38 protein-coding genes (1 of these 38 running past the window's edge) are annotated in these 49,972 nt (G+C 33.2%); 11 read left to right on the forward strand and 27 right to left on the reverse strand.

All coding sequences use genetic code 11. From position 1 onward, the window contains the following. A protein-coding gene (locus tag BMX24_RS11485; RefSeq protein WP_062671423.1) for a DUF3945 domain-containing protein crosses the window boundary here: on the reverse strand, window positions 1-1,310 show its 5' portion. The gene continues 130 nt to the left of window position 1, outside the view; 1,310 of the gene's 1,440 nt are visible here — the first part of the coding sequence; the start codon lies at window positions 1,308-1,310; its stop codon lies beyond the left edge, outside the window. Window positions 1,311-1,408: 98 nt separating this feature from the next. Beyond that, a complete protein-coding gene (locus BMX24_RS11490; RefSeq protein ID WP_062671426.1) occupies window positions 1,409-1,690 on the reverse strand; it encodes a helix-turn-helix domain-containing protein in 282 nt (93 codons plus the stop codon). 152 nt (window positions 1,691-1,842) lie between these two features. Here BMX24_RS11490 and BMX24_RS11495 point away from each other — a divergent pair, with 152 nt between their 5' ends. After that, window positions 1,843-2,109, forward strand: a complete 267-nt coding sequence (locus tag BMX24_RS11495) for a hypothetical protein (protein ID WP_062671429.1) — start codon at window positions 1,843-1,845, stop codon at window positions 2,107-2,109. Between the two features lie 23 nt (window positions 2,110-2,132). On the opposite strand, the gene BMX24_RS11500 is transcribed toward BMX24_RS11495, so the two are convergent. Further along, window positions 2,133-2,738, reverse strand: coding sequence for an alpha-ketoglutarate-dependent dioxygenase AlkB family protein (locus BMX24_RS11500; protein ID WP_062671431.1), 606 nt, complete (start codon window positions 2,736-2,738; stop codon window positions 2,133-2,135). A gap of 127 nt (window positions 2,739-2,865) precedes the next feature. Then, a complete protein-coding gene (locus BMX24_RS11505; protein ID WP_062671433.1) occupies window positions 2,866-3,642 on the reverse strand; it encodes a helix-turn-helix domain-containing protein in 777 nt (258 codons plus the stop codon). 61 nt (window positions 3,643-3,703) lie between these two features. On the opposite strand from BMX24_RS11505, the gene dinB reads away from it, so the two are divergent. Then, a complete protein-coding gene (gene dinB / locus BMX24_RS11510) occupies window positions 3,704-4,846 on the forward strand; it encodes a DNA polymerase IV (protein WP_062671435.1) in 1,143 nt (380 codons plus the stop codon). A gap of 7 nt (window positions 4,847-4,853) precedes the next feature. Next, window positions 4,854-7,937 (forward strand): DNA polymerase III subunit alpha, encoded by a 3,084-nt coding sequence (locus BMX24_RS11515; protein WP_062671438.1) that lies wholly within the window; start codon window positions 4,854-4,856, stop codon window positions 7,935-7,937. Here the strand turns inward: BMX24_RS11515 and BMX24_RS11520 are convergent. Further along, a complete protein-coding gene (locus BMX24_RS11520) occupies window positions 7,927-8,709 on the reverse strand; it encodes a hypothetical protein (protein ID WP_157885753.1) in 783 nt (260 codons plus the stop codon). The two genes, BMX24_RS11515 and BMX24_RS11520, sit on opposite strands and share 11 nt — an antisense overlap. Window positions 8,710-9,389: 680 nt before the next feature. Between BMX24_RS11520 and BMX24_RS11530 the strand changes: the two genes are divergently transcribed. After that, window positions 9,390-9,944 carry a RidA family protein gene (locus tag BMX24_RS11530; protein ID WP_082798717.1) on the forward strand — a complete coding sequence of 185 codons (555 nt, stop codon included), beginning with the start codon at window positions 9,390-9,392 and terminating at the stop codon, window positions 9,942-9,944. Window positions 9,945-10,122: 178 nt separating this feature from the next. On the opposite strand, the gene BMX24_RS11535 is transcribed toward BMX24_RS11530, so the two are convergent. The 17 genes from BMX24_RS11535 to BMX24_RS11620 all read right to left on the reverse strand — a co-directional run bounded on the left by BMX24_RS11535 (window position 10,123) and on the right by BMX24_RS11620 (window position 31,580). Beyond that, window positions 10,123-11,013: an AraC family transcriptional regulator gene (locus BMX24_RS11535; RefSeq protein ID WP_062671444.1), complete on the reverse strand. Its 891-nt coding sequence runs from the start codon at window positions 11,011-11,013 to the stop codon at window positions 10,123-10,125. 356 nt (window positions 11,014-11,369) lie between these two features. After that, complete coding sequence (gene ccoN, locus BMX24_RS11545) at window positions 11,370-13,631, reverse strand: cytochrome-c oxidase, cbb3-type subunit I (RefSeq protein WP_062671447.1); 2,262 nt, start codon at window positions 13,629-13,631, stop codon at window positions 11,370-11,372. Between the two features lie 317 nt (window positions 13,632-13,948). Continuing rightward, complete coding sequence (locus tag BMX24_RS11550; protein ID WP_062671449.1) at window positions 13,949-14,260, reverse strand: hypothetical protein; 312 nt, start codon at window positions 14,258-14,260, stop codon at window positions 13,949-13,951. A gap of 84 nt (window positions 14,261-14,344) precedes the next feature. Next, window positions 14,345-17,869: a BamA/TamA family outer membrane protein gene (locus tag BMX24_RS11555; RefSeq protein WP_131797477.1), complete on the reverse strand. Its 3,525-nt coding sequence runs from the start codon at window positions 17,867-17,869 to the stop codon at window positions 14,345-14,347. 243 nt (window positions 17,870-18,112) lie between these two features. Beyond that, the gene (locus BMX24_RS11560) at window positions 18,113-18,412 is read right to left on the reverse strand and encodes a tautomerase family protein (protein WP_062671452.1); all 300 of its coding nucleotides are present in this window, start codon (window positions 18,410-18,412) and stop codon (window positions 18,113-18,115) included. Window positions 18,413-18,812: 400 nt separating this feature from the next. Further along, on the reverse strand, window positions 18,813-19,817 hold the full coding sequence (locus tag BMX24_RS11565) for a zinc-dependent alcohol dehydrogenase family protein (RefSeq protein ID WP_062671454.1): 1,005 nt from the start codon (window positions 19,815-19,817) through the stop codon (window positions 18,813-18,815). A 44-nt stretch (window positions 19,818-19,861) separates the two neighbouring features. Further along, window positions 19,862-20,254 carry a nuclear transport factor 2 family protein gene (locus BMX24_RS11570; protein WP_170835692.1) on the reverse strand — a complete coding sequence of 131 codons (393 nt, stop codon included), beginning with the start codon at window positions 20,252-20,254 and terminating at the stop codon, window positions 19,862-19,864. Between the two features lie 108 nt (window positions 20,255-20,362). After that, on the reverse strand, window positions 20,363-21,307 hold the full coding sequence (locus BMX24_RS11575; protein WP_062671459.1) for an NADP-dependent oxidoreductase: 945 nt from the start codon (window positions 21,305-21,307) through the stop codon (window positions 20,363-20,365). 3 nt (window positions 21,308-21,310) lie between these two features. Next, a complete protein-coding gene (locus tag BMX24_RS11580; RefSeq protein ID WP_062671462.1) occupies window positions 21,311-22,393 on the reverse strand; it encodes a Gfo/Idh/MocA family protein in 1,083 nt (360 codons plus the stop codon). Window positions 22,394-22,902: 509 nt separating this feature from the next. Then, window positions 22,903-23,736, reverse strand: a complete 834-nt coding sequence (locus tag BMX24_RS11585; RefSeq protein WP_065119523.1) for a helix-turn-helix domain-containing protein — start codon at window positions 23,734-23,736, stop codon at window positions 22,903-22,905. A 94-nt stretch (window positions 23,737-23,830) separates the two neighbouring features. Further along, window positions 23,831-25,246: an aldehyde dehydrogenase family protein gene (locus BMX24_RS11590; RefSeq protein ID WP_062671464.1), complete on the reverse strand. Its 1,416-nt coding sequence runs from the start codon at window positions 25,244-25,246 to the stop codon at window positions 23,831-23,833. Between the two features lie 131 nt (window positions 25,247-25,377). After that, window positions 25,378-26,214, reverse strand: a complete 837-nt coding sequence (locus tag BMX24_RS11595) for a helix-turn-helix domain-containing protein (RefSeq protein ID WP_062671466.1) — start codon at window positions 26,212-26,214, stop codon at window positions 25,378-25,380. 601 nt (window positions 26,215-26,815) lie between these two features. Then, window positions 26,816-27,793, reverse strand: coding sequence for an MBL fold metallo-hydrolase (locus BMX24_RS11600; RefSeq protein ID WP_062671633.1), 978 nt, complete (start codon window positions 27,791-27,793; stop codon window positions 26,816-26,818). A 98-nt stretch (window positions 27,794-27,891) separates the two neighbouring features. Next, entirely contained in the window at window positions 27,892-28,869 is a 978-nt protein-coding gene (locus BMX24_RS11605; RefSeq protein WP_062671468.1) for an alpha/beta hydrolase, read from the reverse strand. Window positions 28,870-29,178: 309 nt separating this feature from the next. Then, window positions 29,179-29,739 carry a DUF417 family protein gene (locus tag BMX24_RS11610; protein ID WP_062671470.1) on the reverse strand — a complete coding sequence of 187 codons (561 nt, stop codon included), beginning with the start codon at window positions 29,737-29,739 and terminating at the stop codon, window positions 29,179-29,181. Window positions 29,740-30,054: 315 nt separating this feature from the next. After that, window positions 30,055-30,909 carry a pirin family protein gene (locus tag BMX24_RS11615; protein ID WP_062671472.1) on the reverse strand — a complete coding sequence of 285 codons (855 nt, stop codon included), beginning with the start codon at window positions 30,907-30,909 and terminating at the stop codon, window positions 30,055-30,057. Window positions 30,910-30,974: 65 nt separating this feature from the next. Continuing rightward, window positions 30,975-31,580 (reverse strand): FMN-dependent NADH-azoreductase, encoded by a 606-nt coding sequence (locus tag BMX24_RS11620; protein ID WP_062671474.1) that lies wholly within the window; start codon window positions 31,578-31,580, stop codon window positions 30,975-30,977. Window positions 31,581-31,690: 110 nt separating this feature from the next. On the opposite strand from BMX24_RS11620, the gene BMX24_RS11625 reads away from it, so the two are divergent. Further along, window positions 31,691-32,035 (forward strand): winged helix-turn-helix transcriptional regulator, encoded by a 345-nt coding sequence (locus BMX24_RS11625; protein ID WP_062671476.1) that lies wholly within the window; start codon window positions 31,691-31,693, stop codon window positions 32,033-32,035. 109 nt (window positions 32,036-32,144) lie between these two features. Here the strand turns inward: BMX24_RS11625 and BMX24_RS11630 are convergent, their stop codons facing one another. Together BMX24_RS11630 and BMX24_RS11635 are read right to left on the reverse strand one after the other, a co-directional pair. After that, complete coding sequence (locus BMX24_RS11630) at window positions 32,145-33,251, reverse strand: alpha/beta hydrolase (RefSeq protein WP_228404790.1); 1,107 nt, start codon at window positions 33,249-33,251, stop codon at window positions 32,145-32,147. 907 nt (window positions 33,252-34,158) lie between these two features. Then, complete coding sequence (locus BMX24_RS11635; protein WP_062671478.1) at window positions 34,159-34,692, reverse strand: carboxymuconolactone decarboxylase family protein; 534 nt, start codon at window positions 34,690-34,692, stop codon at window positions 34,159-34,161. Window positions 34,693-34,827: 135 nt separating this feature from the next. Between BMX24_RS11635 and BMX24_RS11640 the strand changes: the two genes are divergently transcribed. Continuing rightward, a complete protein-coding gene (locus BMX24_RS11640) occupies window positions 34,828-35,682 on the forward strand; it encodes an AraC family transcriptional regulator (protein WP_062671480.1) in 855 nt (284 codons plus the stop codon). A 220-nt stretch (window positions 35,683-35,902) separates the two neighbouring features. Here the strand turns inward: BMX24_RS11640 and BMX24_RS11645 are convergent, their stop codons facing one another. After that, complete coding sequence (locus BMX24_RS11645; protein ID WP_062671482.1) at window positions 35,903-37,846, reverse strand: sigma 54-interacting transcriptional regulator; 1,944 nt, start codon at window positions 37,844-37,846, stop codon at window positions 35,903-35,905. 10 nt (window positions 37,847-37,856) lie between these two features. Further along, window positions 37,857-40,088, reverse strand: coding sequence for a tetratricopeptide repeat protein (locus BMX24_RS11650; RefSeq protein ID WP_062671484.1), 2,232 nt, complete (start codon window positions 40,086-40,088; stop codon window positions 37,857-37,859). A 331-nt stretch (window positions 40,089-40,419) separates the two neighbouring features. On the opposite strand from BMX24_RS11650, the gene BMX24_RS11655 reads away from it, so the two are divergent. After that, window positions 40,420-41,292 (forward strand): AraC family transcriptional regulator, encoded by an 873-nt coding sequence (locus tag BMX24_RS11655; RefSeq protein ID WP_062671486.1) that lies wholly within the window; start codon window positions 40,420-40,422, stop codon window positions 41,290-41,292. 723 nt (window positions 41,293-42,015) lie between these two features. Then, entirely contained in the window at window positions 42,016-42,168 is a 153-nt protein-coding gene (locus BMX24_RS11660; protein ID WP_089792647.1) for a helix-turn-helix domain-containing protein, read from the forward strand. Between the two features lie 428 nt (window positions 42,169-42,596). On the opposite strand, the gene BMX24_RS11665 is transcribed toward BMX24_RS11660, so the two are convergent. Further along, window positions 42,597-43,130 (reverse strand): recombinase family protein, encoded by a 534-nt coding sequence (locus BMX24_RS11665; protein ID WP_228404792.1) that lies wholly within the window; start codon window positions 43,128-43,130, stop codon window positions 42,597-42,599. A 221-nt stretch (window positions 43,131-43,351) separates the two neighbouring features. Between BMX24_RS11665 and BMX24_RS11670 the strand changes: the two genes are divergently transcribed. The 3 genes from BMX24_RS11670 to BMX24_RS11680 all read left to right on the forward strand — a co-directional run bounded on the left by BMX24_RS11670 (window position 43,352) and on the right by BMX24_RS11680 (window position 49,605). Further along, a complete protein-coding gene (locus BMX24_RS11670) occupies window positions 43,352-47,236 on the forward strand; it encodes a hypothetical protein (protein ID WP_062671487.1) in 3,885 nt (1,294 codons plus the stop codon). 391 nt (window positions 47,237-47,627) lie between these two features. Then, window positions 47,628-48,956: an AAA family ATPase gene (locus BMX24_RS11675; RefSeq protein WP_062671489.1), complete on the forward strand. Its 1,329-nt coding sequence runs from the start codon at window positions 47,628-47,630 to the stop codon at window positions 48,954-48,956. Next, window positions 48,949-49,605 (forward strand): HNH endonuclease, encoded by a 657-nt coding sequence (locus BMX24_RS11680; RefSeq protein ID WP_062671491.1) that lies wholly within the window; start codon window positions 48,949-48,951, stop codon window positions 49,603-49,605. The genes BMX24_RS11675 and BMX24_RS11680 overlap by 8 nt, the downstream gene beginning before the upstream one ends. Window positions 49,606-49,972: the final 367 nt, after the last annotated feature.

Below are 49,972 nucleotides of genomic sequence, written 5' to 3' on the forward strand. Positions count from 1 at the left end.
GTATTACCCGCAGTTTGAGTCTTATGATCTTCTGTAGGCTTTGCTTTTTCTTTGAGCTTATTAGGATGAGTGAATGAAAAGTCGGTTTTGGAAGTTTCTTTGTTGAAGGTAATATAACCTTGATAGGTTTTACCTTTAGCATCGGTAAGACCGTCAACGTACACGGTTTGCCCTGCTTTGAACTTTTCATATTGTGAATCATCCAGTTCTTTTCCTCTGAATATTTTGGGTGCTTCTTGAGCCGTATGCTGAGTTTGCTGTTGATTGTGTTGTTGTCTTTGTTGCGGTGTCTGATTATTATTGAACAGAAATTCCACATACCGCTTATCTGCATTGAACTGTACGGTTGCATTGAACAATTCTCCTTTTTTAGAAGTCATCCCTTCAAGATACAATGGTCCTCCTTCCAATAGGGTTTGTTTCTGATGTTCATCAAGCCTAATTCCTTTGATTTCATCAGGGATTTTCATGTACTCCGCTCTGTAAGCAACCAATTCATTGGTTAAACGGTCACGGCTGATCACTGATGGAATGATTTCATCCGTTTTAGGATTGACAAGATCTACTAACCGACCCATATTCCCGGTTTCTTTCAGATTCTTCTTGTCTTCATCCGTGAACTGATGACCCAGAAATTTATTATTGAGGCTGGGCTCTTTTCGGATTCCATGCAGATGAACGGCAACCTGTCCTGTATCTCCTGTTTGAAGAGATAACCGGACATCCATCTTACTAACCGCCGTTCCCAGATTAATAGTAATCGGAATTAATGTATTGGTTTTAAAACCTCTAAGTAATGCATCCATCGCATTCATTTTTTCAAGCTTCTCCTGATTAAGTCCGAATTTTCCCATCGTTTTCCAGTCGATCTGTTCCGGCTGAAAACGATATTCCTGATTTTCTGTGTTGTTGTCCATTGTATTTTGATTTTTTGGATTGTTATTGTGTATTTCGTAGTCCTTCAGCTTTTCTTTTTCTGCAGGTGATGCCTCATCAACATACTTTTGAAGATCCTTAGCGGTATTGACGGCATCGTATTCCGAAACTTTGAAAAAGTTGAAATGCGTGGGATTTTTAAGCTGCCGGTAAAAATTCGAAAAGAAGTTGGAGAATAGATCGCCGTGCTTATCAACGCTGATCAGCGGCTCATTATCTTTTTTTTCTTGTGGAGGAACCTTTTGAAGGTTTCCATCTTTATCAATTCCTTTGACCATCTCAACCTGATTGGTATGAATGTTCAGGACAAGGAGTGTGTCTGTTGATGGTTTGAGTTCACTAGGTTCCTGATGGTTTATCAATTCATTTTCCATTGTATTTCATTTAATGGAACCAAAATATAGGCTCAATTAAGAGTATTCTAAAGGTTGGAATGGTGATGAATAATTTGGCTGTAGATGTCTTATTACCATCAAGAGTTTAAACATTCTCTGATTAATTGATGGACATCCGAAAGCTTATAGTACAGCTTTCCACTAATGGTATAGTATGGCAGCTTTTTATCAGTCCGGTACCGCTGTAATGATCGGGAACTTATCTTTAAAAGCTGTAAAACATCCTGGTTATCTAAAAGCTGTTCCCCGTCTATTTCTATAAATCTGGATTGGTTCTTAAGCATCTGCTCTTTCAGTAGGTCAAATCTTTCCATGATTCTCTCCATCCAGACTATAAACTCTGTTCTTTCGATATTCATAATGGTGATTTTTATGATTGTTGGTGATGTAAAATTGATCAACAGAAATCATATAAAATCACTACTTTTTCGTAGTACCGAAAAGAATTTTGCTTTAAGTGATAAATATTTACTTAAAAAATATCGATATTTACAATAAAATATGAAAGACTATGGGCTTAACTGAAAAGCTTTTTGGAAATGGTGCTGAAAGATTTTCAGACTGTGTTGAAATTAAAATAGCAGAACTTAAGGAAAAACATAAGGATTTTCTTTCTGAAGAAAAAATCGATCTTTCAACAGCGTATATGATTACTTTCGGACAGTCTGGAAGCGGTAGAGTTGGATTTAACAGGATACAAGACATCTCCCTTGAGATTGATTCGGAAATTGATCGAATTTTACATGAATGTGCCCAAGAGCATTTACAAAAACTATAGCACATTCCAAGTACAGTTGATTTTTAAGACTTTATTAATCTAAAAGTCATATTAATTCGTTCTTTCATTCGTATGGTTGATTTCGCAATACGATGTTCCCAGTTTTCCTGAAGATCGCCTTTCATGATAAGCAGTGATCCATGAGGGAGTGGCAGACAGTATTTGCTCGAATGATGGTCTTTTTTTCTGAAATCAAAATTTCTGGTTTGTCCAAGGCTGATGGATGCAATGACAGGTCGTTTTCCATATCGGCTTTCCTTATCCCGATGCCAGGCAACGGAATCATTTTGGTCACGATATAGATTTAACAGAACCCCATTGAACTGACAGTCAAATTCCTTCTCAATTCTTTGTTTTAATGAAAACAATTCAGGAGTCCATGGATTGGTTGGCTTTTTATTTTCCTCTGAATCACTATATTTTGAATCGCCATACCAGCCCGTTAATCTTGGAGTAAGCACCACCTTATCATACATTTTTTGAGTACGCTGTTCCCAGATCGCAGTATCTAATAATTTGTTTCTAAGTAGGTCAGCTTCTTCCCGATTCAGGAAATTCTCTCTGTATTCCAAAAGGTCTTTTGGAAACTCATACAAATCTTCTGCATCAAATAAACTAAGCTGACTCATTGTAATTTTTCTTTAAATCATTTAACTTTGTCTTATTCCGTTTCTACGGAATAATTTTTTTTCATCATTTGTGTTTTTACTTCCCTTCGGGGAAGTTTTTTGATTATGCCATGTACTCAAAATGGATTTAATTCTTATCTCCTATTCTGTCTTTGATCTGTTTGATATCGGTTTTAATTTCCGTGATAAAGTTTTGAATATGATGTTCTGCAAATTCATCAGGCTCATATTCTTTGGTAGTAATACTACAGGCAAATTCCCAGATTTCTTTAATTTCAGGTAATGGAATTTTATAAGGCTCATAAAATTGATTGTCAGCCTTCACCCATATACCATCTGCTTCATGAAACTGAAATCTTTTGTAACTGATACCATCATTGGTGGTAATGAAAACATACGTTCTGTCCGTTTTAAGGTCAGATAGATTTTCTACGTATTTTCCCACGATATAGGTTCCGTTCTTATAGGGGGGCATTGAATCTCCGTCAGCTGGAAATGCCCTGAACTTACCCCCTTTTAAAAAAGGTAATGATATGGTCTCCAGATTTTCTATGTATTCCGGATCTCCATAGCCATTCAAATAGCCCATAGAAGCTTTTTGGGGAATAATCTCTATCTGATTGTTTCCATCCTGATCAACCTTTATAGGCAGAACAATCCTATTCTCAGGAAGCTCCATGAGTTCCTCGATAGAAAATTTTCTGACATCTACAGTTAGCAACAGGTCGATGCTAATGTTATAGAATTTTGAAATTCTAAGCAATATTTCAATTGGAGGTTCTGTTCTGCCATATTCATAGGCGACATATCTGGATCGGGTAAGAATTAATACATCTGCCAGCTCTTGCTGAGTCATATTTTTCTTCCCTCTCAAAAACACGATGTTATCAGAGAATTTTGACATTGTTACAATTTTAGACAACAAAAATACAAAATTTGTTTCAAAACGTAACTAATTTTGTCACATGGAAAGAGCAATTGTACATATGGATCTGGATACGTTCTTTGTTTCCTGCGAAAGGCTGAAAAACTCCGAACTGGAGAAAAAGCCTGTGATCATAGGAGGTGGAGACCGTGGTGTAGTGGCGTCCTGCTCTTATGAGACCCGTTTTTTCGGAGTAAGGAGTGCAATGCCGATTAAAATGGCTTTGCGGTTATGTCCCGAAGCTAAAGTGATTAAAGGAGATATGGAAATGTATTCCAATATGTCTCATATGGTAACGGAGATTATTCAGGAAAAAGTACCTGTTCTTGAAAAAGCAAGTATTGATGAATTTTATCTGGATCTCTCCGGAATGGATCAGTTTTTCGGATGCTATAAATGGACGCATGAAATAGCGGAAAGCGTGCAGAAAAATACAGGATTACCGATAAGTTTTGCCTTGTCTGCCAATAAAACCGTATCAAAAATCGGGACGGGAGAATCGAAGCCTACCGGAAGATTAGAAGTCAAACAACCTGACATTCAGTCGTTTTTAAACCCACTTTCGGTAAAGAAGATTCCTATGGTCGGCGATGTAACCTTTCAGTTACTGTCAAGGCTGGGCATCAGAACCATACAGACCCTTTCAGAAATGCCTGTTGATGTGCTTCAGCAGTTGATTGGTAAAAGCGGAAATGAACTCTGGAAAAAAGCACACGGAATTGACGAAAATCCTGTGGTTCCTTATTCGGAAAGAAAATCTATTTCTACAGAAGATACTTTTGCCCAGGATAGCATCGATATTCAGGGTATTCAAAGTATACTCTCAGGAATGGTTGAAAAACTCTGTTATCAGCTCCGTGCAGAGAAATGGCTGGTATCGGTAGTGGTAGTAAAACTCCGGTATTCCAATTTTGATACGGAAACCAAACAATGCCGAATTCCTTACACCTCAGCTGACCACACCTTGCTCAGGTATGTTTTGGAACTCTTTAAAAAAGTATATACCAGACGTATGAGAATAAGACTGGTCGGCGTAAAGTTTACAGGATTGGTTCACGGATGCCATCAAATGGATCTCTTTGAAGATACGGAAGAGCTGATATCACTGTATCAGACAATGGATAAAATCAAGAACAGGTTTGGAACTTCAAGTGTAGGAAGAGCCTCAGGTTTATTAAAATAAGTATAAGATGTTTCTGAATTGTCATTCTTACCATAGCCTAAGGTATGGAACCATTTCTATTAAAGAACTGGTTAAGCAGGCTGTACGTTTTAATATTAAAACTTTGGCCCTTACGGATATCAATACCGTTACGGGGATCTATGATTTCTATAAACTTTGTCGGGATCATAATATCAAACCGATCGTCGGAGTGGAAATACGGGTTCAGGATGAACTGTATTATATCTGCCTGGCCAAAAATCAAAAAAGCATTGCAGAAGTCAACAGGCTTTTAACCGCATATAACTGTGAAGACATTGAAATTCCTAAAGCCAATCCTGATTTTACAGATACTTTTGTGATTTATCCCCTGGAAAATATTCCTGAAAAATTAGCAGATCATGAATTTATAGGCATCAGAAAGAATCAGTTAAACCTTTTGATTAAGCCGGAATTAAAACAGTTCATTCATAAAATGATTATTCTTCATCCAGTCACCTTTACTACTCCTGAAGAATATGAGCTTCATAAAATAGTAAGGGCTATTGATCATAATACATTAATCAGTAAGCTCACAGAAGCTGATTACTGTAAAGACAACGAAATGTTTACTGATAAAAAAGAGCTTCTGGCTCAATTTTACCATGAGTCACAGATCATTGAGAACACAAAATATATTGTCAATAGCTGCCATTTTGATTTTGATTTTTCAACACCTAAAAACAAAAAGCATTTCACTGACAGCAGGGAAAATGATTTTGAGCTTTTAAAGAAGTTAGCGTATGAGGGACTTTCAAAAAGATACTCCGGGGATAACCTACAGGCAAAAGCAAGACTGGATAAAGAATTGGGGGTTATTGACCAGCTTAATTTCTGTGCTTATTTTCTCATCACCTGGGATATTATACAATACAGCAACCGGATGGGATTTATGCATGTAGGAAGAGGCAGCGGTGCTAATTCCATTGTCAGCTACTGCATCGGAATTACCGATATATGTCCTCTGGAACTTGATCTGTATTTTGAACGGTTTTTAAACCTCAACCGGAAAACGCCTCCAGATTTTGACATTGACTGGAGCTGGCAGACCAGGGATATTATCCTTGAATATATTTTTGATAAATATGGTAAAGACCATGTTGCCTTCTGTGGAACCAATGTTGAATTTAAATACCGTTCTATTTTCCGGGAAGTAGGAAAAGTATTCGGACTTCCAAAAGAGGAACTCGACATCCTGGCAACAAAACCAATTCAGGAACATGATAACAATTCGGTATTCAAACAGGTTCATTACTACGGAAAGCTTTTGGAAAAGTTTCCTAACCAGAGAAGCATGCACTCCTGTGGAATTCTGATCTCAGAAGAACCTATCACCAATTATTCAGCACTCGAAATGCCTCCCAAAGGTTTTCCGATCGTACAGTTTGATATGTACACTGCTGAAGAGATTGGCCTTGAAAAATTTGATATTCTCTCACAAAGAGGGTTAGGAACTATAGATGACACTGTAAAGCTGATTAAGGAAAAAAGAGGAATTGATATCGATATCCGGGACACTTCTCTCTCAAAAGACGAAGCCCGATGCAATGAATTCTTAAGTTCCGGAAAAACCATCGGCTGTTTTTATATTGAATCTCCTGCCATGAGAGGATTACTCCGAAGACTGAAATGCGACAACTATAAAGTACTGGTAGCTGCCTCTTCCATTATTAGACCCGGCGTAGCTCAAAGCGGAATGATGCGGGAATATATTTTCAGGCATAACCATCCTACAAAATTTGAGTATTTCCATGAGGTTTTTGAAAAAGAACTGGGAGAAACCTATGGTATTATGGTGTATCAGGAAGATGTTATCAAAATTGCGCTGCATTTCGGAGGATTATCTGCTCCTGATGGTGACGTACTGAGAAGAGCCATGAGTGGTAAAGGGCGATCTTTATCTGCATTACAGAAAGTAAAAGACAACTTCTTTGAATCCTGTAAAAATCTGGGACATCCTGAACAATTATCCATGGAAGTATACCGGCAGATTGAATCTTTTGCAGGATACTCGTTTTGCAAAGCTCATTCTGCTTCTTATGCAGTTGAAAGCTATCAGAGTTTATACCTTAAGGTCTACTATCCTATCGAATTCATGGTCTCCGCTATTAATAACGGCGGCGGATTCTACAGAACGGAAGTCTATATTCATGAGGCCAAGATGTCGGGAGCTACTATCCATAATCCCTGTGTCAATTTAAGTGAATATCAGACGACTGTTTATGACTCTGATGTTTATTTAGGATTGATGCATATTGAAAAACTGGAAACGAGATTAGCACAGTTGATTCCTGAAGAAAGAGCTCAAAATGGAGAATATACTTCACTGGAAAACTTTGTGAAAAGAATTCCTATTGGTATTGAAACACTACAAATTTTAATCTTTATCGGAGCATTCCGCTTTACCGGAAAACAGAAGCATGAGCTGCTGATTGAATCAAGATTTCTTCTGGGAACTCATAAAATTGCTTTCAGGCATCTGACTTTACTGGACGAGCCCCAAAAATATTATCAGCTTCCTTCTATAGAAAGAAACCGGTTTGAAGATGCTTTTGATGAAATAGAAATAGTAGGTTTTCCTGTTTCTTTCAGTCCTTTTGATTTGTTACAGACCCGATACAGAGGTTCCGTTTTAGTAAAAGATTTATTGAGGTTTCATAAACAACAGGTTAAAATGCTCGCTTATCTTATTTCAAGAAAACATGTTCCCACCAAAAAAGGAACGATGTATTTCGGAACCTGGATTGATGCTCAGGGAGAATATTTTGATACTGCTCATTTTCCAAACAGCCTTGAAGAATATCCTTTTCAGGGTGGCGGGTGTTATCTTCTATTGGGAACCGTAGAGGTCGATTCTCATTTTCCTACTGTTACCATTCATAAAATGGCCAAAATGCCTTTTATTCCGGATCCAAGATATTCTATGGATGAAGAAAAATCATTGGAAGCCCAGCGTAATTTGCATGAGGATATCAGTATGACTTTTAGGAAACCTTATCCCCAGGAACATGAAATTGGATTGCCAAGATATAAAACGCTGTACGAAAATTTAATTAATATAACTAAGGTTTAGCCATTTCAAGGTCTAACTTTATGCTTGTGTGCTTTGATAGCCAACCCTCTATTGATTTCATCAACATATTCTTTCGATCGATAAATTCCTCTACAGTAACGGCAGGAAACATTACAAAAAAAGAATCATCAATTGCATGTTCATAACTCATTTTAACATAATTTTCATAGCTGAATTCAATTTCCTCATCTACGGCATATAAATCAAACAACTTCAAATGGCTTTTAATTTCAGACGGTAGTAAATAGTTGTTCATAAAAATCCTTAATGGTTGTAAAAACAAAAGATAATCATCACTATTAACAGCTATTTTCTTTGGATACATTCTATTAAATACCGGATCATTTTTGAGATCTTCTTCTATATTGATAAAACGTAAGAAATATTTGATCTCCCCAGTATGAATTGTTAATGATTTACCTTTGATCTGATCGATTAATTCGAAAACTTTAGCCGTTTGTTGTTCTATCAATTTACTATCCATTCCATACTTTTGATAAAGTGATAATGCAATTATCATCGTTATTAGTGTTGCAGAAGCTCCTAATGCTGTGAAAGCTGTTGCAAAAACAGAATTAAGGGAATCACTACCCGATCTGATCAAAAATGGTAGAATAAAAACGACTGCACAGATAAAAATACTTCCTAAGTCCCTTATATTGGTGGGAAATGGTTTATCCTTACAAGAGAAGCCTGTGTATTTTAACCAATAATAAAAGGATAATGGATTTTGAAGATTATTACCTGCACACTCTTTTACCGGCTGAATCATTTTTTCAGAAAGTTCTTCTCAATACAGTATTTAATGATATTATTGTTAATGATGATAAAAGAGCTGTCATTGAAAAAAACTTTTTAATAAAGAGCAGTACAATGACCAGTTCATTGAAAACTTAAAATTTTACAACAATCTATTTATCAGTAAAATAAATGATAAAACAAATAAAAATTTTCTACAATATATAAATGACAGCTATCTGCTTCCTTTACCGGAAATTGATGAAATTGAACGGGAACTCGGAAGAAATAACAGCCAGAATAATTGATAAAAAGCCTATCAGAATTTGTAAACAAATGCATTAATGTTCTTTCCCGCACCCACAAACAACATCATTTTCCTTTATCGTACGCTCCTTTAATTGGTTAATAATTTAGTTTTTGTTACCACTTTTTGCAAGATGTAAAATCGTTCTGCCTATTGGTCCGGTTTTGTATCCCATTTTGTAATTTTAGGAATAGGCCACGAAATTTGTCATATAAATCGTGACTTATTTTGATCTAATTATAAAGTTTCTTGAATTCTTACAAATAAACCGTTCTAATCACTTTAAACATAATTCTTTTTATATTCTGGAAATAATTATGCTTATCTTTAATATTAACAAAAAAATAGATTTATACTAACTAAACAAAAAAATGAAACCCAACTAATTCATCAGAAAAAAAATAATCATGAATATTAAGATAACATATAGAAATAATTTTTCTGTTCATTACATAGCAGCCCTATTTTTTATTTTTATTGTGGAAATGAATCTAAAAAGTCAGACACCTGAAGAAATTATATTGAAAAAAAAAATTACCTTACCTGAAGTGTCAATATCACTGGGAAATTATACTAACCTAGTAAGAAGCGGAAATCTTATCTACTTATCTGGTAAAGGTCCTCTGCGATCGGATGGAAAATACATCAATGGAAAAATAGGAAAAGATTTAAATATCGATCAGGGATATGAAGCCGCACGATTATGTGGCCTTGCGCAGATTTCAGCTTTAAAAAAAGAATTAGGAGACTTATCAAAAATTAAAAGAATTATAAAAGTTACCGCTTTTGTAAATAGTACCGATTCTTTTACTGATCAACCTAAGGTTGTTAATGGATATTCAGATTTGATGACTGAAATATTTGGCAATAAAGGAATTCATGCTCGTTCTGCTGTGGGGGTCTCAAGTCTGCCATCAGGATGGCCGGTAGAGGTAGAAATGATTGTAGAGATAGAACCCTAAGCAAATTTCAAATACCCCCAACTCATTAAAAAAATGGAGAATATTTTATCAAAGCTCTCAATTATCAAAAAGTTAATTTATTCAACTTTTCAATAGATAAGGTTTACAGGTAGCTAAATCCATAGAAGATTATAAGTTTATCCTGAGAATGCAATATGGAGGTAAGAACTTTAGAATACTAATGTTGTATTCCGTAGTATTGCTTTCGGAAAGACTCTGGAGTATGTCCCGTAGCTTTCTTAAAAAATTTCACAAAATTAGAAGAATCATGATAATTTAGCTTTTCAGCTATCGCCGAAACAGAAAGATTAAAATTAACTAGTAGTCTCTTAGCTTCCAATATTATCCTGTTCCGAATTATTTCACCCGCCGATAAATTAACCTGTTGCTTACATACAAAGTTTAAATGGCTAGGTGTTATATGCAACAAAGCTGCATAATCTTTGGGCATCTTAAACTCCAAAAAATTAAGTTCAATTTGCTCAACGAATTTTTTAAAAAGCAATGAGTTAAAGTTGTTTTCTGTAAAATAATGTTTATTTTGAATTTCCCGGCTGGCTAGGGCACATATCTGTAAAATAGTAGCAGCGATACTAATTTGAGAATTACGGCTTATTTCGGAAAATGATTCTGCAATAATTTGTTGAAAATAATTGTTGATTTCATCTTTCTGATCATCAGGTAAAATAACCTTTTGCTCATCATGAAAAATATTAAAAAAAGGAAATTCATCAATCAGGGAAGAACTGATTTGCAATTGATCAAAAAAAGTTGGAGCAAAGTTAATGACATACCCTTCAACTGATGGATCTAAATCCCAACTATGCACCTGTCCTGGCCTCATAAAAAAAATGCTGTGAGGCATTATCTTGTACGTTTTAAAATCTATAATATTCTCGCCTCCTCCGCTGATAAAATAGGTTACATGATAGAAGGAGTGCCGATGAACCGTCGTAGTCTTGGGATTTCCCGGCAAATAATCTGAGAATTGATCAATGCTGAAAACCTCCTTAATCGAATGGCACGTTGACATATTATTTATATCAAAGGTTGGATACAAATCTTTCATCCTTTTTTTATTCCTCAATAAAAATAACAATTTTTTTCCTAAAACGTACGATAAATTACAGTAACAAAAAAGCCTGAAATCTCAGGCTTTTTAACAATAATCAAAATATAATCTATTATAAAAATAACACTTCTAAAAAAGAATTTATAAAGCAGCAATGCTTACTAATTATCGTCTTCATCAAGAGGTAAATTTTATACCTCCTTATAATAATTTTTAGATTTGCTAAGTACTAAAATGATCAATGCAATAAAAAAAATCATAAATAAAAGTAGGGTTATTGCTTGATAAAGACCTGTGTTTTCTGAATTAGCTAAAAAATCTTTGAAATTCTGAGGAATCATAGCTATTACTTTTTAATTGTTACTTACTGTTTTCACTTCGGTTGTCTTAATATCCGTTCCTAACCTTTGAAGATAAGAGATCAATGCAACAATCTCCTTTCTTTCTAATTCACCTTTAGGTCTTCTCGCATAAGCTTCCTTTAAATCATTAGCCTCTGAGAAAATTTCTTTTACAATAGTTGCCGCCTGATTATCGACCCAAGTATTCGCAGAGTCAATCTGAGTTTTTGTATAGGGAACATTATAAACTGTTTTCATAAACAAAATTTTATCAACTGTTTTAGATCTGTCCAGATCATTGCTGATAAGCCATGGATATCTTGGCATAATTGAACCTGCCGAGGTAGATCTTGGATTATACATATGTTTATAATGCCACGAACTTGGATTTTTACCTCCTTCTCTATGTAAATCAGGTCCGGTTCTTTTTGAGCCCCATAAAAAAGGTCTGTCATAAACAAATTCCCCGGCTTTTGAGTACTCCCCATTTTTACCGTTAAATCTTACAATTTCGTCCCGGAATGGTCTGATCATTTGAGAATGACACGCATTACAGCCTTCACGGATATAAATATCTCTTCCTTCAAGTTCCAGCGGTGAGTAGGGCTTTACAGCAGAAATAGTTGGTACGGACTGATTAAGAGATAAGGTAGGAATAATTTCAACTGCGCTTCCTATTGACAATACTATAAGAGATAAAATGCTTAATAAGTAAGGAGTCCGCTCAATCCAGAGATGTACTCCTTCACCTTCCTTTCTATACCTTCCTATCACTGGCAATGCTGGTGCTTCAGCAGGAACTACCTTTTGGAATGTACCGTTTTTAATGGTTGCAATTACATTAACAACCATAAGAATAGCTCCTGAAATATAGAAAAAGCCTCCCATGAATCTCATCTTATAATATGGGATCACGGCTGTCACAGTATCTAACCAGTTTTTCCACATTAATGTTCCGTCAGGATTAAACTGTTTCCACATCAAGCCCTGCGTAAACCCCGAAATATACATCGGTACAGCGTAGAAGATAACGCCTAGTGTACCTAACCAAAAATGCCAGTTAGCTATTTTTACGGACCAGATTTTTGTACGCCACATAATAGGTACCAGATAATAGATCATTCCAAAAGCCATAAATCCATTCCATCCTAAAGCGCCTAAATGAACATGTCCAATCACCCAGTCTGTATAATGACCGATCTTATTGATATTTTTGGTGGCCAATAGAGGCCCCTCAAAGGTTACCATTCCATAACATGTAACAGCAACTACGAAAAATTTTAAAATAGGATTTTCTCTTACCTTATCCCAGGCTCCTCTTAAAGTCAAAAGGCCATTTAACATCCCCCCCCATGAAGGAGCAATAAGCATAATAGAAAAACCCGTCCCTACAGCTTGAGCCCATGCTGGTAAAGCAGTATACTGAAGGTGGTGAGGCCCGGCCCAAATATATACAAAAATCAATGACCAAAAATGAATGATTGACAGTTTATATGAAAAAACCGGCCTTTCTGCCGCCTTTGGTAAAAAATAATACATTAGGCCCAAGATTGGTGTTGTCAGTACAAAAGCAACCGCATTATGACCATACCACCACTGTACCAGTGCATCTTTTACACCCGCATACATTGAATACGATTTCCAATCGGTAAAGGATAATGGTATTTCCAAATTATTCAGAATATGCAACATGGCCAATCCTATCCAGGTTCCAATATAAAACCATATGGCAACATAGAGATGTCTCACTCTTCTTCGTGCTATTGTCATAAACATGTTAACACCAAATATTACCCATGAAAAAGTAATTAAAATATCAATCGGCCATTCATGTTCGGCGTACTCTTTTGAAGTATTGATCCCCATAAAGAACGTAATGAAAGTTGCGACGATCATGATCTGCCATGTCCAAAAATGAATCCAGGAAAGTGTAGAGCTGGCCATAGGTGTTTTCAAAAGCCGAGGCAAAGAATAATACACTCCCGTATAAACACTGTTACATACAAATGCAAAAATAACAGTATTAGTATGCAGCATTCTGATCCTTCCAAAACCAAATGCTCCGTGAGTATTGATAAGCGATTGAATACCACCATTTCTCAAGCTTTGGATTGTAGAATCATCGGTTCCAAATAAAAACTCAGGTAATTCCGGATAAAAGAGCATTAAGGCTGCTGTTATCCCAAAGGTAAAACCAATAAGACCAAATATTATTGTAGCATATAAAAATGCCTTAACAATATTATTGTCATAACTAAACTTTTGTAACTCCATAAATCATATTTTAAATAGCGAACTAATCCAAGAATCAATTATGACAAGCAGTATTTGTCACAACATATAATTCTGGACAGCATTTATAAATAAAGATCAAATTTAACAAGACAGTAAAACTTAAGCATGGTAATAATTATTGAAAATATAGTTTAAAATGAATAATTACGCGGGATTCAAGAAATTTCAAAAGCAGGAAATTTAAGTGATTTAGGAAGTCTGGAATATTTGACGGACATAATAAATAAGCCGCTAAAAAATAAAAAAAGAATGAAGTTTCAATAAAATCTAAATCTCATGAAAGTGATATAAAAAAGTCATTTTATAAATTTAAGTTTCTTCAACATCTGATCTGTTAAAGAATTAGAATAGATGCTGAATGAATTAATCAAAATTCCTTTTAATTGATATTTTTCAGAAGTCACAGTATACAGTATAGAAGAGTTTTCAGCACTTGAATCTTCATCATCAAACCTATAGTAATTATCAATTTCAAACTCATCATGAAATATTTCAAATTCACCATTTCTACAGTCAATACAGTTTGATCTTAAGTTAAAATCTTCTGTATAACCATCTTTTTTCAGGTCATTTATGGCCTCAAGCAAATTGCTGTATGACTTTTTCATTGGAATATGATTTTATTAAAATACATTTTTTATAACTTCACAATTAAAGAACTGTTGCAAGCATTATGACTTGGAATTATTCTTTCAAAATGAAAAATCTAATCTAATATTTAAGCGCCCTCCATCACTGGAATTAAAATAGGCTACATTAGCTGTTGATAATCCTGCAACATTCACAAATATTCCGCCTCCTTGAGAAGTATGCCACTTATTTGAAAATTCGTTATCTACCCAAACTCTACCATAATCAAACCCTGCGTACAGACCAAACGAAAGAGGTAAAATTCCGTTTCTTAGACTTCCCAGCGAAAGCCTTAAATCAGTACTCTGATATATGAAAGATTTCCCACTAAACCGTTGGTTTCTAAAACCTCTTAAGCCTTCATTTTGTCCTAAATTTACAGCCTGAAAAAATTCAAAATCACTATTAAAAATGTAATTGGCTTTAATTTTAGTAGCAACTACCAAGGAACCTTTCTTATTAACTCTGCTTGTTAATCTGAGTTCGGGAATAATAAATGCATATTTTTTATTTTTGGAAAAGTTGACGCTATAACCTGTAATTACACCTAGCCCGACTCCTTTCTGAGGAAACGAGAAATCATCAAAGTTTGAATAGGAATATCCTGCTGTTATGCTATAAAACTCCTGTCCATTAAATAAATCTGCATCTATATCTGCTAAATTAATATACCTGCCTGGGGTATTCTCAACATCAATATACTCATACTTAATTGCTGTATATATTTTACTTCCATAATATCCCTTGTAGAGCAATGATGGAGAAATCCAACGCTGGCTCATAATTACTCGGTTATATTCCATATCCGAATTATTCACAGTATTATTTCCAAGTCCAAAAAAATTATTAGTATAATTTGCAGTACTAAAACCTGCATTGAAGCCAAGATTTAAGTTTCCTAATACACGCGCAAACTCGCCTTCATATTCAATTCTTCCGCCTCCTGTCGCGGTGTAATAAAAAGCGGAAAGATTGTGTTGCGCAGTAAAGGGATTTCTTACAAGATCATTTTTTATATATCTTAAAGCTCCCCCAAATGTAATACCGTCATCAGGATTATAACTTATAGATGGTAATATTGTATACACATCCCTACGTCCTTTCATAAAGTCATAATTATTTATCTCATAATTGTCAGTAAGATATTTATTTACTTTTGTTTCGAACGTATTAGGTTCCGATTTCTGATCATAAACATGTATTTTCCGTGCATTCGAAAATCGATAAGTGTCATTATTTTTTCCACCGATTATCTTAATAGGAATCAAACTCTGACCTTCCCCGACAACTTCAAAAATATCCTCACTATCTAAACCATACAACCATATCTCTTTTGTAACTTTGCTATTATATTCGGTATCCCAGAACAAAGTTGTTTTTTTTCCGTCATTTATCCTATATCCTTTGATTACTGTTACACCATCTGGTTGTCTTGTAATGACAAACCAATCACCTTTTTCCGTGCCGGTAATTATTACAAATGATTTTAGATAATTATATAAATTTCGTGAATGTTGCTCAATACCTTCGATTCTTTGGAATAATGAACTTTTTATTTCTTCTTTTTTTTTAGTATTGACACCTTCAGGAATTTTATTTAATGCATCTTCTACAACATCTTTTGTAAGGTGTTCTTTGATATATATAGCTTCCCTTACCCAATCTTCCTCTTTATCATTACGTAGAACCATTCTATCAAGATCATCACCAGCATCGTTAAACCAACGTATTTGTTTGTACTTTCCGTTGTACCGTTGCATGAAACGCATTGAAGGAACCAGCGCCCTGATAAGCCCAAATATTGGACCGTCGAAATCGGAGAAAGCCTGATCTCTGTCACGGGGTATTGGACTATAAATAAATGTACTGTCATTATATTTATCCTCTGCCCATCTCCATTGTTCTGAATGCCTGTCAAAATCTCCAAGTATATTATCGAATAACCGTGTCCTTATATAGAGTGATTGATCAACATATGCTCTATCTTTTCTTTGTAAATTTTGTATAAGCTTAGAGGTTCCAATAATTTTATTATGATTTCCAAAACTTTTTACCTCTGCTAATTTATTAGAAATTTGCTCTTCAATATAATACAGGTTTTCCCCATATTCATCATTATAATTACCTAAGGCTTTTTGTTTTGGGATATAATATAATTCAGGATTCGCATGATAAATACCAATTGCATCTGAAAGGGTAGCAATAGTTAAAGGTGCGAAAGGATTTGCCGTAGTCCAGTAATCCTTTAATAAATTAACAAAATAGGTATCACCCCAAACGGGATCTAAATATTGTGTTTTAAAAAGAAAATACTGTATAAACCGTAGTGAACTCTTTTTCACACTTCGTAAATTAAATTCATTACCATAGCGACCTTCTAATCTTAAAGAGTTGGTCTGATGCCCACCTCCCTTTCTCAAAACTTCAAGTCCTCCATACAAGGTGTCTAATAATGCCACCTTAGCTCTTATAGGAGTTATGTAATCTTCACGATAATGTTTTCCCCAGAAAAAAGAATACAGGTTGGAATGTTTTAGCTCTTTTGGTTCATAAACCGATTTATAAATATAAGCAGGAGTATGCTTTTCATTATATTCTTCACTTACTGACTGAGAACCTGCTGCAACCACTTCAGTTTTGAATATAGGTGAGATAAATTTATTTGTCACGCTATAAAAAGCTAATTCTATTGACTCATCAGTATAGGTGGTAATTTTGGCAAAACCCGGATTATCTGAACTAAATTGTAGTCCCAAACCTTTGTTAGCTTTATTTTCTAGGTTAATGCTTCCACTTATAATTATGGGAATTTGTCTTTCAATTATATACTGAAGATTTGTTTCATGCCCTGCCACAAATACAACATTTTTGAAACGCTGAGCTATGGTAAGAAGTTTATTGCTGAAATCTTTATAGTATTTATTACTGATTTCTTGCGGACTGATTCCAAAGGAAAGAAAATTATTATATTTTCCAACAGCCATAGGAGGATGACATAAAGCAATCAACACTGTTTTATTTTGACTTTTTACAATCTCGTCCTCAATCTCAGTATAAAAGGCTGTTTTACTTTTGATTTCACACTCCTCATTAATATTAGGCAATTTATCCCAATCAGCGAGTATCCAATTAGAATCAACCAGAAGGAGATCGGTAGCCCTATCAAGAACTACCTTTTTTAAAGGGCAGCCATCTTTGAGTAAAAATACATCGTTCTTATCAAGACCTGCGCTAATATAATGGCGTTCTTTTTCTAGGCCTTTTACACCTGCAGCCCAATCCAAAGGACCCGGAATAAAAAAAATATTTCCCTTATTTCCTTTAAAATATGATAGCTGATTATCTAACTTTTTTTTTGTTTCCCCATTTGATTGGTTAAAATCCGAAATGGAAACATTATTACCCAGAAAAAGTATTGTGGTGCTGTCGGAAGACCTCGACAAGTTTCCGAGCTCTCTCAGTACTTCATTATTATAATTTTCACATCCAATGTTACCAACTGCATAAATAATATGTGAAACATTTTTTGCCTTCTGGCCACTAAGAGTATAACCTACAAGACAAAGTAATAATATAAGAGTTCGCATGGTCATTAGTTTTTTGTCTTATAATATTTATAAATAATAACACCAAGATGATTGTTTATAATTACTAAAATATTTCGATCCGAGAGTAAATTTATTATCGGCGATCATCTTCAATATGTAGGGAAAATCAGGAATTACAAAAGAATCCCTGATGAAGTACCATACATTTTACTAACTATATTTTTTAGGAATATTACTAGTTACTTACTCTAAAGTCATGTTTGCAAAATAATTGATAACTCATTACTGTTTCAAAGGCATAACCTTAGCAAATTCGGCTCTGGTAGTCGGACTTCCGTCTATTGATTCATAAATATCTTTCGAATTCGACAAGGTCTGCATAAGGGATCTTGGTCCTTCAAATGGCCTTCCTCCTATATGCCAACCATCTGTGTGGAGTTCTTCAATGAGAACCCATACGACTTCTCTAAAAGCTTCAGAACCTTCAAATTTCACCATAACATCAGTAATCGCTGCTGCTAATTCGTGTTTCTGCTCAGGTGTGAAAACACCATCTACTAGTTTAATATTTACAAATGGCATAATATAAAATGTTTAAAAGTTATTTAAGAATTTAATTGTAATATGACTGATACTTATTCCCTGTAAGATTTATAGGATATAAACAATTAATACAAGCTCTTAATCAGTCACTTTACTATAGTAAAATTACTGCATTAAAATATCTGATGAGATATACTTAAAAGTTATAAAAAAGTATTTTTGTGCTATTTTAAATTAGTGAGCTCAGACCCGCAGTTAGTTAGTCTAAAATTTGAATGTATCAGTATATTCGCTTATTCTGATAAATTATATTAAAAGTCGGATACAAAATAGTATAGCAAAATCTCTCAATTTGTTCAGCTAATTTTGCAGAGTAATATTATAACAAAACATGGCTGGAAATATCCAGCCATGTTTAAATTTATTTTAATATATACAATTAGTCAATCTCTATTACGACTTTTCCTTTTATTATTCCATCACTCATTTCTTTCCATGTCTGCTCAACATCTTTCAATGTAAAAGAACCTGGATGAGTATTTCCTCTAATATGTCCGGATTCAATTAATTTTGTAGCTTCGGAAAGAATATTACCATGATGTTTTCTTCCTTTTCCGGTGATAAGAGGTAAAAGAGTGAATACACCTGAGTAAGTTGCCCCTCTAAATGACAACGGTGCCAAACTGTGGGTGCCCCACCCTAGAATACTTACAACATGTCCAGTGTACTGCCGTACAGCCGAAAATGAATTATCCAGATTAGCTCCCCCAACGGTATCAAAAATAATATCAAATCCTTCTCCATCAGTATATTGCTGAACATATTCATCTACAGTTTCCTTCACATAATCTATAGCTACTGCCCCGTACTGTTCAATCTGTTTTTTGCTGTCTGCAGTACCAGTTGCATAAACTGTAGCACCAAAAGACTTTGCTAATTGTACCGCAATATGACCTACGCCTCCAGCTCCACCATGTATAAGAACCTTTTTAGTACTATCAACCTTTGCTCTATCTACCAGTCCTTCCCAAGCTGTTATCAGTGCCAAAGGTAAGGAAGCCGCTTCTTTGAAACTAATATTTGAAGGTTTGTGAGCTAATAAATCAGCATCTACAGCTGCAAATTGTGCTAATGATCCCTGAACACCTGCAATACCTCCTGTCATACCATACACTTCATCTCCAATTTTATAGTCAGTTACATTCTCACCAACTGCTGTAACTATACCCGCCATATCAATTCCTAAAATAGCCGGTAAAACGGTTTTTGCATGTGCTGCAGTACCAGATTTTATTTTGAGATCAAGAGGATTAATGCCACTTGCCTTAATTGCTACTAATACCTGACCTTCAATCGGAACAGGCATTGACATTTCTTTCATTATAAATTCATTATTGAATTCCTCAAGAATAAGTGCCTGCATCGTATCTTTTAAAATATCCATAATATTCTTTTTTTATTTTTATTCTTATGTATGTTTGATTTAAATTACTGCTGTTCCATTCTTACTCTCTTAAGCTTTAATTTTGAAATTAGCCACTTTTCTGTATTTTTTACAAATGAAATATGGTAGTGGCCATAGCCATGAAAGTAAGATTCCTCCCTGCTATCAGTTTTACTAAAATAGAGACGGTCTTCCATTGCCCAAACTACTTCAGCAGAACCTTCATCCATAGATAAAATTTCACTATTGTGAAGATGGTGGACAGTGACTGTATCTTTAAGGTGGTCAATGCAAACCTTAATAAATTCAGTAGGATCATTAAAGTAAGCTATCCTTTGCCCTTCAACATTTTCAAATTCAAACGTGGCATCATCAGACATAAGAAACCTCCAATCTTCCCATTGCTGAAGATCAAGACGTCTGCAGTATGCAGACATTACACTTTGAATCAATGTCGCATTATTGACTTCTCCATTTACAGATTGTATCATATTACCTTTAATTTTGTATCCTTATAAGTTGTTAATCAGAAATTCCCAAATCATTTATGAAAGTTTTATGACTATTTTACCGGTTGTCTGCCCACTTTCAATTTCCTTATGAGCTTCAGGAATTTGTTCAAATTCAAATATTTTTGATATATGCGGAATAACAGAACCTTCTTCGAGCAATTGAGCAACTAATTTCATATCCTTGCCCGAAGATTGAATTGCATTATAAAATGCATTTACTCCTAATTCTTCAGCTCTCTCTCTTTCCTCACTCGTAATACCAGACCACAAACTAATTAAAGTTCCTCCTGACTTGATAACATTTAATACCCGAAAAATATGTCCATCCGTCCGTACACCGTCAATCGCAAGATCAACTTTTTCTGTCAGATCTTCAAAATTTTGACTCTGGTAGTCTATGAACTCATCTGCACCAATTCCCATCACAAATTCTTTCTTAGATGCTGATGCAAGAGCAATAACGTATGCGCCATAGTATTTCGCCAATTGCACCGCAAAATGTCCAACACCACCTCCAGCTGCTGTGATAAGAATACGGCTACCTTCTTTTACACCAACCATGCGCATGGGTTGTAGAACTGTAAGTATTGCCAATGTACTTGCCGCTGCCTGAATATGAGAAATATTCTTTGGTTTAAGAGCCAGGTGATTAGCCGGAGCAGCAACATATTCCGCGTAAGCCTTTCCATGTCCCGGGTGCTTAATCACCCCGAAGACCTCATCACCAACTTTAAAATCCTTTACATCGGCACCTACTTCTATTACCACTCCAGAAAGATCCCAACCTAAGATCATCGGACTCTCCCCATTAAATATCCAATGTACACTCTTGTTCTCACGAACAATTGCATCGGCAGGATTAATACTTATTGCTTTTGTCTGTACAAGAACCTCGCCTGGCAATAATTCAGGTACTGGAGCATTTTCAAGAGAAAAGTTACTAATCCCCCCTTGCTCTTTTAAAATCATTGCTTTCATGATTTACAGATAAGATTCACGAGTTCCTTGTAATGCTGATTTTTCGATAGCGCTAATCATTCTATGGCGTATAACAGCGTCTTCAAAAGTAGGAGCGTTTCCGGATTGTAAAAGTGTATAGTTTTGTCCTACACTCGATGGGATATAATCTAGTCCATAGTCAGCAACTAAATTATATTCTTCTGGTACCTCAACAATTTCCATAGTACCATTTTCACCAGTACTCATCATGATACGAGGTTCAAATACTGCAAGACTTCCCCCATCAGCAATAATTTGAATATCTCCTTTGGTTCCATTGATTTCCCAAAAGAAATTGGTCCCGGAAAGCATCCCCCCTCTGAAATGAACACTTGCTACAGCTCCACCTTCAAGGATACCACTTACAACTACTTGGTCTGCTATTTTGAATGGTATTTCTTGCCCGTTCTCTACAATAGTTGTAGTTTTTCTACGTGTCGCTGTTGTTGCATTTAGTTCCGAGAATTCACCTAAAACAAAACACATAGCATCTACGGCATTACCAAATGTTACATTAATCATTCCAGCACCATTTTCGGGATCAACTGTATAATCATTAGCCATAGGAGTATACTCACCATAAATAATACCTGAACCAATCATACTTGTAGACAAGACTTCTCCGAGATGCCCCTGATTAATATAATCTCGTATAAAACGAATTGCAGGTACAGATCTAGATTGTAAACCAATGTATCCTTTTACATTATTTTCCCTAGCGAGAAAAGCAAGCTCTTCAGTTTCTTGTAAGTTTTTACCCAAAGGCCATTCGCTGAATACATTTTTACCACCAGAAACAACCTCACGAATAATTTCATTATGCAACGGAACTCTGACCGCAACCAATACCATTTCTACATCATCACTATTAACCAACTCTTTAGTGGATCCATAAATATTCTCAACCTCGTAAGCTTTTTTTAAAAGATCCACAGTTTCACTATTTCTGCTTGATAATGCTGTAATTTCATAACCGGGCAATGCTTTTAATGCCGGTATATGTGCCATGGAGGCCCATCCTCTTTCTGGATTCGCACCTACGATTCCAACTTTAATTTTATTCATTCTATTTTTTTTATTAATTAGTAATTGGTATGTTATACACCAAGGATTACCATAACTGTTAGCCTCAAAGCATTAAAAATGCTTTTTATTAAAGGTCTGTAAATAACTAACTATTCTTATTTCGTTTGAACTGTAAAACACAGATTAAGGTATTGAACTAACTTTCATCTTTGCTACATATATGTTGTTAAAATTTAAAGTATATTTAAAAACATTCATGAATACAATATCTTTCACAGTTTTAAATATAATTTAACACACAATCCAGATAATACATTAATTGTAAGACATTTATAAATTAATGTTCGCCTCATTAATTTATATTAAATTTATCAACATGCCTTACCTTTAGTGATTAACGGCCTTTAAAGTCTTTTTGTAACTTATGAAAATGAGACTATCTTTTTAAGCAGGTATTTTTCATTCTTTGAAAACATCTTCTAGTTACGAAACACTTTAATGTAGAGCTTCAGAAATATCAACACAGATAGCATTTTTTTGCTTTTAATTTATGCTTTCCTACTATTAAATTTTATCATTTTCTCAACATTTTCCTGCAAATATTTAACAGGTGCTGCTCCAAATTTTTCCCTAAAGGATCGAGAAAAATGAGAGATATCTTCAAATCCTACTTCCAAATATATTTCGGATGGCTTCTTCCCTTTTTTTGTAATTAGATAGTGAGCCTGCTCAAGTCTTTTTTGTAACAACCACCTACCCGGCGAAACTTTAAACACCTTTTTAAAATCTCTTTTGAAAGTTGCTATACTTCGTCCGCTCATATAGCTGAAACGTTCTAGCGGTACATTAAACTGAAAGTTACGATTCATAAAAGCTTCCAGATCTATTTTCCCAGGTTTGCCAAAATGAAATAATATATTTTTAAGATTAGGATCCGTCTTAATTAATAATAAAACAGCTTCTTTCATCTTCAAACTCAGCAGTACCTGATTTTCATTACCTTCAAGGTTAAAATATGGTGGTAGTGAATTAATATAATTTATCAGCAAAGGGCTAGAGTTAATTTTTACTACGGAATCTTCAATTCCTTCCAACTCTTCTGTATATCTAAACTCTTTAATGAACTCTTTTAAAAAGGGTTGATCAAGCACAAGTGTGATTGTTTTATAATCGCCCTTTTCTGTAGGTATTGTAGTACACTTAGCCAAACAATTTTTTCTCAACAGACCGAAATCACCAGTGTTCAAAATATATTCTTTGTCTGCATCATTGATAATAAGTGAACCGGACTGTTGATATAAAAAAATGTGATCAGCTATGAACTGCTCATTTGATAAACTTTCCATAACGTAGCAAGAATCCTGAATATTGGTATGTATCATTTTTATCTTTTAAATTTTATAAACCTTTCACCTAACAATTAAATCACATAGCTACATATTGTATCTATTTTTCTAAAAAATATACCGTTATGTTTTATAAAGCTATCACTTTAGGTTCAACATATTCCTCTATACCATAAGTCCAAGAGGTTCGTCCGATACCAGACTGTTTAAAACCACCAAATGGAGATTGAGCTTCTCTATTAACAGCCGTATTAATCAAAACCCGACCTGAAACAATTTGTCGTGCTATTTCTTTCGCTTTTTCAATATCCTGTGAGCTAATATAAGCTGACAAACCGTATATAGTACTGTTAGCAATCTTTACAGCCTCCTCTTCAGTGGTGTAAGTTATAACAGAAAGTACAGGACCAAAAATCTCTTCATTAGCAATAATCATATCCTGATTCACATTCACAAAAACTGTAGGTTTAACATAAAAACCTTTAAATCCTTCCGGATGTCCCAAACCGCCGACAAGTACTTGTGCACCCTCATCTATCCCTGATTGTATGTAACGCTGCACTGTATCATACTGTTTTTTGCTTACCAAAGGACCAATATAAGATTGTGTATTCCAAAGATCACCAATCTTAATATTTTTCATGCCTTCTTTAATGAGATCCTTAACCTGTTCCAATTTACCTTCAGGTACAAGTATTCTAGTACCAGCATGACAGGCCTGACCACTATTGCTGAAACCTATTAATAATGCTAAGGGAATTGCTTTATCAAGATCAGCATCCTCAAGTATTATATTAGGTGACTTCCCTCCTAGCTCTAGGGTCACTCTTTTCATTGTTTGTGCCGCCGTACTAGAAATTAACCGGCCTACTTGAGTTGATCCCGTAAATGTAACAACTGCAACATCCGGATGAGAGTTTAAAACAGTCCCAACTTCGGGTCCTGTTCCATTAACAATATTGATCACTCCTTTTGGAACTCCGGCTTGATCAAAGCAGCGTGCAAGTATCTCTGTCTGTATAGCACTTAATTCACTAGGCTTAATAACAATTGTACATCCTGCAGCAATAGCTGGCGCCACTTTCCCACATATATGTGTATAGTTAGCATTCCAGGGAGTGATAGCCGCTATAACACCTAGCGGTTCATTGATTATAGTTGCAAATTCAAGCTGTTTTTCAAATTCAAAATTTTCCATCGCAGCTTTAGTATCTAGAAAGATCTGCGCTGCATATTGGGTTCTGCCTTTAGTAGCAGATATTGGAGATCCATATTCTTGTACTGCAGCTTCATTTAGTTCCTTTTCATTAGCTACCAGAACATCATATAGTCGCTCTAAAATTTCTGCACGCTCCTGAAGGGTTGATTTTGAAAATGATTCAAAAGCTTTTTTTGCGGCGTCGATTGCCAGGTTAGCATCGACCTCATCACCTAAATGAACCATTCCAATCTTTTCTCCACTATCAGGATTATAAAGATCCTGAACTTGTTTGCCATGAGGCTTTACAAACAATCCATTGATATAAATTTTATCTATTATTTTCATATTATTGAATAGCTTTATTGTGTACAAAAGTATGCCGATTTATAAATTTATAATTGCCCTAAAAGTTCAATTTTATTGTCTCAGGAGATCAACAATGATTTACTTAATATAGTTACTTAAACAAGAGCAAACTATATTTGACGTGCAACTGACATTTTGACTTTTTCACGGTAGTGCAAAGGAGCAATACCTTCCTTACTTTTAAAAAATCTACTAAAAGTTTGTAAATCGTCATATCCTAAATCATACGAAATTTCTTTTATACTTTTATCAGTATAAAGAATTTGATTTCTTGCATCTACCATAATTCTTTCGTGAATAAAATCTTTTGGCGGACAGCCGATTGCAGTCGAGAATATAGTAGAAAGCATTTTCGGAGATTTGTTAAGCTTAGATGCATAAAATGCAACATCATGATGCTCACAAAAATGGTTCTCAACAAGATAATTAAATGAACTAACAATCTCAAACAGCTCTTTTTTATTCCCTGTCAATCCTGCCGCCTGTGCACACAGATTTATAATTCTTTTAAGAAGAAGTGAAACTATGTCGTTTTGAAGTCGGTCTTGTAAAGAGATTTCATTGTGTAAAAAATTCCATGAATTCTCTAAATAAATTAACTGCTCAGCAGTCATTGATATAATTTTCACTTCTTTTTCAAATAAACCAAATAAATTATTCAAATCCATTTCATTGTCTTTAGAATAGCTGCAAAGCAGTGTTTTACTAAACCTTAACATTTTTGCGGAAGAAACTTTAATATTTTCAATAGAATGGGATGTGTTTAGAAAGAAGATTGAATTTTTTGAAATTTCATAACATACATTATCAATATGAACATACATTTCATTTCCTATATTCCAAATAACAGATAACTCACTTATATCTGTGTTAAAAATTAACGATGTATTAAGGGAGTCTAATTCACTTAATTTTAAGATGTTATTTATGGTGATTCTATTATCCATGATTATTTGTATATGTTAAACACTCTTAATCCAAATAATTCTAATTACTTAACGTAAAATGATAGTGAAGATTCCTGACGGGAAATACGTACTAAATTTTCTCCAAAATTGAAGTTCTACAATTAGAATCAATTATTAAATCTAAATCATACTATCCTTTTATTTTTCACTTGGTTTAATAATTATATAAAATTACATATACTAAGTTTGATTTTAATGGTAGAATTTTGATATAAAATTGTACTTTTTGTATAATTTAGTTAACCCCTAAAACTAATCGTTAATATTATATATAAGAAAAATTAATACGAATACTAGAGGGAAAATTCAAGCGGCATTCGGTAAAAAAATCGAGACGGTCTCAGAACTGATTTTAATACTTCCACAGTACAAATCGCATTTGAGACAGTCTCGTTAACTTTGATCAAAACTACTGATCAACTTTAAAACCAATATTTATAAATATTTGCTTACCTAACTAAATATTTTTATGTAGTTTAGAATATTACCTTACTATTTATCAGGTTGATAAAATCGTTTGTTTTGTTATTTTACTATAATAAACACTCCGATTTGAAATTTGATTCTAAAAACCGACTTCTTATGCGATTCCCCTATAAACCAGATACGTGAAAGTATCACCATTTATTACAAAGCCTCCCCATTTCGCATCATAATCAGCTGTTGGCTTAGATGCTACAATTTCTTTTAAGGTCTTACCCTGGCCTTTCAGTGTTGATACTTTTCGATGAATATCTACAAGCATATCTTTATACTCTATCATTTGTTGCTTATTGCCAATAGGTCCATGTCCAGGAACAATTATAGTTTTATCCGTGATTCTGGCTATATTTTCTTTTGCTACACTAATCATTCCTGATATACTTCCACCTGTATTATAATCTATAAAAGGATAATGACCGTTCCACCATGTGTCAGCAACAACTAAAATATCCGCCTTCGGAAAATACACAGAAATATCTCCATCCGTATGAGATGGCTGATATTTTTTCATTTGTATTTTTTCACCATTAAAAGCTAAAATTTTACTTTCTTTAAATGTATTGGAAGGGATAGCGCCAGCAGGAGCGGGAGGGAATGTATAATCCCAATCATCTACACGAGTGGTTTTAGATAAATGTTTGCGGGTATTTTCGTGTGCAATAATAACTGCCCCTTCTTCTTTAATCCATAAGTTTCCATCTGCATGATCAAAATGCCAATGGGTATTTACGAGATACTTTAGTGGCTTGGAGCTAATAGCCCTTAATGCAGTTTTAATATTTGCTTTAGAAACACCAATACCAGCATCTACCAGTAGAATTCCTTCAGGACCGGATAACATTACTATATTTCCACCTGATCCTTCTAAAACAGTAACATTTCCTCTCAGCTTTGTAGGGGTAATTTTTGCTGTTGCAGCTGCTCTCATGATAGTAAGTACAGGACTTTCCTGTAAATTTGGTATAATTACCTCTTCTTTTACTGATGAAAGCAATGTGTGAGGTAAAAATACTAGACCTGCAGTCAATATACCCGCAGCTTCTAGAAATCTTCGACGGCTTAAATTATTTTCCATAATTAATAGTTTTATAGTTATGTTTATTATATGATAAGACACTACATTTTCTATCACATCCTTAATATTATTTCACAAAATTTTAATACATAGGTATTTTATTTTTTCCCGAGGAATTGTTTCAATTGTCCTGCTGATTGTTCAAAAGCAGCGCGAGTGGCCGGAAGTGTTGCAAGAGCATTCAATAAACCAAAATCGTGAATCATACCGTTGTAACGCGTTGTAGTAACCTGAACACCTGCCTCGTTAAGCTTACGCCCAAAAGCTTCTCCTTCATCTCGTAAAACATCATTTTCCGCTACAATGATTAAGCTCGGCGGTAAACCGCTTAACTGTTCGGTAGTAGCCTGTAGTGGAGAGGCATGGATATCTTTCCTCTTGGATGGATCTGGAATGTAAAAATCATACATCCATTTCATTAAAGAGGTACTTAAAAAACGATCCTTTCCAAATTTCTGATACGATTCAGTTTCAAAATCTGCGGCCACTATCGGCCACATCATTACTAAGCCCTTAATCTCTGGTCCTTTCTTTTCCTTAGCCATTAAAGCGGTCACTGCAGTCATATTACCTCCTACACTATTTCCAACTACTGCCAGATTTTTTCCATCTACATTGATTTCATCTCCATGTTCTGAAACCCATTTTGTGGCTGCATAAATCTCATTAATCGCAACAGGATACTGCGCTTCGGGCGTTCGTGTGTAGTTCACAAATACTCCTGAGAAACCTGTCAAAACAACCAGGTCACGAACCATTCGCTCGTGCGTAGGAAAATCACCCAAAATCCAGCCTCCGCCGTGAATAAAGATAAATACTGGCAATTTATCTGTGACTCCTTTAGGGCGTACAATATTCAAACTTACCGTATGGCCGTCCTGTGTAATGGTTTTCTCGGAAACTTCAATCCCGGAAAGATCTACTTTAACAGAGGCCTGTGCATCTACCAAAACTTGTTTAGCAGCTTTAGGTTCTAATTTTTCCAATGGAGTTCCTCCACTGTTTAATTTTACTAAAAAAGCTCTGACATCTTTATCAAGATGAGGATCAGTAGCAAAGTCTATAAGAGTATTCATAATATTAACTTTTAATTCGTTTGTAAAAAAACAACACTATAGGTTTAATTTCGTTATACATTTATAATGCTGGCCTTAACAAAATTGCAAAAGTTATTGATTTCTATGGTAGTCTATTTTTCCTTATCTGTTAACAATTTTTCCAAAAAATGAGTTATACTTCAAAAACATGATCTATGTTGTTTCTAAATGCAATCAACCCTCCATATTTCTTTATATATGTATCTAAAAAATATCGAAGCTATTCCTCTTTTAAGTTTTGCCGAATTCTTAACTAACATAACATACTTGGTATGTTCACATAGAAATCTATTGACTATTAATTAAAAGTTTCCTTGCGGAATCTGAAGCTATGATCAAACCACCAGCTAACATTATAATATCTTTAATAACCAGCCTTCCTTTCCCTGCTAAATAAGGAAAACCATATTGTTCACTACCAATGTTTGGTACGTAAGCTTCAGGAGTGGTTATAAGAAATGAAAGAGTCACCTGGGACATACAGAATATGAGAATTCCGCTTAAGAATCCAACTTTAGGAAACCATACTCCTAATAATGTTAGCAAACCTATTATCACAATCATTATTCCAAGAGCAAAAGAAAATGTGTAAGTACCATTTATTTGATTCCATTGAACATTGTATTCTATAACTTCTCCTTCTTTATTCTGATAATTTTTATATTCCCCAGAATTATTGTAAAAAAAACTCATTACTGGACTATTCGCTACAAAAGGAACTATTCCTTCCGCTTCATAATGAAAAGCTTTCAATCCACCTATCCATGTCATAACAATAAAAATTGTAATTCTTAGAAAATTAATTAGGTGTAGTTGGCTGTCTGAAATAATTTGCAATAGTTTTTTCATAATAGATCTTCTTTTAGTTTTTTCTAATACCCAACCCTATATTCATATTTTTTATTTGTAATTATCTATATAATTAATAGTCTTTAAACAGAAATAAATATAGCGTCAAATTTTTGCAGATTTATAAAATCATACGAAGAAGTAAATACAAAGTTAAAAGCTGAGAGTAAAATGATGATAGACAACTTTTCTTTAATAGTTGTCAATTTTTCTTGATTCAATTGCCGTATTTGCAGATGAGAAGGCTGCGACTTATATTGCTAAAAAAGGTTGAATAGAACTATTCAACCTTTTTTATTTGATTTATTTAGATTTTTATCGATTCACTTTTTTATTATCCGACAAGTTATCAACATGAGGCATTTTTCCATCCCTATACTTTTCATATAGACTATAAATATCGTCTGTAACATCCGCAATAAAAGGGCCGTGTGCTATTACTTCCTCATTATGAGGCATACCTGCATATAGAATAAAATGAGTATCATCGTTAATTGACTTGAATTCGATTACACTATCTCCTATATCTTCAGTTCTATTAAACCATCCAACCTGTCCAGCTTCTATTATTTTATTTCCAATCTGAATTGAACCTTCCAAGACATACACCAATCCATTATAATTTGAAGGTAACATTTGAGTAAGCGTTTGTTTTACTTTTACTCTAAAATCAACCAATATGAAAGGTGTAATAGATGTTATTGGAGAAATCAGCCCGTTGCTCGATCCACTATACACACGAATTTCAAAATTCTCATTTTTTAATGTTGGAACATTTTCCAATAATATTCTTTGCCAAAAAGGTTCAACCCAGCGTTTTTCGGCAGGCAGTGCAAGCCAAACCTGTAGGATTCGTAAGTCTTGTTGAGACTTAATTTCTTCGCTGTGTATAATTCCACTTCCTGCGGTCAATAGCTCAAAACTACCAGTCAGCCAGTCTTTTTCATTTCCTTTAAGAACTAAAGTTAATATTTCAAATCCCGCATGAGGATGCGGTCCTCCTACAGGCTCAGTTCCGGGAAGATTAAGTTTATCGTCCATAAACAAAATGAAGGGATCTGACTCCTTATAAGATACTTTCTCTAGAATAGCAGAAGCTTTATGTCCCATACCTAAAAAGCCTTGACGCCACTTGCTTTCAGTAGTCTTTCTTATCAATCTTTCTATCATAAATATACTCTTAGGAAGTTTTTGAAACTTCAGTTCTTAAAAAACGAATGAAGAAACTTTTATCTTTAAAAAACAAACTGTTCCACCGTTTGAATTGCTTTCGGTAAAGCATTTTCGCTAACCTCCGGAATTGCAATACCTTCTACTCTAAAAACTGTTATGTCAGTTATTCCAATGAAACCTAATATATTCCGTAAATATTGTTCAGTAAGATCAAATTTTTTCATCGGACCATCTGAGTATATACCTCCAGTAGCAATCGATAGATAAACTTTTTTACCTTGAATCAATCCTTCAACTCCGTTTTCAGAATATTTGAATGTAGCGCCCACTCGTACAATTTGATCAATCCATGCCTTCAGTGAAGAAGGTATTGTAAAATTATACATAGGAACATCAATGACAATAATATCTGCATTTTTTAATTCTTCAATGGCTTCATTTGAGTATTTTACTGCTTCCTGCAGTTCTGAGGTATGGTTTTCAGTCGGTGTTATAAATGAGGCAAAATGAATTCCGTTAAAGTGAGGGATTTCGTTCTTAACTAGATTTTTAGTGCGGACACTTGAGTCAGGATGTTTCTTTTCAAGCTTTTCAATAATTGCATTCCCTAATTGAAAACTCTGAGAAGCTTCTTCTCTGAAACTTGTAATTAATCTTAAAATTTTCATATGATCTTTTTTTATTTGTGCAAATTTCCAAAATTATACTATATATTTGTTATCAATTACAAAAAGGATAGTAGTTACAAAAAGGATAGTAATATAAATTTATATTTTTTATGATAACACATACACAAGAAACTTGTTCTAAGGCAAAACTAGCCATCCACGATACTTTAGATATTGTAGGAGGAAAATGGAAGCTGATATTAATCGCAGTTCTAAGAAGTGGTAAAAGAGGTTTTAACGAATTATCAAGAGAAGCCGGTATTTCACCGAGAATACTTTCAAAAGAATTACAGGAATTAGAAATAAATGGATTGATAAGCCGCAAAGTTTGCAACACCAAACCTGTAACAGTCATCTATGAACTTACTCCGTACAGCGATACATTGGCAGACGTTCTAACAGCAATGGAAAATTGGGGCTATCAACATAGACAAAAAATTTTAGCCAATAAATAAAAACACATTTTGCCAATACTCCAACCAAATATTAATGATCGAAGTATACTTCGACCATTAATATCTATTTATCTGATAAATGGTTCACAGATATTTATACATAAAATTTTTATTTTTTCCCGAGGAATTGTTTCAATTGTCCTGCTGATTGTTCAAAAGCAGCGCGAGTAGCCGGAAGTGTTGCAAGAGCATTCAATAAACCAAAATCGTGAATCATACCGTTGTAACGTGTTGTAGTAACCTGAACACCAGCCTCATTGAGCTTCCGTCCAAAAGCTTCTCCTTCATCTCGTAAAACATCATTTTCCGCTACAATGATTAAAGTCGGTGGTAAACCGCTTAACTGTTCGGTGGTAGCCTGTAGTGGAGAAGCATGGATATCTTTCCGCTTGGATGGATCCGGAATGTAAAAATCATACATCCATTTCATTAAAGAGGTACTTAAAAAACGATCCTTTCCAAATTTCTGATATGATTCAGTTTCAAAATCAGCGTCCACTATCGGCCACATCATTACTAAGCCCTTAATCTCTGGTCCTTTCTTTTCCTTAGCCATTAAAGCGGTCACTGCAGTCATGTTACCTCCTACACTATTTCCAACTACTGCCAGATTTTTTCCATCTACATTGATTTCATCTCCATGTTCTGAAACCCATTTTGTAGCTGCATAAATCTCATTAATTGCAACAGGATACTGCGCTTCGGGCGTTCTTGTATAGTTCACAAATACTCCTGAGAACCCTGTCAAAACAACCAGATCACGAACCATTCGCTCGTGCGTAGGAAAATCACCCAAAATCCAGCCTCCGCCGTGAATAAAGATAAATACAGGCAATTTACCTGTGGCTCCTTCAGGGCGTACAATATTCAAACTTACCGTATGACCGTCCTGTGTAATGGTTTTCTCGGAAACTTCAATCCCGGAAAGATCTACTTTAACAGAGGCCTGTGCATCTACCAAAACTTGTTTAGCAGCTTTGGGTTTTAATTTTTCCAATGGTGTTCCTCCACTGTTTAATTTTACTAAAAAAGCTCTGACATCTTTATCAAGATGTGGATCAGTTGCAAAGTCTACAGGGGTTGCTTTTTTTTTATTAGTCTCATCAGAATTAGTAAAAACTGATTTTGACTCTTTGCTACCATTGCAGTTAATTAACATGCCTGCCATTACAATAAAAGCTGCTTTGGTAAGGCTTTTCGTAATAATTGTTTTCATAAGTTAAAATTTTTAATTGTTGTTAAAATAGTTATTGTTGAATCATTATAGATTTTCTGAGAAGAGTTAATTCTTAATTGACTTTCATCAAGTCTGTAACAATATTTATATCTAAAATATATCCTACAATTCCCTTCTGCCTTTTTCTAGTAAATTGAATAAAAAATAAGAAATAACCGATATTCTAACTACCCCCTATATTCCTAAGTAATACTATAAAAATCACAACAACACCTCTAACAATTGGGGCCTTACAATTTGAGCTATTTGTTTGAGACTAAATATATTTTTAGAAATTATAGTTTCGCAAATTGATAATGGGGAATTTACAATACAGGATTTAATCTTGGGGCTCCACTTTTTATAGTAGATATGCCGAATACGAGGGTAGCCCACTAATTTTTTAGATCATACGCTCGCACTAAATATTCTTAAGAATAATGCTTCTATACAGAGTAATTTTTTGAAAATTACATTATATGTAATATAATGTATGAGGTTTAAAAATATACGGTTAAGTATATTAATGAAGATGCTTTTAATAATTTCGGCGAAAAAAGAATTGCAAGCAATGATTTTAAAAACCTCGTTAGGTTAACTTAAAATAAATATATAGCCTATCTGGCCAACTGTTGTTCAATACCGTAACCAAATATACAATTTTTTTTAATATAGTATTAAAAAATAATAAGTTAATTTTCAATATTTTAAATAATTATACAATAGGAAAGTAATATACTATCTGATAACAATTGAAAAAATAGCAGCTTGGCCATCTTACATTAGATATCATAATACTAACTTTAAATACAATAATAGTAGCAACATCAAAAAGATTCTCCAAATTTTAATTCTTAAAGAAAAAGCTGTGCATGAATGCACAGCTCGGTAAATAAATTCTTTTAATTTAGATTGTAGGGACTTCTGGCCAGTCAACTGGTACTTTTGTTAAAGCAAATAAATAGTTAGTCATCATCTTGTCACCGATAGCAATAACAACATCAACCAAATTCGCTTCTGTATAGCCATTAGTAAAGAAGGCTTCTTTTTGAAAATCTGTAGCTTCACCTTTGTTCTCAACAATGCCTTTTACAAGATTTGCTAATGCATTCAGTTTACTGTCGAAAGAAATTGTATTTTTTCTTATATCTATAATCTGCTCATCAGTAAAGCCATTTAATTTGGCAATAGCAGTATGAGCACTTAGACAATATAAACATGCATTATACTGACTTACCACTAAACTAATTACTTCTTTTTCTTTTGCTTTTAACGACGATTTTGAACTTTGCAATGTTAGATAAGTATTTAATGCACTTTCTGAATAGGCAAATGTTGCATAAAGATTAGGAACGAACCCAACCCCTTTTTCAAGGTTACTAAAAATTGCCTTGTTTGCTTCTGATACTTCTTCTTTTTTAAGAACTGAAAAATTTTTCATTTTTTTATTGTTTAAATTAATACTGCAAATTTCTTTCAAATCTTAGTTGTAAAGAATGGAATATTTTCCCGATGATTATTTATATTTTCCTTTTTCATAATTTTAAAAACATTTACTAAATACCAATATCATATTATGTATTATAATTTTTTCAATAAGAAAAGAGGCTCTCACTGCAAACTTTGGATTAATGACGAAAATTTTGGTAGAGATTTCTATACAAATGATAAATCAAATCCCCTATTAACAATAGCCTGGAATAAAAATAAGGATCAAAGTATTGAGATAGATGGTGTTTTTTATCATTTTAAGCGAAATACGGTTATCTGCTTAATGGTCAATCAGACATTCCATTTCGAAGATGCATCTGAAATAATAGCATGGCAATTTAATCGTGACTTTTATTGCATTGAAAGTCACGACAAAGAAGTGAGTTGTGTAGGATTTCTATTTTACGGAACAGCGCAGGCTATGTTTATAGAAGTTGAATCCGAAATTGAAAGAAAACTGGATTTGCTGCTAAAAATATGCCAAGAAGAGTTTTTAGATGTAGACGACATCCAGGAAGATATGCTTAGAATGCTATTTAAAAGATTGATCATCCTTGTGACTCGCCTAGCGAAAAAACAATATGTTTCTCATGAGCTGCCAGATCACAAATTAAATATAATCAGAGAATACAATCTATTAGTCGAGAAAAACTATAAAACGGAACATTCTGTAAAATTTTATGCGGAAATACTTAATAAATCACCAAAAACATTATCCAATATATTCAAAATTTACGGAGATATTACGCCATCATCAATTATCCAGCAGAGAATACTTTTAGAAGCGAAAAGACTGTTACTTTATACATCCAAATCTTCAAAAGAAATTGCTTACGAATTAGGTTTTGAGGACATTTCTTATTTTAGTAATTTTTTCAAAAGACTTTCCGGCTTGGCTCCCTCATCTTTTAAACATAAAAATTTAGTTAAAAGTAATTAGGCTTAAGATAATAATTGGAAATTAGCACGATCATTTGAAATTTTTCATTTTTTATTGTTAATTGATAAATAGATCAGCTTCATTGTTAATTTTCAACTAAATTCTAATTGTAACTATTATACTCTATTCATTTATATTCGACACAATCGCAATACTTAAATCAGCATCTTTATATCTGTGCGATGAATAAATTTTATTTGTAAAACCATTATAATAAAAATTAGGATGGAGATCGTTTAATTCCAAATTTTTTCATTTTGGAATGTAGTGTTGTAGGAGGAATGCCAAGAAGTTCCGCTGCACCATTCGCTCCCCAGACTTTCCCACGACATTTTTCCAGAGCCTGTAATATGTGGTCACGTTCATTTTCATCAATAGATTTAAATTCTTTACTCTCTTCAAAAATCATGTACTGATGACTAATATTATCAGGTATTTGTAATCTCATCAATATTTCTTCACGTGAAAGTAATATCGCCCTCTCAACTAAATTTTCTAATTCTCGAATGTTACCTGGCCAATGATAGTTTAAAGCCTCGTTTAAACCTTTTTTTGAGATACCTTTTATCCGTTTATTTGCTTTCTTGCTATAAATTGAAATAAAATGATCAATTAATAAAGGTATGTCATCTTTTCGATCACGCAGCGGTGGTAATGTTACAGGAAAAACATTAAGCCTATAAAATAAATCCAATCTAAAGCGGCCTGCAGCTACTTCCTTTTCAAGTTCACGATTAGTCGCGGCTAATACACGCACATCTACTTTTATAGGATCCCTTCCCCCAATTCTGTCGATTTCTTTTTCCTGTAATACACGCAAGAGCTTGGATTGAAGTTCTGGAGGCATATCACCTATTTCATCCAGAAATATAGTACCCTTATTAGCAAGTTCAAATTTCCCTACCCGTCTTTCGATCGCACCGGTAAAAGATCCCTTTTCATGACCAAACAACTCAGATTCAAAAAGATTAAAAGGTAGTGCTGCACAATTGATCTTTACAAAAGGTTGTGATTTGCGCTTGGATAACTCATGGATGCAGCGAGCCATACGCTCTTTTCCAGTTCCGCTTTCTCCCAAGATCAATACTGAAGTATCCACAGGTGCTACATGACTAATATTATCAAAAACATTTAATAAAAGATGGCTTTTACCGATAATTTGTTTGAAAAAATCTGGCTCCTGAGCATTCACTTTTTTAATGCCTCTACTTTCATTCAACATTACATTTTGTTTGTCATCAGATTGATTACTTTTGACTAGGTTCTCAATAACAGCAATAAGAGGGTTACTTAACCTTTGAAGCAGTTTTATTTGTGATGAATTATAAGCATCACATTTACGACTGTAAAAGAAAAGATAAAAAATGTTATTATCACTTAAAGCCAGAGGAAGAACCATTAAGGATTGTAAGTTGAACTTATCTGCCAAAAGTTTTTGATCGGGATTTTTTAGCAACATCTTTTCAAAGTTGTCTTCTACAAAAATTATATTTTCAGTACTCTTTTCATTGAAGATTTTAGATTTAGTAACATCTGTTAATGTATGGTTAGTTATTATTTCGAATTCTTTTGTTCCAATAAATTGGTATTCATCAAAACCAATACGCAAATAGCTTATAAAATTTGCAGATGTACTTAGTGGAATACTTTTAGTCAAGAGGTAATCAAACGAGATAAAGGTCTGTAATGACTTTACGATGGCAAGCATCTTATCACTTAAAGTATCTTTGATATCTATTACTTTTAGTAAATTAAGACGTAGCTGTTCTTCTTTTTTAACGGCCGTTTCAAGGCTGTTTTCATGTCTAAACATGGCTATCTCTAATGTAATGAGAAGGTCTTTTTCACGAAAAGGTTTTACAATAAACCCATAGGGCTGTGTACCTTTTGCCTGCATAATGACATCATGGTTGCAATTGGCAGAAATATAAATAAAAGGAATATTAATTGCGTTAAGCGTTGGAGCAAGTGCAATACCGGATACTGAATCCTGTAATTTTATATCAACCAAGGCAAGATCTGGTTGTTCTTTTTCTATAATTGCTAATGCCTCTTCTACCGATCTGGCCAGACCTATTACCTGATAACCCACTCTTTCGATGATGATTTGTAGATTGTTTGCCTCTATAAATTGATCTTCAACTATTAATACTTTTAATGACATATCTGCTTATTTAGGATTTATATCTAAGTCGTTTATAGGAAAACTCAATCTTTATTTGTGTTCCTTTTTCTCGATTGATCGTAAGGTTACCGCCAAGATCAGCAGCTAATCCTTTAATAAGTCTCATCCCAAGTGATCTAGAATTATCTATGGTAAAGTCCTCTGGCAGGCCACATCCATCATCAGTTATTTCCAATAAAAAGATATCGCCGTCAATATTTTGCAGTACTATTTCGATAATTCCACCTGCATCCGAAAACGCATATTTTAAAGAATTAGTAATTGATTCATTTAGTATCAAACCGATAGGAACTGCTTGGGAAACATCCATAAATACATTGTCTACCTTAAGGGTCAGTTTTATGATACGCGGAACAGCAAAACTATCTTTTAAATAATCCACTAACTCACTGATATATTCCGGCATCCTTATTTCAGATAAGTTATCCGACATATATAATTTTTGATGAATAAGTGACATTGATTGTATTCGATGTTGGCTCTTCTGAATTACTTCTAAAGATAATTTATCGCTTAAAAAATAAGATTGACTATTAAGTAGGCTCATAACAATTTGGAGATTGTTTTTTACCCTATGATGGATCTCCTTCAATAACCATTCTTTTTCTGCCACATTTTGAGTAAGAGTTATATTATTAGCTTCAATTGTCGCTTTTTGGCTTTGTAGAATACTGTTCATTTTTCTATTTGTTCGATAACGACTGTAAATTAAACCTATAATTACTGCAAGAATAAATATACCAGCAACACTGAAATTACGTATTATCTTTGACCTCGAAATCAATAATTTTTGCACTTCTGCCTCACGTATTAGTTTTTTATTTTTCTCTTCTTTAAGCAATAGATCCCGATCTTTCTTTAATACATCGTATTTGACCTGTAAATCCGACATTTTATTCCTATTACTTTCGCCAAACATAGAATCTCTGTACGCATATGCTAGCTTGAGGTTCCGTATAGCTGGTATAAAAGCAGACTGTGCAGAATCTATTTGATAAAGTTGTTTATAAATTTGTAAGAACGTTATTTTACTTTGATTTTTCTTGGCTACCATCTTATATTTTTCAAGATAATCTCTTGCTTTTTCATACTGACCCACTTTGAAATAATAATTGGCCACAGGAGTATAAAGATTGTTTGTTGTTAATGCAAATGGTTTATCATTGATAATTTTTTTTGCTCGTAACACATATTTTTCGGCCTGTTCATAATCTCCTAATGCAGTATAAATTTTTATAGAACGTAAAATAACAGTACTTCTCGCAACAGCATTCAATGTAATCCTATTCTGAAGCTTTTTTAGATAAAATAGTGATTCTTGCTTACGGCCCATGTCTAATAATATCTGTGCAGTGTTGCCAATTGCTGATGTAGAAAAATCATCTGCTTTGTATTTTTCCAAAATTTCAACACTTTTTTTGTAATGTATAAGCGCTTTCGGATAATCTCCAGTTGTATGATATATTCTAGCTAAACCATTATATGCCAATCCCGTAACGTAAGATTGTGAATCGATCTTTTCTGAAAGGTTCAATGCTTTTAATGAATACTCCAAGGCCTCTTGTATATTACCCATAAAATAACTCGCACTCGAAGCGTGCACTAGACTTTGAGCTAACTCCTCATTACTAAGTTTATTCTCTTCTAAAATCTTAAGACTTTTTTTAATACTTTCCAAACTTTCCTTATACTCTGTTCGGCTTAATTGCATCAGACCAATAATCCTTAAAATATAACCTTGTTTTAATTTATCACCATTTCTTATATAAACATTTAAGACCTTATAAGCTATTCCCAAAGATTCCGGAGTAGCTTTCTCTCCATATGCCGTAACGGATAATGTTAGAGCTTCTACTTTACCATATTTATCTTTAGCTTTATCAAATAATGCTTCCGCTTGCGATGCAAAATAACGTACTTTACCATAATCGCCATTTTGTAAAGCCAATCTACCTCGAAGTAAATAAGAACGTGCTTCACCAATAGGATATTTTACCGAACTAGATAATCTTTGGACTTTATCTGCATAATATACTACACTGTCCGTAGAATTTGAATACTTTATAAGTTGAGAAGCCTTAAGATGCCATTTGCCAATTTTTATCAGTTGATTTATTGCAGTAGTATCAGAACCGCTTATTCTTTTATAAACATTGTGCATTGTAACTAGTTCATTTACAAAAACTTTCTGTGCCGGCACAAAAGATGGTAAAAGAATCATTATTACTAATAGAATATACCTTTGAATCATAATTAAGCTATTAACTATTATTTTTCTTTCTTACACTTTTAAATACAGAAACCTGGAAAATATAACCTATTCTTTAAGTGAATCTAATCAAATTAAAAGTATTAGGAATTTAAGAAAATTTTATGATATAATGTACTATTCACATGTTTACTTAAAGTCTTCTATCATCGTTAAACTCGTAATTTCGTGGAAAACCACGAAATATAGTGAATAAAAAAGCAATCAAAAGAATATAAAACACTGAATAACAAATATATAAAATCAAGGCATACCGATTGATTATTGTCTAAAAATTATGACAATGATTAATTCAGACTACTCAATTGATGATCTACATTTTACTACGCGAAGTATAGACGGAGGTAATACAATAATATTCAATAAACAAATGATTTTCTCTATTATCTATATTATAAAAGGAGAAGGAAAGTATCAAGTTCAACACAATACCATCAGTTATGGAAGTAATGACATTTTTATTGTCGTTCCTGGTGAGGAATTTCAAGTTATTCAGACGACCTCAGATACAGAGATATTAGAAATAAAATTTTCAGATCTTTTTATAAATCAAAAAAAGCAATTTGATACAGACAGATCAGATCGTACACACATATTATACAGTGCTAATCAAAATCTGGATTACATTGTAAATATCAAAAATAATATCATTTTAGCTCACCAAATTGCAAACTGTTTACTTTCTGAAATTAGAGAAGCAAATATAGTTGATGGGGAATATTTAAAACATCTTGTATATATGATTTTACTATTTTTAGAAAAGGAAATTAAAAAACTATTACCATCAATTGCTGGACTTACAATTGAACAAAAGGTCATTAAAATGTTGCAATATATACATCTTAATATTTTTGAGCCTAAAAAACTTACCATACAGGAGCTGAGCGACAAATTTTTTATTTCACCAACCTATATTGGAAAATATTTTAAAAGTCACACAAATCACAATCTTCATCACTACATTTTGCAATATAAATTAAATCTTATTCAATATCGACTTAAAAATAGCAATATGCGTGTCAGTGAAATAGCTGACGAATTCGGCTTTTCAGATAAAAGCTACTTAAATAAAATCTTTTTAAAGTATACAGGTATCTCTCCATCACAATATAGAATTAATTCAAAAAATAAAAATTTTCTATCCAATATTTCTTAATATTTCTACTTAAAATTAAAGCATCAACTGATATATGTTGTTAATTACTAGTAAAATGATTCAAAAACTCAAAATACAACATTAATTTTAGACAATTCCTCAAAGTCTTTCGGTAAATCGGGAGAATGGGCACAGCATGATATTGATTACACTCAGACAGGTAAACTGATTGGAGATTGCGCAATCAAACTTGATCTTTATCATAAAAGAATAGAGATATTAATTACAATATCGTATTTGGAGCAAAAAAATGGCATTGCTAAAAAGGCATTCACGGGCATGGTGAAATTCCTACTTGAACAAAAAATCTATATCGAATCGTAGCAATAGTTGATACTGAAAATATCGTCTTGATAAATTTGCCAAAAGTGCCAGTTTTAAGAAAAGAACATTTTACGAAAACATATTTTTCAGGTAAATGGGAAAACTAGTAACAATATGTAATGCTACAGAGAGAATTGAATAGTGCTAGCTACTACTCTTTCTGAGTATTTCTAGAAAATTATCGTTACAATATAAAAAGTTAGCTTATAATAAAACTTACAGACAAGATCAGCTTTGCAATTCTTGTAAAATTTCACACAATCTACTTAAATCATCTCTAAAAGTGTTAGAAGATAAGCTCGTCTTGGTCACATGCCAAGATTATTTAATTGTAAAGTATCAATAGATCCGCTACAAAAATGACTTAAATTTATGGTGTAAAGTTTAAAACCTTTATCCATGAATAAACAGCAACAGCAAGTCAAGGCTCGTAAAGATTGGCTTAAAATCTATTTAGAATCGGGGTCTGTAACGAAAACGGCTTTACGTTGTGGAATTGCAAGATCAACACTTCACCGATGGATAAAAAGGTATAAAGAAGAAGGAGAATAAGGACTGTCAGATAAGTCAAGACGTCCTAAAACCCTTACCAATACTAAGGTTACAAAAGAAACTGAATCTATTATCCTTGATTTAAGAGAGAAAAAAAGATGGCGAGCTGCAAGAATCTCAACCCATCTACTCAGAACGGGAACTTCATTATCTGCAATGACTGTTTGGCGGGTACTCTTTAAACACAAAGTTAATCCTGTAGTAAAAAGACGTAAAAAATCTGATTACAAAAGATACAGCAAGGAAATTCCAGAGGATAGAGTCCAGCCTGATGTTACTAAAATCAGGAATAAGGCTTATCAATTTACAGCTATTGATGACTGCACAAGAATTAAAGTTATTAGAGTTTACCCTAATAAAAAAGCAGAAAGTACGATACATTTTTTAGGTGAAATTTTGGATACATTCTATTTTCCTATACAGCATATTCAAACCGATTGGGGTACGGAATTACCATCAATTAATGTCAAATTGATGAAACCTAAAGGAGCTTTACTAGGATATCTACCCATAAGTTTTGCCCGTCGAATTCCATTTGCTGTATTCTGAGCTCTTCTTAAATTTTCAGCTTCTGGAACAGCCAAGTAAACAGCAAGCATAACAGTACTTTCAGGTACAGAAAAATCAATAGGTTGTTCAATAGCCATTGCCACAGTTTTATATTTTCGAAGCAGACCTATCATTTCATAAACGTATTCGACATTCCGACTAAATCGATCCCATTTGATAAATAAGATATTCTTGTCTTCTCCCGATGATTTCTTTTTAATTTCGGAGAATAATTCTTTCCATCCAGGTCGATTAAAATTTTTAGCAGAATAATCCTCCCGATAAATTCCTTTGACTTCAATATTGTTGTATTTACAATACTTTAGTAATCTATCCTCCTGTTCAGGTAGTGAGTAACCTTTTCTTTTTTGTTCGTCCGTACTTACACGGACGTATAAATAGGCTGACTTCATGTAATTAATGTATTTATTTGATTTACAAATTAATAATATAAAATAAGAAGCTGTATATATTATTCTAGTATTGATTTAAATTGTAAATACAGACTCAAATAAATATATTTATAGAGTCAACTCAATTTGATTTCAATTACGGATTTCCATAAAAATTTTATATAAAATTGATTTATTTTTGTGTAGATACTATCTCAAATTAACCCTAACTAATACTCATTATGAACACTGCACAAAAAGCACCTACTTTAAATAAGTTTACCGAAGAATTAGAAAACTTATTAAAAAAAAGAATTGGAGGGTCAGTAAATTTTAGAGGTATCTACTATCAAATATTATATGCATCTTATTTAATACTTAACGAGCTTAGAGGAACTTCCGAAAAATCGATAACAATGGAAGGTATTGAGGATATTGACTTAAATACCTCTCAAAATATTCTTAACGGTCAATTATACACTCAGGTTAAATCATCTGTAAATAAAATGGACGCCGGAAGTTTTTGGGATTTAGGAGTATTACAAAATTTCGCTGAAACTTTTGAAATTAATCCTAACAGCAAGTTTAAGTTAGTGTATAATATGGAAATTGCTAAAGGAAACCTTCAATCTTTAATGCATAAAAAGGATTTATCTGATTTCTGGCAGACAAAATTCATCACATTAAAATACAATATAAACTATAATGATTTATTATCAAATATCTCATTTGAATATAAAACATCGACAGAACTGTTCAATGATATTCTGATTTCATTATTTAAGGACTGGGGGATAAATAAAGGAACAGAACTTCAATTTTTAAGATCATTATTTTACAATGTCTTTATTTGGTCAAAAAATAGAGTTACAGTAACTAATACTGATATTATTGCCCTATTTCAGGATATAAAAGACTCTTACTCTAAAGCACCTATTAATAATGCGATATTAAATAATTGGATCATCAAAGTTTCATATGATATTACTGAAAGTCATAATGCAGAAGATTTTTATGATGGAAAAGCAGCAAGACCCGCTCATATCAAATTAGGATTACCTGTAAAAAGAAAGATTTGGCAAAAAAAAGTTTATGATAGTGTATTTGAATCAGATGTTACTGTGATTAGATCTTCAAGTGGACAAGGAAAATCTACCTTAGCGTGGCAAACGGGATATGATCAAAAAGAAAAAAACAATTATTCTATCTATGAATTACGAAGCTGTAAGGATTACAATGAAGCTAATTCTATTGCTGAATTTTTGGAATCTCGAATTCTAATTGGTGAAAAGCCTCTGTTAATTATAGATGGATTAAATACTTTAGTAGAATCGTGGTTTGAAATAGTTTCGATAACAAGAGATTTTCATGTAAAATATCTACTTACAACTAGACAAGAAGATTGGTTTCGATTTGGTGCTGACATTTCACGAATTAACCTAACTACCGTTGATATATCACTATCAATGGCTGAAGCCAAAGAAATGTTTGAAGAATTAAAAAGAAAAAAGAAAATACATCCGGATATTCAAAAATGGCAACCTGTATGGGAACAGATTCATCCAAAAGGACTACTGATTGAATACACATATCTTCTCACAAGAGGTCAAATGATAGAAGAACGACTTTCAGCACAAATAAACTATTTATCCAATTCGAAATCAGCAGGAGCAAAGTTAGAAATATTACGAATGATTTCTCTTGCGGATTGTTTAAATATTAAATTAAAGACAACAAAATTACTTAGTTATGTAAAAACGGAAATAGGATTCGAACAAGACCGAGGTGAGTTATTAAATGAATTGGAAAAAGAATATTTCCTAAATTTTGATGGTCATTTTGTAGAAGGCTTACATCCTGTTCGATCTCAACACTTAAAAGATTTATTGCACAAAAACATACCAATCGAGGAATCCCTTAAAAACCTATTTAAGATTATTACTGATGATTACAAACAGGATTTCTTTAATAATATTCCTTTTCTACTTGATCAAAACTATAAAAATGAATTTTACGAAACATTAGCAGAAATAGTTTCGGAAGACTCATTAGAAAATATTGTAGTCGCTGTTGATGGTATTATGCACGCTGAACCGCATCGATATTTGAATGAAAACAGATTAGAATTTGATGAAGCTTATAATATCGGAGGTATAGAATTATTTTCCGTAGCTTCTACTCCATTTTCCGAGCTTAATACTTTAGAGGAAATGTCAAACATTCTTGGTGAGCAAGGAGCTAATTTTAAACGATTAGCTGATTTAAAGAAAAGATTACCTAAATATCAATTTGAAAATTCCGATGTAGTTTTATTTGCAAACGCTTTAAAATTAAATTTACAGAAACGTACTTCAGCCATTATTTCATATAAAGGTCTTGGCTTTCTGGTAAAATGGTTTAGCCATTTAAAAATAGCCTTTAATATTCCATCAATAAACAACAATATCAGTATTGGCGAACTAATAAAAATGGATTTTAGCGAGGCGAAAGAATTAATGTCTTTTTTTAAATTAACTGATCTTATTGGATATAAGGATTTTATAACAAAAAACAAAGAGACGCTCTTCAGTTATCTTAAAGTCAGCACAAATTCAATTATTGTCGAAGACTCTGGGGATAAGATTAATATTAAATATCTTCTATTTGATCAAGATTCAAAACACGCCAATAATTTGAGTGTATCTAGGATTGAGGATGTTTTTGAATTCTTTCCATTCTATGAACAGTATTGTACTGAGGGCTTAATGTTCCCGTTTCCTTCCGAAGAAATGACTACTACAGTTAGAGATGATTCACGTAAACAAATGACTCCGGCCTCAATTGGGAATTCTTTTGATATTCATCTCAACCAGATCTGGTATAATGAAATACAGAAAATGTATTTAGACTCTTCTGCTTACAGTTGGCAAGAGAGAATAATAAACATTAGGAAATTAGCTTTGGAATGGGTTAAAATTGTTACAAGGATGATAGATGGATTATTAGAAGGCAACAAGAATAAAATTCAAAAAAATGTCACTGAATTACAGCATAAAGGAGAACTTCTTAACAACACTATAAAGCTTAAGAAAAAATATCCAATTTATAAAAAGTATAATGAAAAGAATAATGCTGTTGAAGGCGAAAAAGAAATAGGCTCTTGGATTAGTTCCCTTACAAATATTAATAGTCAAATATTCAACATTTTCCTACCAAAAAAAGAACAAGACAGAAGAGTGGCATTAATTAATTTCAAAGGTGTTTATTTTGACTTAGAAGCACTGCAAAATGCGTTTAGAATTATTGAAAATAAAACAATTGCTTATTTTGACTCGGAGAGCATTTGCTTAGAAGAAAATATACATTATGAAAGACTTTATGCTTCTATTTTATATTATTTATCACAAATCCCGCTAGAAGATAAAATGCCTGTTCCAGTTGGGAGAAAGGCTGTTGAAGAATGGTGGATGAAGGCAAAAAACGCAAAGCTTGATGATCTCAATCATTCTCTAACAATAATTGAGGCTAGTTCGGATTTTAAATTCAATTATCCTAATGGAATAGAAGAAACTGACACCATTACTTATTTGACAATTGGAATAATCGATTTTGATTTTTCTGATACTCAGAGCTTGGAAAGTTTATTATTCTCATTAGGTATTTTGAGAGATTTGGATTATCAATTTATTACGATTATCAGTGTAAAAGATAATATAGCAGTTAGTGGCTTTAGAATAAATAAAGAACTCATTAACGCTTATGATGACTTAATAACAGGCGCTGAAAATATTGATATCAATTTTCCGGCACTTCCTGTTGCAATTGAAGAAAAAATAATAAAATATTTGCCTGGAGTTTTACTTCCGGAAAAATCTGTGAACGGCGATCTAGATAAGAAATTTGAAATTTTGATTACATTATGGAAGTTATCAGAATTTAAAAGACATCTAAATAAAAATTCCTCTATTGAAATGAAATGGTTGAAAGATCTTAACGTAGAGTCGGAAATTATAAACAGTTTAAATTCTTTAAACATCTCATCCCAAAGCTTTACCAAATTCGTTGAGAGAGGCTTAGAACCAAACCATATTTATGAAGTTGAAAGCATAACTAACGAATTATATAAACAAATTACTTCGCATGCATAATTAAAATTTAAAAGGTTCTAAATACAACGTGAAACTAACTATTTTCAAATTCAATAAAAAATTATTAAAAGTTATCTCTAGAAACTAAAGAAGAAAGCTACAAAGATTTGCATCAATGAGATTTAACCCAACCGTGGTTTAAAGAAAAAAATAACAGCAATATCTAGTTAGAATTTTCTGAATTTTCCGGAGTTTTTCTTTAATCAATAAATGTGTTTAAAAGCAATCGTACAATCAAAGTGAAGAAAATTTAACAATAGAAATATATTTTAATTATTTGACATAGTATATAAATAATTAGCATTATTAATATTCAGTTCCTTAATTGGATACGAATATTAAATTGAGTAACATTGTATTTTTTTGAACATTACCATGAAATATCAAATTTATGATTATAAGTTATACTAAACGAAGTAAAACATATCAATTTTGTAAGCCATCTGCTGATTACAAAAATGTTTTTACTATAATCGTGGGAAAGAATGGAAGCGGAAAAAGTCGCTTACTAAATGACATAATAAGCAATTTCATTCCCTCTCATCTTGCCAAAAAAATATCCACGGCAAAAGACGGTTTCTTAATGCGTTCATCTGAGCCAACTAAAGTTCTAGCTGTATCAACTAGCCCCTACGATAAATTTCCACTGACACGATCACTGTTCGGATTAAAATTTCCCGAAGGCAATTATTCTTACATCGGAATAAGAGAGATTCGTTCATCAGATTTTTCTTTAGGTTTTATTTCTAAAATTATTAAGGAACTTTTGCATGTAAGATTAAGTAATCCTGAGCAGTTTCATAAAATTATAGACGTATTAGGTTACTTAGGTTATAATGGGGAGCTACAAGTTAAATTTGAAACTGTTATATCATCTGCACAAATCCGGCGTTTTTTAGAAAGTCGTAAGACTGAAGATGACTTTAGACATATCTTTTTCAAAAATAATACAGCACGTATAAATACAGGTTTCTTTGAAACAGGTGAAAAACTTGACTTCGTAAAACTAGAATATTTACAGAAAATATTTATGAGTTACGAATTTTCCAAATATATGCGATCTCCAACAGTTACGATTAATGCTGATTCTATTGAATTACAAATGGATTTAGAGGACTTATTATTTATTCTTGAAGCCGGTCTACTGCGACTGAAAGATGTATATATAAGGAAAATTGAAAACAATAGAATTTATCCTATTAATGAAGCCAGTTCAGGAGAGCAATGTATATTCAATACTTTTATAGGGATTGCCTGCAAAATTGCTGACAATAGCTTAATTGTCATTGATGAACCTGAAATTTCTTTGCATCCCGCTTGGCAAGAACGATATATAACACTTCTAATGGATACTTTCCAACATTATAAAGGTTGTCATTTTATCATTGCGACGCACTCTCCACAATTGGTATCTAAATTATCCAATGAGAACTGTTATGTTTTGAAGATGGATGATGGTGAGTTGATGGATGGAGAGTTAATAGCAAACAATTCAGCAGATTTTCAGCTCGCAAATGTTTTTAATACCCCTGGCTTTAAAAACGAGTATTTAGGTAGGATAGCTTTTTCTATTATTTCTAAAGTGGGAAAAACTAATAAGTTTGACAGTGAAGATCTAGAGAATTTCACAATTATCCAATCTCAGATCAAGAATATGCAGCATAACGATCCCATCAGAAAATTATTTGATTTAATTAAAGACTTAAAAAGAAATGCCTGATATCAATCAACCAGTAGTTTATACTCCAGCAATCAAAAAACGTATTTTAGGTTTTCTTAGTAAGTCTGATTTAAAAAGTTCAGATTGGTCTGATGATGATATAAAAGATATCCGGAAGTTCATTCGTGATTATTATAGAAATATAACAAGAAAATGTTTTTATTGCAGAAAGGAGATTTCGCTTCGATCTGTAGATAACTGTCATGTAGAGCATATAATCCCCAAAAGTGAACAAATACAATTTATGTTTGAACCAAGAAATCTTTGTGTTGTATGTAGTGATTGTAACATTATAAAAAGCAAAAAAGAAGTTTCCGGCCAAATTGAAACAGTTACAAAAAATGGAAAGCTCTATACAATGTATCCTAGATCATCAAATGCATTTATAGTTGTTCATCCACATTTTGATAATTATGATGATCATATTCATCACTGTGGTGATATTTATATCTCAAAGTCGAAAAAAGGATCATACACAATCCATATTTGTGAACTTAACAGAAAAGTACATGAATATGGAATGGATTCAAACCCTTTAACACAATCTGAATTATTTGATATTTTTCATGATATAATGAATTCGGACGATGTTGTACAACAATCTAAATATATGAACAAATTAAGGGAACATTTTATTAAAGCGGGATAAATAAATTTGGATCATAATTATTTTTATAAGGAGACATAATTTAATGTAGAATATTGCAGGAGCACTAAAAACTATAGGTTTCCGTTCCAAATTGTTGACCACACAGTCGCATTTTAAAGTTTTTAGATCATATCTTATATAATAAAAAATGGTGATTATGTACTTAAATGTACCAGATAACATCCTTATCTAAGTATGAATTTTACTTTTAAATACAAATAAACTAGATCGATCGTAGGCATTTTGCCTTTAATTCAAACATATATATAAATTGTAATAGCCACGACTTTATCTGACAGTTAGGGGTTAAAAATAATTGTCAGTTATCCAATATTGTCCTTACTTCCAAAAGTAAGGATTTTTTGTT

The organism is Chryseobacterium wanjuense (assembly GCF_900111495.1).
GTDB lineage: Bacteria > Bacteroidota > Bacteroidia > Flavobacteriales > Weeksellaceae > Chryseobacterium > Chryseobacterium wanjuense.

Coding starts and splice junctions, on each gene's coding strand:
- BMX24_RS11490 (WP_062671426.1), bottom strand. CDS start 1,690: ATGAATATCGAAAGAACAGAGTTTATAGTCTGGATGGAGAGAATCATG.
- BMX24_RS11495 (WP_062671429.1), top strand. CDS start 1,843: ATGGGCTTAACTGAAAAGCTTTTTGGAAATGGTGCTGAAAGATTTTCA.
- BMX24_RS11500 (WP_062671431.1), bottom strand. CDS start 2,738: ATGAGTCAGCTTAGTTTATTTGATGCAGAAGATTTGTATGAGTTTCCA.
- BMX24_RS11505 (WP_062671433.1), bottom strand. CDS start 3,642: ATGTCAAAATTCTCTGATAACATCGTGTTTTTGAGAGGGAAGAAAAAT.
- dinB (WP_062671435.1), top strand. CDS start 3,704: ATGGAAAGAGCAATTGTACATATGGATCTGGATACGTTCTTTGTTTCC.
- BMX24_RS11515 (WP_062671438.1), top strand. CDS start 4,854: ATGTTTCTGAATTGTCATTCTTACCATAGCCTAAGGTATGGAACCATT.
- BMX24_RS11520 (WP_157885753.1), bottom strand. CDS start 8,709: ATGATTCAGCCGGTAAAAGAGTGTGCAGGTAATAATCTTCAAAATCCA.
- BMX24_RS11530 (WP_082798717.1), top strand. CDS start 9,390: ATGAATATTAAGATAACATATAGAAATAATTTTTCTGTTCATTACATA.
- BMX24_RS11535 (WP_062671444.1), bottom strand. CDS start 11,013: ATGAAAGATTTGTATCCAACCTTTGATATAAATAATATGTCAACGTGC.
- ccoN (WP_062671447.1), bottom strand. CDS start 13,631: ATGGAGTTACAAAAGTTTAGTTATGACAATAATATTGTTAAGGCATTT.
- BMX24_RS11550 (WP_062671449.1), bottom strand. CDS start 14,260: ATGAAAAAGTCATACAGCAATTTGCTTGAGGCCATAAATGACCTGAAA.
- BMX24_RS11555 (WP_131797477.1), bottom strand. CDS start 17,869: ATGCGAACTCTTATATTATTACTTTGTCTTGTAGGTTATACTCTTAGT.
- BMX24_RS11560 (WP_062671452.1), bottom strand. CDS start 18,412: ATGCCATTTGTAAATATTAAACTAGTAGATGGTGTTTTCACACCTGAG.
- BMX24_RS11565 (WP_062671454.1), bottom strand. CDS start 19,817: ATGGATATTTTAAAAGATACGATGCAGGCACTTATTCTTGAGGAATTC.
- BMX24_RS11570 (WP_170835692.1), bottom strand. CDS start 20,254: ATGTCTGCATACTGCAGACGTCTTGATCTTCAGCAATGGGAAGATTGG.
- BMX24_RS11575 (WP_062671459.1), bottom strand. CDS start 21,307: ATGAAAGCAATGATTTTAAAAGAGCAAGGGGGGATTAGTAACTTTTCT.
- BMX24_RS11580 (WP_062671462.1), bottom strand. CDS start 22,393: ATGAATAAAATTAAAGTTGGAATCGTAGGTGCGAATCCAGAAAGAGGA.
- BMX24_RS11585 (WP_065119523.1), bottom strand. CDS start 23,736: ATGATACATACCAATATTCAGGATTCTTGCTACGTTATGGAAAGTTTA.
- BMX24_RS11590 (WP_062671464.1), bottom strand. CDS start 25,246: ATGAAAATAATAGATAAAATTTATATCAATGGATTGTTTGTAAAGCCT.
- BMX24_RS11595 (WP_062671466.1), bottom strand. CDS start 26,214: ATGGATAATAGAATCACCATAAATAACATCTTAAAATTAAGTGAATTA.
- BMX24_RS11600 (WP_062671633.1), bottom strand. CDS start 27,793: ATGGAAAATAATTTAAGCCGTCGAAGATTTCTAGAAGCTGCGGGTATA.
- BMX24_RS11605 (WP_062671468.1), bottom strand. CDS start 28,869: ATGAATACTCTTATAGACTTTGCTACTGATCCTCATCTTGATAAAGAT.
- BMX24_RS11610 (WP_062671470.1), bottom strand. CDS start 29,739: ATGAAAAAACTATTGCAAATTATTTCAGACAGCCAACTACACCTAATT.
- BMX24_RS11615 (WP_062671472.1), bottom strand. CDS start 30,909: ATGATAGAAAGATTGATAAGAAAGACTACTGAAAGCAAGTGGCGTCAA.
- BMX24_RS11620 (WP_062671474.1), bottom strand. CDS start 31,580: ATGAAAATTTTAAGATTAATTACAAGTTTCAGAGAAGAAGCTTCTCAG.
- BMX24_RS11625 (WP_062671476.1), top strand. CDS start 31,691: ATGATAACACATACACAAGAAACTTGTTCTAAGGCAAAACTAGCCATC.
- BMX24_RS11630 (WP_228404790.1), bottom strand. CDS start 33,251: ATGAAAACAATTATTACGAAAAGCCTTACCAAAGCAGCTTTTATTGTA.
- BMX24_RS11635 (WP_062671478.1), bottom strand. CDS start 34,692: ATGAAAAATTTTTCAGTTCTTAAAAAAGAAGAAGTATCAGAAGCAAAC.
- BMX24_RS11640 (WP_062671480.1), top strand. CDS start 34,828: ATGTATTATAATTTTTTCAATAAGAAAAGAGGCTCTCACTGCAAACTT.
- BMX24_RS11645 (WP_062671482.1), bottom strand. CDS start 37,846: ATGTCATTAAAAGTATTAATAGTTGAAGATCAATTTATAGAGGCAAAC.
- BMX24_RS11650 (WP_062671484.1), bottom strand. CDS start 40,088: ATGATTCTTTTACCATCTTTTGTGCCGGCACAGAAAGTTTTTGTAAAT.
- BMX24_RS11655 (WP_062671486.1), top strand. CDS start 40,420: ATGATTAATTCAGACTACTCAATTGATGATCTACATTTTACTACGCGA.
- BMX24_RS11660 (WP_089792647.1), top strand. CDS start 42,016: ATGAATAAACAGCAACAGCAAGTCAAGGCTCGTAAAGATTGGCTTAAA.
- BMX24_RS11665 (WP_228404792.1), bottom strand. CDS start 43,130: ATGAAGTCAGCCTATTTATACGTCCGTGTAAGTACGGACGAACAAAAA.
- BMX24_RS11670 (WP_062671487.1), top strand. CDS start 43,352: ATGAACACTGCACAAAAAGCACCTACTTTAAATAAGTTTACCGAAGAA.
- BMX24_RS11675 (WP_062671489.1), top strand. CDS start 47,628: ATGATTATAAGTTATACTAAACGAAGTAAAACATATCAATTTTGTAAG.
- BMX24_RS11680 (WP_062671491.1), top strand. CDS start 48,949: ATGCCTGATATCAATCAACCAGTAGTTTATACTCCAGCAATCAAAAAA.